This window comes from Dyella amyloliquefaciens (assembly GCF_004296575.1).
Lineage (GTDB): Bacteria > Pseudomonadota > Gammaproteobacteria > Xanthomonadales > Rhodanobacteraceae > Dyella > Dyella amyloliquefaciens.
The window spans coordinates 458,387-516,057 of sequence record NZ_SAYT01000005.1; the positions used below are offsets into that span (position 1 = coordinate 458,387).

The following is a 57,671-nucleotide window of genomic DNA, read 5'->3' on the forward strand; positions in this document are numbered from 1 at the left end:
CGCTCAAGAGCGACGGCAAGGACATCGTCAAGGACTATCCGCCAATCCGCGTGTGGGGCACGGTGGGCTTCATCGCCGCGCTGTGGACGGTGAGCCTGCTGCGCCTGGAAACCTCCTCGGGCCAGTTCTACGTCGCTTCCGGCGCCGCCGTGCTGCTGGGCCTGTATGCGTTCACGCTACCGGCCTGCCCGCCGCGCTTCCAGCGCCGCGCGAACCAGTCGTGGCTGGACACGTTCGGTCTCACCTCGTTCAAGCTGTTCCGTGAAGCGCGCATGGCGATCTTCTTCATCTTCGCCATGCTGCTGGGCGCGGCGCTGCAGCTGACCAATGCCTACGGCGACACCTTCCTGCACGACTTCGCGCAGATGGGCGAATACAAGGAACTGGTGGCGGTGCGTTACCCGGCCATCATCATGTCCATCTCGCAGATCTCCGAAACGCTGTTCATCCTGGCCATCCCGTTCTTCCTGCGCCGCTTCGGCATCAAGACGGTGATGCTGATCAGCATGCTGGCGTGGACGCTGCGCTTCGGCCTGTTTGCCTATGGCAACCCGGGTTCGGGCCTGTGGATGATCGTGCTGTCGTGCATCGTGTACGGCATGGCGTTCGACTTCTTCAATATCTCCGGCTCGCTGTTCGTGGAAGGCCAGAGCGATCCCTCGATCCGCGCCAGCGCGCAGGGCCTGTTCATGCTGATGACCAACGGCATCGGCGCCGTGCTCGGCAGCTCGATCAGCGGCCTGATCATCGAGGCGTTCTTCACCCGTCCGGACCAGAGCAAGGACTGGCACGGCATCTGGATTACCTTCGCCACCTATTCGCTGGTGGTGGCCGTGCTCTTCATGTTCCTGTTCAGGCACAAGCACGAACCAGCCAGCCTGCGGGAGGCAACGGCGCATTGAACCCGTCGTCCACGTCGCTAAAGAAAAGGCCGCGCCGGCAACAGCGCGGCCTTTTCTTTGATGCAGGCACCGTCGAAATAGTTGGCATGACTTCAGCCATGCGGCACAGCCCCCGGGTTGCCGCTACTGTCGGGTCACCCGCCCTCGTGGCGGCCTGACCACGACTTCAAGGAAAGATGTCATGACCCGACTCCTGACTGCATCCATGGCTTTGGCACTGGGTACCGTTGTCGCACTGCCGTCGCACGCCCGAGACGCCGCACCCGGGGGCGAGGAACTTGGCAAGGTGGTGCAAGCCGAAGGCGAGGCCTTCATCAAGCAAGGGCGCAGTGACGGCCTCTCGATTGCCGTTGTGCGCGACGGACAGGTGAGCTTCTACAACTTCGGCACCGTGTCCCGCGAGAAGCCGCAGGCGCCGACCAAGGACACCGTCTACGAGATCGGCTCCATCAGCAAAACCTTCGGCAGCCTGCTGCTGGCCCAGTCGATTGTGGCCGGCAAGGCCAAAGCCAGCGACGAGCTGCATCTGTACTTGCCCGGCGACTACGCCAACCTCGCCTACCAGGGGCATCCGATTCGCCTGATCGATCTCGTCAACACCACCAGCGGGCTGCCCGACAACCTGCCCGACATCGGCTCGGTCGTTCAGGGCGTGCCACCCGACCAGGTGCCGGCGAAAGTTGTCGAGATGTTCAATGGCTTGACGCAGGAAGCCATGCTCAAGGATCTCAAGGGCGTCTCGCTGCAGACGCAACCCGGCACGGCTTCCAAGCATTCCAACGTGGCCGCCGAATTGGTGGGCGTGACGGTGTCGCGCGTGGAAGGCCAGCCCTTCGAGGTCCTGCTTGCCAGCCGCATCGAAAAGCCGTTTGGCATGCAAAGCGGCGTAGGCAACGAACGGCAGGCGCTTAGGGCGATCGGTTACAACGATAGCGGCGTCGTGGCACCCGCACTGATGGGCACGGTGATCCTGCCCGCCGGTGGCCTGCACTACAGCGCCGCCGACATGGCGCAATACATCACCGCGCAGCTGAAGAGCGACGACGCTGCCGTCGCCCTGACCCACCGACCGGCCTGGAACGGCGGAGGCAAGACCATCGGCTACAACTGGACCATCGGTACCACCATGGATGGCGAGCAACGCCTGAGCCACACCGGGGGCACCCTCGGCTTCTCCAGCTTCGTCGATCTCTTCCCCGACTCGCACTACGGCATCGTGTTGCTGGCCAACCGCAGCAGCCCCACTCTGCAGGGCCAGTTGTGGGCGATGTCGGACTCGATTCAGCGCCGCGTGTGGGGCGAATCTCCGGGGTTCACTGCACTCAAGGCGCAACTGGAAAAGGAGGGCTACGCAAAGGTCGGCGTTGCGGTAACCCAGGTGCACCGCACGTATCCGCAACTGACGCTGTCCGAGGACGAGGTCAATCGCTGGGGTTACAGCCTGCTGCGGGACAAGCGCACCAAGGAGGCCATCAGCGTGTTCGCGTTCAACACCGAGCAGCATCCGCAAAGCGCCAATGCCTTCGACAGCCTTGCCGAGGCCCGCCGGGCCAACGGGGACATCCCCCAGTCGTTGCGCGATTTCCGACGCTCGCTGGAGCTGAATCCTGGCAACGACAACGCCCGCAAGCAGATTGCCGAGTTGGAAGCCGCTGGCGACAAGGGCTGAGAGCGTGCGCAGGGGAGTAACCGCATCCGGGGAGCATCCGTCGCTCCCCGGAGTCGTGCCCGGCAAGCTCGCAGGCCCATTCCGACGCTCATTTGGCGCTCCCGTTACAATGGCGGGATGCAGATCGGCCCCTACCGCATCGACCCGCCCGTGGTGCTCGCGCCCATGGCCGGGGTCACCGACAAGCCTTTCCGCCTGCTGTGCAAGCGGCTGGGCGCGGGTCTGGCCGTGTCGGAAATGACCAACGCCGATCCGCGCCTGTGGCGCACGCGCAAGTCGTTGCAGCGCATGGACCACGTGGGCGAGCCCGAGCCGGTCAGCGTGCAGATCGCGGGCTACGACCCGGCCATGCTGGCCGAGGCGGCACGCTACAACGCCGACAACGGCGCGCAGATCATCGACATCAACATGGGTTGCCCGGCCAAGAAGGTCTGCAACGTGTGGTCCGGCTCCGCCCTGTTGCAGGACGAGCCGCTGGTCGCGCGCATCGTGAAGGCCGTGGTCGATGCCGTGGACGTGCCGGTCACGCTGAAGATCCGCACCGGCTGGGATCGCCAGAACAGGAACGCCCTCAACATCGCGAAGATCGCCGAGGACTCGGGCATCGCCGCGCTCGCCGTGCACGGCCGCACGCGTGCCGACAAGTACGAAGGCGAGGCCGAGTACGAGACGATCGCTGCCGTGAAGGCCGCGGTGCGCATCCCGGTGCTCGCCAACGGCGACGTGCTCACGCCACAACAGGCGAAGCACGTGTTCGACGCCACCGGCGCCGATGCGGTGATGGTGGGCCGTGGCGCGCAGGGTCGTCCGTGGATCTTCCGCGAGATCTCGCATTACCTCGCCACCGGTGAAACGCTGCTCGAACCGACGCCCACCGAGGTGCGCGACATCCTGGTGCATCACCTGGAACACCTCTATGCGTTCTACGGCGAACTGCAGGGCGTGCGCATCGCCCGCAAGCACCTGGGCTGGTACGCGAAGGATCGTCCGGAAAACGCCGCGTTCCGCGACGTGGTGAACCGCGCCGAGAACGCCGTCGACCAGCTTCGCCTGACCCGCGATTATTTCGACGCGCTGCAGGAAGGCCTGCGCCTCGCGGCGTGAGCGCACCCCGCAGCCCTCAGCCCTCAGCCCTCAGCCCTCAGCCGCCACATAGCCCGCGAAGGGCATCGCAACCCCTTGCGGCAAAGCTCAGGGCATCATGGCGCCTGGCGTCCCTCAGCAGGCCCATGCCCCCCATGCCGTCGACCCAAGCGAAGCGCCGGAAAGCGTGGCTGATGCCACTGCTGGCCTGCAGCTGCCTGCTCCTTTCGGGTTGCGAAGGAACGCTGTTCGCCGGACTCAACGCCACCGACCAGCATCACGGCATCGTGGAACGGCACGACGTGGTGTTCGATGCCACACATGAGCTCGCCCTCGACGTGTACGCCCCCGCGCATGCCGAACACGCACCGGTCGTAGTGTTCTTCTACGGCGGTGACTGGGCGCGTGGCCAGCGGGCCTGGTATCGCTTCGTGGGCACGGCACTCGCCGCCGAAGGCGTGGTGACGGTGGTCCCCGATTACCGCAAGGTGCCGCAGGTATCGCTGGACGGTTTCATGAGCGATGCAGCGGAAGCGGTGGCGTGGACGCGTGCCCATGCCAGCGAGTTTGGCGCCGCGGCGGACGACATCTTCGTCATGGGCCATTCTGCCGGCGGACAGATCGCCGCCCTGCTCGCCACCGATCCCGAATGGCTGGCGGCTTCCGGTATGCGGCCGCGTGACCTGGCCGGTTTCATCGGCCTCGCCGGCTGCTACGACTTCGTGCCCGTGCCCGACGACGACAAGGACATGATCGCCGCCTTCGGTGACACACCTGAGGCCCAGCGGCGCGGAGAGCCGGTGTCCTATGTCAGCGGCAGCGAACCGCCCATGCTGTTGCTGCAGGGTGAGGACGACCATGAAGTCACGCCTTCGAATGCCATCTCGCTATCGCGGGCCATGAACGCGCAGCACGAGGACGTGACGATGAAGCTCTATCCGGACACCGGGCATGAAGGCGTGTTGTTTGCGTTGTCGCGCCCAATGCGCAGCGACGCGGCGACACTGCCTGACGTACTGGCGTTCATCCACACGCATCCATCGGCGCACTGATCGCGACCTCGCATCCACGCCCGCAGGCGTAGCTTGGACGCTTCATTCCAGCACGCTCGAATGGGGCTACCGCGGTGAACAGCATCGTGACCGGCGAGTTTCCCTACATCCACGGCTTCTCCGCCGAGGAGCAGTCGCGGTTGATCCGGCAGGCGCGCATGTTCGAATCCGTCCTGTTCAGCCGCATCGACTACAGCGAGGCGTCCCGACTGCTCGAGGTGGGTTGCGGCGTCGGCGCACAGACGGAAATCCTGCTGCGCCGGTTTCCGAACCTGGAGGTAACGGGCGTGGATCTCTCGGACGCGCAGCTCGCCGCCGCCGAACAGAACCTCGCGCAGACGGCCTGGTGCAGCTCCCGCTATACGCTGCAGCAGGCGGACGCCACCGACCTGCCCTTCCCCGACCGCAGCTTCGACGCGGCCTATCTGTGCTGGGTGCTGGAGCACATGCCCAGCCCGGCGCGCGTGCTGAGCGAGCTGCGCCGCGTGCTGAGTCCGGGCGCGGTGGTGTACGTGACCGAGGTGCTGAACTCCTCGTTCTTCCTCGATCCGTATTCCCCCAACCTGCTGCGCTACTGGATGGCCTTCAACGACCATCAGTACGACAGCGGAGGCGATCCCTTCATCGGCGCCAAGCTCGGCAACCTGCTGCTGGCCGGCGGCTATCGCGACGTGCAGACCGAAGTGAAGAGCTTCCACCTCGACAACCGCCAGCCCGGCAAGCGCAAGCAGATGATCGAGTTCTGGGAAGAACTGCTGCTGTCGGCAGCCGACCAGCTGGTGGCCACCGGCAAGGTGGACACCGCGACGGTCGAGGGCATGCGCCGGGAACTGCAGGCGGTACGCAACGATCCGAACGCGGTGTTCTTCTTCGCCTTCGTGCAGGCGCGCGCGCTGGTTTACTGAGCGGGCGCGTGCACGGAGAAGCCGTACTGCGCCAGCACCGGCTTCAGCGCGGCGATCCACAGGGCGTAGCCGGTCGGCAGCATGTGCAGGCCATCGGGGCGGAACAGCTCGGGGCGCGGCTTGCCCTGCGCATCGAGCATCACGGGTGCGATGTCCACGAAGCGCACGTCTTTCTGCGTGGCTGCCCAGTCGCGGATCTTGTCGTTGGCCGCCTTCATGGTCGGCCACAGGGCCATGCGCGCGAGGCTCGGCTTGATCGAGACATAGACGATGGGCACGCCCGGCACGCCTTCACGCGCACGCGCCACGAACTTCTGGAACGAGGCCAGCACCTGGTCCGCCGTAGCGCCGTCGTTGATGTCGTTGTCGCCCGCATACATCACGATCAGGTTGGGCCTGTACGGCCACACGATGCGATCGGCGTAATAGGTGGAATCGGGCAGCGCCGAGCCGCCGAACCCGCGGTTGATCACGGGAATGCCCGGGAAGTCCTGCGCCAGCGACTTCCAGAACTGGATGGACGAGCTGCCGATGAACAGGACGCCGTGCGGGGCCGGCGGATGCTCGCGATCGGCGGCAACGAAGGCGTTGATGTCAGGCGTCCAATGCGACGGCGGCGCGCTGTCGGCCATGGCGCCCGAGCACAGCGTGCCGAGCACGAACAACGTGGCCACTACGCGCCAGATCAGTGACTTCATCCTGGCGATCCTCCTTGCGGCTTCCGGGGTGGGGAACGTTCGATTATGTATGCCGCGTCAGGTATCGCCAAACCCGCGGTGACGATGAGGAACACGACCTTTCACGCCGCAGGTCCTCCTCCCGTCCGCCCCATCCCTCCCACGGTTCGTCCCCGGGCAGCCTCGTCTCATCACCTGACGCTTGTTCTGCTTTAGGGTCAGCGGAGAGTGGCGACATCCCGAATGACACGGAGTCCACCATGCGCCGTCGCGACCTGCTCAAGGCTGCCATCACACTGCCCCTGATTCCCTGGGTGGCTGCCTTCCCTACGCTCGCTTCCGCCCGGGAGGCCATGGCCGCCGTCGGCCAGTGGCGTGCCCGCGTCCGCCCGGGCCAGCCCGGCTGGCCGAGCGAGGCGCAATGGGACCAGCTGCGCAAGGCGGTCGGCGGGCGCCTTGAGCGCGTGCAGTCGCCCTTCGACGCGGGTGCCGGCGTGGCGGCCCGCCAGGAAGCGTTGGCGCAGATCAAGAATCCCTACTACATCGGCGACACGCCGGCGCTCACCCAGACCAGTGGCTGGGTCGACGCCTGGACGTCCCGGCCCAGCGCCTACGTCGTCGTCGCCGCGCAGACGGCCGACGTGGTCGCCGCTGTGAACTTCGCCCGTGAGCACCGTCTGCGACTGGTGGTGAAAGGCGGCGGCCACAGTTACCAGGGCACCTCGGATGCGCCCGATTCGCTGTTGATCTGGACGCGCCACATGAATGCCGTGACCTTGCTTGAGCAATTCGTCCCGCAAGGCTGCGAAGGGCAGCAGGCCCCACTGCCGGCGGTGACCGTGCAGGCGGGGGCCATGTGGGTGGACGCGTACAACGCCGTGACCACCGAAGCCGGTCGCTACGTGCAAGGCGGCGGCTGCATGACCGTCGGCGTGGCCGGCCTGGTACAGAGCGGCGGCTTCGGCAGCTTCTCCAAACAGTTCGGCACCGCCGCCGGCAACCTGTTGGAGGCGGAAGTCGTCACCGCGGACGGCAAGACACGCGTGGTCAATGTGCGCCAGGATCCGGAGCTATTCTGGGCGATCAAGGGCGGTGGCGGCGGCAGCTTCGGTGTGGTCACGCGACTGACGCTGCGCACGCACGACCTCCCGGAGGTATTCGGTGCGGTGTTCGGGCTGATCCAGGCGGATTCGGACGAGGCCTACCGCGCACTCATCGCTGAAGCGGTCCGCTTCTACCGTGATGCGCTGTTCAATACGCACTGGGGCGAACAGATGGTGTTCCGCGGCGACAACGCGCTGCGCCTGTCCATGCTGTTCCAGGGGCTGGATCAGAAAACGGCGGAACAGACCTGGGCACCCTTCTTCGCATGGGTGCGCGCACGCAAGGACTGCCGCTTCAAGGATGAACCCCGCATCATCGCCCTGCCGGCGCGGCATTTCTGGGACGCGGAATTCTTCCGCCAGCACGCACCGCAATTGATCGCCTCGGACAGTCGCCCCGGCGCGGCACGCGATCGTGTGCTGTGGGCGGGTGACCAGGGACAGGTGGCCCAGTTCATCCACGGCTATCGCTCGGGCTGGTTGCCGCAATCGCTGCTCGACCCGCAGCAACAGGGCAAGCTGGTCGACGCGTTGTTCAACGCCACCCGCCACTGGGGCCTGTCGCTGCATTTCAACAAGGGACTCGCCGGCGCGCCGGCCGATGCCCTCGCGCGCTCGCGCGACACCGCCACCCATCCGCAGGTGCTCGACGCCTTCACCCTGGTCATTACCGGCTCCGAAGGCGACCCGGCCTTCCCCGGCATGCCCGGCGCCGGGCCGGACCTGGAGAACGCCCGCTCCGAAGCGCGCCGCATCGACGCGTCGATGGATGCACTGCTCAAGGTGGCGCCAGGGGCGGGCTCCTACGTATCCGAGAGCAATTACTTCGAGCGGGACTGGCAGACCTCGTTTTGGGGCAGCCATTACAACCGTCTCGCCGCCGCCAAACGACGGTACGACCCCGAGGGTCTGTTCTTCGTGCATCACGGCGTCGGCAGCGAGGCCTGGAGCGACGACGGCTTCACCCGCCGCTAAGCCCCGCTCCGGGGGCCGTGCGACCCGGCTGGGCTATGCTGACCGCACGCCAGCGCCCGACCAGGGGCTGGCATGCGCCTTTTCCGCCCCGGAAAAAAGGCCGCAAAGCCGTCCAAATGGCTGAATCGGCATGAAATCGTCATGTCCCGACCCCATGCTGAGGCTGCAAAGCGGGGGTGGGCCGTGTATCATGCGCCACCCCCTTTTATCTCTTTATCCGTAAGGAAGGATATAACCCGCGATGAGCAACTTCCTCTTCACCTCCGAGTCGGTCTCCGAAGGCCATCCGGACAAAGTCGCCGACCAGATCTCCGATGCCGTCCTCGATGCGATCATCGCGCAGGATCCGCGTGCGCGCGTGGCCTGCGAAACGATGGTGAAGACGGGCGTGGCGATCGTCGCCGGCGAAATCACCACCAGCGCCTGGATCGACCTGGAAGCGCTGACCCGCAAGGTCATCGTCGACATCGGCTATGACTCCTCGGACGTCGGTTTCGACGGCGAAACCTGCGGCGTGCTGAACCTGATCGGCAAGCAGTCGCCGGACATCAACCAGGGCGTGGACCGCAAGAAGCCGGAAGAACAGGGCGCTGGCGACCAGGGCCTGATGTTCGGCTACGCGACCAACGAGACCAAGGACTTCATGCCGGCGGCGGTTTACTACTCGCACCGCCTGGTCGAGCAGCAGGCCAAGGTCCGCAAGAAGAAGAACTCGCCGCTGCCGTGGCTGCGCCCGGACGCCAAGAGCCAGGTCACCCTGCGCTATGAGAACGACCAGGCCGTCGCCATCGACGCCGTGGTGCTGTCGACCCAGCACGATCCGAGCGTGAAGCAGAAGGACCTGATCGAGGCCGTGCGCGAGTACATCCTCAAGCCGGTGCTGCCCGCCAAGCTGCTGCACAAGGGCACCAAGTTCCACATCAACCCGACCGGCAAGTTCGTGATCGGTGGCCCGGTGGGCGACTGCGGCCTGACCGGCCGCAAGATCATCGTCGACACCTACGGCGGCTGGGCCCGTCACGGTGGTGGCGCGTTCTCGGGCAAGGACCCGTCGAAGGTGGACCGTTCGGCCGCCTACGCCGCCCGCTACGTGGCGAAGAACATCGTGGCCGCCGGCATCGCCGACCGCTGCGAAGTGCAGGTGAGCTACGCCATCGGCGTGGCCGAGCCGACCTCCATCTCGGTCACCACCTTCGGTACCGGCAAGATCACCGACGAGAAGATCGAGAAGCTGATCCGCAAGCACTTCGACCTGCGCCCGTACGGCATCATCAAGATGCTCGACCTGGTGCACCCGATGTACCAGCAGACCGCCAGCTACGGTCACTTCGGCCGCACCCCGTACGAAGTGAAGGGTCCGGACGGCAAGACCTACACCGCGTTCTCGTGGGAAAAGACCGACAAGGCCGAGGCGCTGCGCGCCGATGCCAAGCTGAAGTAAGCGATTCTCTTGCCTCAACTGAAAACGGGCCGCGAAAGCGGCCCGTTTTTTATTGCCCGGCTGACGGCGACCCTCAACCCCTTGTAGGAGCGCACCCAGTGCGCGATCGCCTTTCGCCCCGGTCTACACCGTCATCCCCCCGAGACGTTTTTCAACAGCCGCAGACTGCTCAAGCGGGACAAGCGCGAAGCGCGCAGAACGCCCGTCGGGCGGCCCCGAAGGGACGAGCGCAGCGAGTCATCCAGCGCCTTGGCTCTCGGCTTCCAGTTCTGTAATTCCCGCCAACTTGCTCGCCTGCCGCGGGCTTCCGGACCGCTGCCGCGGCCCGGGTCACTTTCTCTTGCTTGCCCAAGAGAAAGTAACCAAAGAGAACGGCACCCCGCGTGGCGCTGGCCGGGCCTACGGCCCAGCCAGTCCGTGAGGGGCGGCCGGGCTTTTCGACCGGGCTCCTGCCCGGACGAAAAGTGCCCGCCGTCCTTGTCGGGCACCCCTGCGGGGCCTGATCGTCCACCCCTCACCGCCACACAGGGGATGTTTGAAGGCTCGTGCCGCTGCGCGGCACATCGCGTTAGAGAGGCAGGCGTCATCGTTCGTTGTGGGAGCGCACCCAGTGCGCGACCGCAGAGGTCATGCCCCACGCCGCGGTCGCGCACTGGGTGCGCTCCCACAGGGTAGGAGAATCCGCTCTTCGCTCCGGCTCTTGATCTCCCCTCCCCTATGCCGCGGCGGGCGGGTGGAGGAACAGCCCGAAGGGTGGCCGGCAGGACGCCGGCCAGTTGGTCGTCAGGGCAGGAGGCCCTGTCGACAAACCCCGGAGCCCGGCCGCGGACCTTCCGGGCGAACGCCCGGAAGGCGCGAAATGGGGTGGCCTTTCTCTTGGTTACTTCTCTTTGGCCACGCAAAGAGAAGTAACCCGGCGGCCGGCAGGCCGTCGGAAGCCCGCGGCAGGCGAGCCAACTGGCGAGAACGTCACGCCCGGAAGCAGAGAGCCAAGTCACTGGATGACTCGCTACGCTCGCCCCTTCGGAGTAGCCCTGCGGGCGTTCTGCGCGCTACGCGCTTGTCCAGCCTTCGCTGGGATGATGAGCGATAAAGACCGGGGCGAAGGGCGGTCGCGCACTGGGTGCGCTCCTACAGAAAGCGTTTCGTTTCGCCCAAACAAAAACGGGCCGCTTGCGCGACCCGTCTGCTGCATCTCCGCTGAGCCGCCTCACTTGTCCGGCGACGACCCCACCGACGCCACCTTCCTCGCCGTCGCCTTCGGCGCCGGGCAGGTGGAGGCCTTCTTCTTCGAGCAGGTGGCGGCGCCACGAGCAGCCACGGCGTCAGCCTTGCTGCGGCGATGGTGGCGACGCGAGGCCGGCGTGGCGTCGGCCACGGCGGTGGCCTTGGCGGACGCCTTGCTGCGGCTGCCCTTGGCGGCGGCCGGCACGGCACCAACCTGCGCGACCAGCTCGGCCGGCGTCTCCTGGTTCTCGAAGCCGTCGTCCAGCAGGCGGGCCATCAGGCGGTCGCGCGTGGCGGCGGTACGGCCGCCGAGCACCACGCTGAACAGGCGACGGCCATCCTTCGTGGCGGTGGAGGCCAGGTTGAACCCCGCGGCATTGGTGTAGCCCGTCTTCAGGCCATCCATGCCCGGGTACTTGTCCATCAGGTTGTTGTGCCCGCGCACCAGGCGACCGCGGAACATGAATTCCTTGGTGGCGAAGTAGTGCGAGTACTGCGGGAAGTCGTGGTACAGCGCCATCGCCAGCTTGCTCATGTCGCGGGCGGTGGTGGTGTCTTCCGGATCGGGCAGGCCCGAAGCGTTGGCGAAGCGGGTGCTGCTCATGCCCAGCAACTGGGCCTGCGCGTTCATCATCTCGACGAAGTGGCTTTCCGTACCGCCCATGCCTTCGGCCATCACGGTAGCGGCGTCATTGGCCGACTTGGTGATCATGCCGAGCACGCAGTCTTCGACCGAGATGGTCTGGCCATTGCGAAGGTCAAGCTTGGTTGGCGCCTTGGAGGCAGCCCACGAGGACACCGGAAGGTCCTGGTCCATCTTCAGCGTGCCGTTCTGCACCGACTGGAAGGTGAGGTACAGCGTCATCATCTTGGCCAGCGAGGCCGGATGAGCAGCTTCATCGGGATTGACGGCGGTGATCACCTGGCCATCGGTGTCGTCCACCACGATGGCGGAAGAACCCGCATGTGCGATACCTGTGACACTGCCGGCGAACGCCACCAACAATGCGATCAGGCCACGACGCCAGGTGCCCCCGGCCGGCGTTACGGACTTGATAGCCACCCCGTTACCCTCGCTTCCAGCTCGCCGACAACAGGACGTTGCGAGATCGTCATCGCAGCGTCAGCCATGGGCAGAGACAATACTTGAATTAATACACATAAGTCCATGTTTCCATGGACGATAAAACGAAAACAGCGCCTTTGGCGCCGCCTTTACATAGATTTCACCGTGAAAACGATGTCTACGTTGCCAGCCGAGTTTGCCCGCAAAAGGCCGTCGGCGAAAGACTTTTTCCCTATCGGCGCCCTTCTATTTCCCTTGAGTGCCGTTAACGCGAAACCCTGAGGCGATGTCGGCAGACGCTACAATGGGCGGATGTCACTGATCCAACTCCAGCGCGTCGATTTCAGCATCGGCGGCCCCCTCCTGCTCGAACATGTCGACCTCTCCATCGAGGCGAACGAGCGCGTCTGTATTGTCGGTCGCAATGGCGAAGGCAAGTCCACCCTGATGAAGCTCATCGCCGGCGAGCTCAAGCCGGACGATGGCGAAATACGCGTGCAAGGCGGCGTGGTGGTCGCCCGCATGGCGCAGGAGGTGCCACAGGACACGGCAGGCAGCGTGTTCGATGTGGTCGCCGAAGGCCTGGGTGATCTCGGCCATCTGTTGGCCCGCTATCACCATCTGCTCGCCGAGGGCGACATGGACGCAGCCGGCGACGTGCAGACGCTGATCGACGCCGGCAACGGCTGGGATCTGGATCGTCGCGTCACCGATGTGCTGACCCGGCTGGAACTACCCGCCGAAACCGACTTCGCGGCCCTCTCCGGCGGCATGAAGCGTCGCGTGCTGCTGGCCCAGGCGCTGGTGCGCAAGCCTGACGTACTGCTGCTGGACGAGCCCACCAACCACCTCGACGTCGAAGCCATCGACTGGCTGGAAGGGTTCCTGCGCCAGTTCGACGGCAGCATCATCTTCATCACCCATGACCGCAGCTTTCTGCGTGCGCTCGCTACGCGCATCGTCGAGATCGACCGCGGCCAGCTCACCGACTGGCCGGGCGACTACGACAACTACCTGCGTCGCCGCGAAGAACGCCTGCACGCCGAAGCCCAGGCCAACGCGCTGTTCGACAAGAAGCTGGCGCAGGAAGAAGTGTGGATTCGCCAGGGCATCAAGGCACGGCGCACGCGCAACGAAGGGCGCGTACGCGCGTTGAAGGCCTTGCGCGTGGAGCGCGCCGAACGGCGCGAGCTGTCGGGCAACGTGAAGATGACGGCAGCCAACGCACAGGCGTCCGGCAAGAAGGTGATCGACCTGCAGCACGTGCACCAGTCCTATGACGGTCGCGTACTGATCGAGAACCTCAGCTCCACCATCATGCGCGGCGACCGCGTGGGCATCATCGGCCCCAACGGCGCCGGCAAGAGCACGCTGCTGAAGATCATGCTGGGCGAGCTGCAGCCGCAGCGCGGGCATGCCACGCTCGGCACCGGCATCCAGATCGCCTACTTCGACCAGCACCGCGTGCAGCTCAATGACAAGCTCAACGCGCTGGACAACGTCGCCGAAGGCCGCGAGTACATCGAGCTCAACGGCTCACGCAAGCACATCATCGGCTACCTGCAGGACTTCCTGTTCTCGCCGGAGCGCGCGCGTGCACCGATCACCCGCCTTTCCGGCGGCGAGCGCAACCGCCTGCTGCTCGCCAAGCTGTTCGCGCAGCCATCCAACCTGCTGGTGATGGACGAACCCACCAACGATCTCGATGTCGAGACGCTGGAGCTGCTCGAAGAATTGCTTACCGACTACCAGGGCACCTTGCTGCTGGTATCGCACGATCGCGAATTCCTCGACAACGTGGTGTCCAGCACGCTGGTGCTGGAAGGCGAGGGCAAGGTCGGCGATTACGTGGGCGGTTACAGCGACTGGTTGCGTCAACGACCATCAGCCGCGGCAGCGGCGGCGAAAGCGGCGGACGCCAAGGCCTCCGCCCCTGCAGCTGCGCCCATCGCCGAGGCGAAGAAGAAGCTCAGCTACAAGGACGCGCGCGAGCTGGAACAACTGCCCGCACGCATCGAAACCCTGGAGGCCGACATCGCCGCGCGCACCGAGGCGATGAACGATCCGGAGTTCTTCCGACAGGACAACGCTGCGGTGTTGAAAGCCAACGAGGCGCTGGTCGCACTGCAGCGTGACCTTGATGCGGCATATGCGCGGTGGTCGGAGCTCGACGCATAACGCACTTGTGGGAGCGCACCCTGTGCGCGACCGCAACGTCGCATCTTCACCGCGTCACAGGCCTATCGCGCACTGCGTGCCCTCCTGCAGGGAAGACGACGAGGCTCAACCCGTGTTCTGCAATCCCTGCGACACGCCATTGACGCAGGCCACCAGCGCCGTGAGCAACGCATCATCGCTCTCGCCGCCGGCGCGCCAGCGCTTCAGAAGATCCACCTGCAACAGGCTCATCGGATCGACGTAGGGATTGCGCAGGCCGATCGACAACGACAAGCGGGGCTCGTGCTGCAGCAGGCTGTCACTCTGCCTGAGGCGCAGCAGCCAGCGGCGCGTGCGATCGAACTCGTCACGGATCATTCCGAAGAACGGCTCATGCAGCGGGCCGGCCAGTTGCGAAAATGCCTCGGCGATATCCAGGTCGCTCTTGGCCAGCACCATCGCCACATCGTCGAGCATGTTCGCGAAGAACGGCCAATCACTGGCCATCTCGATCAACGCAGCCTCGCCATACTCGGCCGCGCCAAACTCCAGCGCCGTACCCAGGCCATACCAGCCGGGCAGGATCGAGCGGCACTGCGTCCATGCGAACACCCACGGAATCGCCCGCAGGTCCTGCACGCCACGCATGCTGCGCCGGCGTGAAGGGCGCGAACCCAGCGTCATGCGCTCGATCACGTCGATCGGCGTGGCGGTGCGGAAATAGTCGACGAAACCCTCGCGATCCACGAACGCGCGGTAGTGCTGCCGGCTGCACGCCGAGAGCACACCCATGCGCTCGCGCCACGCTTCCTCGCGTGGCTCGCTCGTTCGTGGGCGCAGCGATGCGCGCAGCACGGCACCTACGGTCTGCTCGAGATTGCGCAGGGCCAGCGCACGGATGCCGTACTTTCGATGGATGACCTCGCCCTGCTCGGTAACGCGCAATACGCCGGCCACCGAACCCCGCGGGGAGGACATCAACGCAGGCGCGATGCGCGCGCCGCCACGACTGGCCGAGCCACCGCGTCCATGGAAGAACGAGAGACGGATATCAAACTCCGCCGCCACTTCCAACAGCTCCACCTGGGCGCGCTGCAAACCCCAGCGCGAGGCCAGCGTGCCGCCATCCTTGCCGCTGTCGGAGTAGCCAAGCATCACCCACTGGCGCCCTCCGCGCGAGGCGAGATGCTCGCGATACACCGGATCTTCCAGCAACGCGCGCAGCGTTGTCGGTGCATTCGCCAGGTCGTCCACGGTCTCGAACAGCGGCGCGATATCCAACGGCACGCGTCCCTGCTCCACGAGTCCGCCATAGCGCGCCAGCGCCAGCACGGCGAGCACATCAGCCGCCGAGCGCGCCATGCTGATGATGTAGAGGCCGAGTGCGTCGGCGCCGTACCGCTCACGCGATTCGCGCAAGGTGGCGAAGACATCGTGCAGCGCGACCGCCGCGGTTTCCTCGCTGGCAGCGAGCGTTTGCTCGCCACCGGCAAAGGGGCGCAGGCGTTGTGCCTTGTCGGCCACGTCACGCGTCGACCACTCGGCGTCGTCCAGCAACAAGGCCAGCGCATCGTCGTGCATGCGCGAGTCCTGTCGCACGTCCAGGCGCGCGAGATGAAAACCGAAGGTGCGCACGCGCCATATCAGGCGGCGCACGGCATAGGCGCCGGCATGCAGGCCGCGATGATCGATCAGGCTCGCCGCAATCAGGTGCAAGTCGTCCAGCAACTCCTGCGCCGAGGCATAACCTTCCGGATGTCCGTCGTCATGCGTCGCCTCCAGGCGGGCGCAGATGATGGTCAGCAGGCTGCGGTACGGCATGTCCGCATGGCGCGGACGAACCTTGGCCGCTGCCTCCGGATAGCGCACGCGGTAATCGAACAGTTGCCGCGCCAGCGCGCTGTCCACGTCGACGCGATCCTCCGTCTGGCTGAGCAGGCGCGCCAATCCGGACAGGTCTTCGATGTAATGCTCCAGCACATGCGCGCGCTGCGTCGACAGGCTGTTGGCGATAGTCGCGGCGCCCACGTTGGGGTTACCGTCCATGTCGCCGCCCACCCAGGTGGCGAAGCTGAGCAGGCGCGGGATGGGCACGGCCACGCCGTACACCGTCTGCAAGGCATCGGCCAGCGACTCGTACAGCGCCGGCACGATGCGGTAGATCGGATTGGCGAGGTAGAAGCCGACGTGATGGTGCTCGTCCTGCACGGTAGGACTGATGGGCGATGCCTCGGCTGTCTGCCAGCCCGCGCTCAGCGCCATGTAGATGCGATCGTCGTCTTCCTTGCGTTCCTGCGGCGTGCGTGTGGGGTCGAAGTTGTCGACCAGCGCGCGCACGATGGATTGCTCCTTCTCCAGCAGCGAGCGGCGCACGGCTTCAGTGGGGTGCGCGGTGAATACGGGTTCGATCTGCAGCCGTTCCAGCCATTCGAGCAGTTCGCCCGCCTCGACACCCTGCGCCTTCAGGCGTGTCAGCGCGTCCAGCAACGATTCGGGCTGCGGCGCACCACCTTCGCGCTGGTAGTCGCGGCGACGGCGGATGCGGTGAATGCGCTCGGCGATATTCACGGCCTGGAAATAGCTGGCGAATGCACGAGCCAGCGACTCGGCATGCCCGGTGTCGACGCCGGTCAACAGTCCGGACAGCGCATCGAGCGGCAGGTCTTCCTGCCGGCGCTCGATGGCAGCCATGCGGATGCGCTCGATCTCATCGAGGAATGCGGGGGAAATCTGCTCGGCCAGCATGTTGCCGACCAGGGTGCCAAGGCGGCGAACGTCTTCGCGCAGGGGTGCGTCGTGCGGGGCGAACTCAGGACTGCGGTGCTGGTTCATCGATGCCACATTGCGGATGTCTGGACGTCCAAGACTACTCGAAGCGGAGACGATTTGTGCGCTGCCACAAAAGCGAATTGAAAAGGCATCAACGAAAACGGGGCGCCAGGCGCCCCGTTTCAGATGCAACCATTTCGCTCAAGGCGCGCCGGCTGCGCTGCCCTCCGCGGGCTTGGCCTGCTTCACGTAACGCTCCAGCCACGCGTTGGTCTCGGCCAGCATCTGCATGATGGACTCACGCGCGCGATAGGCATGCGCCTCGTTGGGCAGCATCACCAGTCGCGCCGTGCCGCCAAGCCCCTTGATCGCCGCGTACAGACGCTCGCTCTGCACCGGGAAGGTGCCGGAATTGTTGTCCTGCTCGCCGTGGATCATCAGCAGCGCGTCCTTGATGTTCTCGGCGTAATTGAACGGCGACATCGCCTGGTACACGTCCTGCGCCTGCCAGTAGTTACGCTCCTCCGACTGGAAGCCGAACGGCGTAAGCGTGCGGTTGTAGGCGCCGCTGCGCGCGATGCCCGCCTTGAACAGGCGCGTATGCGCCAGCAGGTTTGCGGTCATGAACGCGCCGTACGAATGCCCGCCCACCGCGATGCGATTGCGATCGGCCACGCCACGGCGCACCACTTCATCCACCGCTGCTTCGGCGCTCGCCACCAGCTGCGGGATATAGGTGTCGTTGGGTTCCTTGCTGCCCTCACCCACGATTGGCACCGAGAAGTGGTCCAGCACGGTGTAACCCATGGCGAGGAAGGCCTGCGGACCCCAGAAGCCGATGCTGTTGAATCGGTAGGGCGAGTCGGTGACCTGACCGGCGGCGTCGGCCGATTTGAACTCCGCGGGATACGCCCACATCAGCATCGGCCGCGGGCCGTCCTTCTTCGGATCGTAGTTCGGCGGCAGGTACAACGTGGCGGAGAGTTCCACGCCATCCTTGCGCTTGTAGCGGATCTGTTCCTTCTTCACGCCCTTCAGCTGCGGCAACGGATGCGGGAAGTGCGTGAGCGGACGCGGCTGCCCCTTGGAGGCCAGGTCACGCACGTAGTAGTTGGTCGGCTCGTTGGGTGATTCGCGCGACACCAGCGCGCGCTTTCCTTCGCCGTCCAGCAGCACCAGGGCCGCTTCGTAATACGGTGCCTGCGAGCGGAACAGGCGCGTGCTCTGGCCGTTGCCGAGATTCACCTTGTCCAGGAACGGACGATCGCCCTCGGGCGAGGCGCCATCGCCCAGGCGATAGATGCTTTCGCCGTCGGCGGCCAGCATCAGGCGCGACTCGCCGTGTTCGTCGATCATCGTCGCGGGCTTGCCGGGATTGCGGTAGCGATCTTCCGACGAGCCTTCGCGCACCAGCGAAGGCGCCTGCGAGGGTTCGTCCGGCGCCACGCGCCACTCCTTCACCTTGCGCGTCTTCCACCAGAACTCGTCGATCAGCGCGAGCTTGCCGTTACCCCAATAGGCACCGGCGTAGCGACTGCCCAGCCGGGCCAGCGTCACCGGTGCCTGGTCAAACGGCGCGGCCTGCATCAGCACGAGATCACGGGTCTCCGCCACACGTGCCGGGTCGCCGCCATCCTGCGCTTCGGCCCACACCAGCGTGGCCGGTGCGTCCGCGCGCCAGTCGATGTCGCGCACGCCCGTGGGCACGGCGTCATTGCCGGTCGGCAGGCCTTCCACCAGGGGCAGGTGGGCGATTTCCTTCACCAGCTTGCCGTCGCGATCCAGCACTTCGATGCGGCGCGGGAAACTCACTACCGGCACCAGATAGGAGAACGGGCGCTCCACGCGCTCGCGCAACAGGTAGCGGCCATCCGGCGAGGCGCTGATCGCCAGCGTGAGCGCGGGCTCGCCCAGCGGCGTGACCTTGCCGTCGAGATCCACCAGGGCGGACTGCGAGCGCAGGTAATACTCCAGCTGTCGCGCATCGTCTTCGTTGCGCAGCATGTCCTGATAGGTACGGATCGCCTTCACGCCACTGCCGGCCTGCGTCTGCTGCGTGTTCGGGCCCGTCGGAATCACGCTGGCCACCGGCGGCGCGCCCTGCCCTTCGGGCTGCAGCTGCACCAGCAGCTGCTTGCTGTCGGGCATCCAGCGATAGCCACGTCCTGCCACGGTGTTGAGCGGCAACGCGGTGAGGCGGCGCGCCGTATGAGCGGCCACGTCGACGACCCACAATTCGTTGCGACCCTGCGCGGCATCCACCTGGTTGAAAGCCAGATAACGCTGGTCGGGCGACCAGCTCGAGGTCGCGATCGACAACGGCTTGGGCAGGCCCTGCAGGCGGATGTCCTTGCCACTGGCGATATCCAGCAGCCACAGGTCGGTGCCAAACAGGAAACGGCTCTGCGCATGGACGCGCGGGTTGATACGCAGGCCTGCCAACTTCAGCTCGGGCTGTGCCACGACATCGATGCCTGGCAACGCCGGCGACTGGGTCAGGGCGAGCAAATCGCGATGCGGACTGATCGACACCGCCGGTGGACGCGGCGCATCGACCAGCGCCTGCAGGGGCGCGGGCGGCGCGAGGTATTCATTGACCGGTGCGGATGCGGCGGGCGGCGCCGTATCCGCCCATGTCACCAACGGCAGTGCGGCCAGCAGGAAGCCAACGAGGGCAAGACGTCGAAGCGAACGTTCCATGGCGTGCGAGACCTGGTGTCGTATGAACTTGCGACATTAGCCGTCTCGATGGCACTGAGCCAAGCCTGCCGATCGGCATGGAACCCGGGTGTCCAGGAAGCAAAGCCCGCCTGCCTGAGGCTATACTCCGAGGTCCCGTCGAGGGGCGCTGCGACCGGAGATCGGGTGCGACCGCACATGTCTGTGCCGTCCCCGTGCTCCGGCCAGGCTCGATGGATTTCATCTGTAACGGCGCCCGGACCACGATGCGACCTTCAGGTCGCAACACCCGGAGCTAAGCCATGAACGCAGTCACCAAAGACTCTGCCCAGCAGGACTACAAGGTCCGCGACATCTCCCAGGCCGACCTCGGCCGCCGCCGCATCCGCATGGCCGAAGAGGAAATGCCGGGCCTGATGCAGATCCGCACCCGCTATGCCAAGGAAAAGCCGCTGAAGGGCGTGCGCCTGTCGGGCTCCCTGCATTGCACCAAGGAAACCGCCGTACTCGCCGAGACCCTGCGCGAGCTGGGCGCCTCGGTGCGCTGGGCCTCGTGCAACATCTTCTCGACCCAGGACGACGTCGCCGCCGCGCTGGCCGTCGGCGGCCTGCCGGTGTTCGCCTGGAAGGGCGAGACGCTGGAGGAGTACTGGGAATGCACGCTGGACATGCTGACCCATCCGGGTGAGCTCGGCCCGCAGCTGATCGTCGATGACGGCGGCGACGCCACCCTCTTCATCCACAAGGGCGTGGAACTGGAAGACGGCAGCGACTGGGTCAACACCCCCAGCGGCAACCACGAAGAGCAGGTCATCAAGGACCTCGTGAAGCGCACCGCCGCCGAGCGTCCGGGCTGGTTCAAGAAGATCGCCGCCGAATGGAAGGGCGTCTCCGAAGAAACCACCACCGGCGTGCATCGCCTCTATCAGCTCGCCGAAGCCGGCAAGCTGCTGGTGCCGGCCATCAACGTCAACGACTCGGTCACCAAGTCGAAGTTCGACAACCTCTACGGCTGCCGCGAATCGCTGGCCGACGGCATCAAGCGCGCCACCGACCTGATGGTCGCCGGCAAGGTCGCCGTGGTGTGCGGCTACGGTGACGTGGGCAAGGGCTGCGCGCACTCGCTCAAGGGCTTCGGCGCCCGCGTGATCGTGACCGAGATCGACCCGATCAACGCCCTGCAGGCCGCGATGGAAGGCTTCCAGGTCACGACGATCGAAGACACGCTCGGCATCGGCGACATCTACGTCACCACCACCGGCAACAAGGACATCATCACGCTGGAGCACATGGCGGCGATGAAGAACAACGCCCTGGTGTGCAACATCGGCCACTTCGACAACGAGATCCAGATGGATCGCCTGAACACCGCCAAGGGCGTGTCGCGCGAGACCATCAAGCCACAGGTGGATCGCTACACGTTCGAGGGCACGCCGGGTAAGAGCGGCGGCCACAGCATCTACATGCTGGCCGAAGGCCGCCTGGTGAACCTGGGCTGCGCCCATGGCCACCCGAGCTTCGTGATGTCCAACAGCTTCTCCAACCAGACGCTGGCCCAGCTCGACCTGTGGGCGAACAAGGACTTCTACGACAAGACCGTCTACCGCCTGCCGAAGAAGCTGGACGAGGAAGTGGCTCGCCTGCACCTGGAGCAGATCGGCGTGAAGCTCACCAAGCTGACTGCAGACCAGGCCGCCTACATCGGCGTGCCGATCGACGGTCCGTACAAGCCGGACCACTACCGCTACTAAGCGGCGTCGGTCTTTGCCTCAAACAAAAAGGGTCGCCCACGGGCGGCCCTTTTTTTGCGTGGACGAATCGCGCGCAGGACACGCCCCCATCGAGCGTGCCCTGCGCGCAATCGCTCCCCTAACCGCTCGCGGGGCCGCAGCCCAGCATTCCCAGCACGCCGTGCAGTGCCGGCACATGCATCAGCCACGGTGCCGACAGCGTGAGTACGCCGGCGCACATCACCAGCGCCGCAGCACCGCGACGCAGGCCCGGTCGCTGCAGCCAACGCCCCACGCGCGCACCGGACCACGTCAAAGGCAGCATCACCGGCAAGGTGCCCAAACCGAAGGCTGCCATGATCAGCGCACCGTCACGCGCACTCGCCGACAGCCACGCCGCCGCCAGCACCGTAGTGCTCAGGCCGCAGGGCAACCATCCCCACAACATGCCCGCCGCGAATCGGCGCATCGGCGTGTTCGCCGGAAGCAATCGCCGTTGCAGGGGCTGCAACCATTTCCAGATGCGCGCGCCCGGACGTGCGAGGAAACCCAGGCGCCCGCTCCGATCCAGCAGGCGCAATGCCATCACCACCAGCACCAGCCCCACGGCGGTGCGCATGGCAAGCGCCAGGGCGTCCAGCTCGAACAGCCGCAACACCCCGTCACCGATGCCGCCAACCGCTACGCCGGCCAGCACGTAACCCATCACCCGCCCCAGATTCAGCTGCAGCGCATTGCCCCAGCCCATACGTGGCGACCACACGGAGAAACCCGTCGCGATGCCCCCGCACATGGCCGCGCAATGCACGCCTCCCAGCACGCCGGTCAAGAGGACAGCCGACAGTGCTGCGGCGTTAACCATGGTCGCGTCCGTCCAAAGTGCGTTCGGCCTTCGCTTCAAGGGGGCGATCGTCACTCAGGATGTCGATGGCAGGCGTATCCATGTCATCGAACTGCCCCTTGCGCACCGCCCATACGAACGAGCCGATGGCGACCGCCAGCAACATCAGGCTCAACGGGATGAGCATCAGCAAAATGATCATGAGGTCGACTCCGGTACGGACACACGCATCAGGCGAAGCGCATTGGCGGTGACCATCAGCGACGACAACGCCATGCCGAGTGCAGCCAGCGAGGGAGTCACCTGCCCCATCACGGCCAGCGGGAGTGCCAGCAGGTTGTAGCCGACGGCCCAGGCGAAGTTCTGGCGAATGATGCGCTGCGTGCGCCGCGCCAGCTGCACCGCTGCGGGAATACGCAGCAGGGACGGTGCGGTCAACACCATGTCGGCTGCGCGCTGCGCCAGCGACGCGCCCTCGCCCATGGCTAGCGATACGTCGGCGCCCGCGAGCACCGGCGCATCGTTCAGGCCATCGCCCACCATGGCGACTACGCAGCCTTCCGCCTGCAGCTTGCGCACCAGCGCCAGCTTGTCCTCGGAGCTCTGTCTTGCATGGGCGTCGTCGATATCGAGCTGGCGCGTCAGGCGCTCGACGGCACCAGACGCATCGCCACTGGCCAGATGGATGCGCAGGCCCAATTCGCGCAGGGCATTCACCGCGACACGCGCATCCGGACGCATGCGCTCCTCGAGCGTGAAGCACGCAACAGCGGCCAAACCATCTCCAAGCCACAGCCGGCCATCGTCAGCCTGTGCGGCCGCGAAAGGACCACGACCCAGTCTCCATTCCCTGCCATTTATCCGACCGCTCAGGCCCTGCCCCGCATGCACCTTCACGCCACTCGCCGCATGGAGTGTCTGCACGGACGCAAATGCCGCCGCGATCGGATGGCCGCTGTCGCGCTCGAGCGCAGCGGCGATGGCCATGGCTTCACTGGCAGGCATATGGGCAAACGTTCGTATCTCGCCAACCGCAGGGTCGATCCGGGTCAGCGTGCCCGTCTTGTCGAACACCACATCAGTCGCACGGGCCAGGCTGTCCAACCCCTCCGCACGCAAGGAAAGCACGCCCAGCCGCGCGAGTGCGCCATGGGTTGCCGTCAGGGCGGCTGGCACGGCCAGCGACAACGCACACGGGCAACTGATCACCAGCAGCGACAACGTGACCTCGAAGGCTCGCGACGGATCATGGATGCGCCAGCCGATGAATACCGCGACGGAGGCGAGCATCAACGCCACCACGAACCATGTACCGACGCGATCCGCCATTCGCGCGAGCGGCGGCCTGTGCGCCTGCGCCTGTTCGACCAGTCGCGTCAGTTGCGACAGTCGCGTCGCGCTGCCCACGCGCGTGACCTCGATCCGCGCCGGCGTCTCCCGGCAAACCGTGCCCGCGAATACCTGCGCACCTTGCGCCTTGGCAACAGGATGCGATTCACCGGTCAACAAGGCTTCTTCGAACATGGCCTGTTCGTCCAGCAGCACGCCATCCGCCGGCACTGCTTCACCAGCCGCCATGCAGGTAATGTCACCTACCTGGAGCGCCGTCAGCGGTACGGATTCGCGCGTTCCATCGGGTCGCTCGCGCACCGCCAGTGCAGGCCGCGCCCGCGCCAGCGCATCCACCTGGGAACTGGCGATGCGCCGGGCGCGCTGCTCAAGCATGCGCGCGCACAACAACAGGAATACGAACATCGCCGCCGCGTCGTACCACACGTGCGCGCCGCCACGTACTGTCTCCACCGCACTCGCCAGATAGGCCAGCAGGGTCGACCCTGCCACCAGCGTATCCATGCCGGGATGGCGCTCGCGCCATTCACGCCACGCGCCTTGCAGGAAGGGCCAGCCGGAATAGAACACCACCGGCGTGCACACGAGGAACGTCACCCAGCGGAAGAAGTCGCGGGTATACAGCGCCATGTGGTGATTGAAGTCGAGATACAGCGCCTCGGACAGCATCATGGTCTGCATGGCGCCGAGTCCGGCGATGCCCAGCCGCAGCAGCCAGCGCCGCCGCTCGGCCAGCTTCTCGCGCTCCTGCGCGGCACCGCTGGCCAGGTAAGGTCGATAGCCGAGCAAGGCGAGCCGTTCGAGCACCGACGACAATGCCACGCGCGCCGGATCCCATGCAATACGAATGCGCCCCGTCACCGCATTGGCGCCGACATCCAGTACGCCGTCCACACGCTGCAGGGCGCGATCGATCAGCCACGCGCACGCCGCGCAACGCATACCGTCCGTGAGCAGGGTGATTTCCAGGCCACCTGTTACCGGAAACGCGTGATCGGCGAGGACGTCGTCGCGGTCCCATGCTGCAAGGTCCGGCAGTTCCATATCCACCCGCGTACCGGCCATGCTACGCAAGCGGTAGTAATCACCGAGATCGGACGAACGAATCCACTGCGCAGCGGCGAGACAGCCATCGCAGCAGAAGCCCTTGACGCTCCCATCGACATCCAGCAGCACGGGCGACGCCGGCAAGGCCTCGCCGCAGTGATAACAGGTCTCGACCCCGACCTGGCTGATGACATCGACCGCGCAGTCCACGTTCAGGGCATCAGTCGGATCGAACGCGCCTGCGGTGCCCAGCGTCCATGCATCAGCCACGCGCCGCTATCGGACGCCAGCCGTACCGTCCAGTCGCGATCGCGATCCAGCGATCCGACGCCACGCCAGCCCAGTTCGCTCGGCGAGAGATGCACGGTGCGCTGCTCGCCCGACGAATCGGACAAGGTAAGGGTCAGCTTGCCGCCCCGCGGAAAATCACCATCCATCGGCAACACTTCGACCATGTCGCCCTTGGTCCGCAGCACGACACCTTCGGTGGATACCTCGGCTGGCGATTGCGCCGCCTCGGCGGACACCAGAAGCTTGCCCACCTTGGTCACCCGCCCGACGGTCTCCATATCCTCGCGTCCCGGGTGGACGGCGGCAAACAGCAGCGCGAAACCGATGGCGACCGAGGCCAGCGGCAGACCCACCAGCATCCACACCATGGGTTCGCGCCATGCGCTTCGTGTCGTATTCATAGCGAAGGTCCGAAGAAACTGCTCTTGATGGTGGCGTCGGCGTCCACGTCGGTACCCCGCACCACGAATTGCACGTCATGCCGTCCGGTCACTTCGGAGGAGGCGCTGACCGTGATGGGAATGGACAGCACCTCACCGCTCTCGGCCTGCACCGTCCGCGCGCCGCCGCGAAGCGCGATGCCGGGCATATCGGTGGACACCACGTCGATGACGAAGTGGTGCGGCTGCTGCTCCTTGTTGACCAGCTTGAGCGTGTAGCTGTTCTCGATGCGCCCGTCGCTGGCCTGGCTGTACATGGCATTGCGATCGCGCAGCACCTCGGCAAGCAGCACGCTGCGATGGGTCACGCCGTACATCCAGCCGCCGAGCAAGGCCAGCAGCAGGCAGGCATAGACGATGATGCGAGCCCGCAGCACGCGGGTGGGTTTGCTGTCGATCTGGTTCTGCGTGGTGTAACGGATCAGGCCCTTGGGGTAGCCCATCTTGCCCATCACGTCATCGCACGCATCGATGCAGGCGCCGCACGCGATGCACTCGTACTGCAGGCCATTTCGAATATCGATGCCCACCGGGCACACCTGCACGCATATGGTGCAGTCGACGCAATCACCCAAAAGCTCTGGCGTGAACTTCGGTAGCGGCTCGGCCACCATGCCGGCGCCCGCCAGTGCAATGGTTCCGCCCGCATGCGCGCGATTGTCTGCCGCCGACGGATGCTGGCTGGCACGAAACACGTAATCGTAGGCCGTGACCTTGTCGAGCAGGCCGCGCGCCCGTTCCAGCACACTGGACAGGCCACGCTTGCGCGGACCGCGCGGCTCGCCGCGCATGGGGTCGTAGGCGATGATCAGCGTATTGCGGTCGAACATCGCGCTCTGGAAGCGCGCGTAAGGACACATGTACTTGCATACCTGCTGGCGCAGGAAGCCCGCATTGCCCCAGGTGGCGAAGCCATAGAACAGGATCCAGAACGTCTCCCAGCCACCCAGGCCGAATGGCATGCGCTGTGCCAGGTCCACGATCGGGCTGAAATAGCCGACGAAGGTGAAACCAGTCCACAACGAGAACAACGCCCACAAGCTATGTCTTGCCGTCTTGCGCAGGATCTTCTCCCGTGTCCAGGGACCCGCATCGAGCTTCATGCGCTTGTTGCGGTCGCCTTCGCACCAGTGCTCGATCCACAGGGACACTTCGGTCCACACGGTCTGCGGACAGGCGTAACCACAGAAGAGGCGGCCCGCCAGTGCCGTGAAGAAGAACAGCGCCAGCGCGGCGATGATCAACAGCGTGGAGAGGAACAGGAAGTCCTGCGGCAGGAACATCCACCCGAACACGTGGAACTGGCGTGCGGGAAGATCCAGCAGCACAGCCTGCTTGCCGTTCCAGTGCAACCAGGGGAACAGGTAGTACATGCCGAGCAGCCAGATCACCGCCGCCACGCGCAGCCGGTTGAAAGTGCCCGACACCTCACGCGGATAAACCTTGCGTTCGCTGACGTAATAGGAACTGCTTTCGTCCTCGACGACGTGCAGCGGTATGCGACGACTCATGGGGCGTTACCGGAGTGGAATCCGCGCTTCACCTGCCAGGACGGCCGCAGCAGGATCCAGGTGAACAGGCTGGACGAGGCCGTGGCCAGCCAGAAGAGGAAGAAGCCCAGTGAGTAGCCCAGTTCGCGGCTGAGCTGCAGCGACGGGAAGGTGATCTCCCTGAGCCGCTCGGGGTCCACGATGGTGAAGAACACCATCGTGATGACCCCGGCGACGAAAAAGCTCGGCCAGAGGATGGCGCCGACGCGCTGCGAGGCAGGCGTCGGCTCCTGTTCCGGAGGTTTTGCGGAACGCGCGGTCATCACTCGGCAACCACAGCGCCGGCAGGCGGCGGATCCTTGTGCGGCGACAGCGTCCACACATAGGCACCGACCAGTCGCGTACGGGTATCGCCCAGCTGGTCCTTCCAGGCCGGCATCACGCCCTGGCGACCTTCGGCCAGCGTCTTGTGCAGCGATGCCGAGCTGCTTCCGTACAGCCAGTAGCTGTCGGTAAGGTCCGGCGCACCCATCACCTGGTTGCCCTTGCCCTGCGGGCCATGGCACGCGGTGCAAATGCCGGCGAACAACTTCTCACCTCGCTCAGCCGCATCCTTCGGCTGGTCGGAACGGGACAGCGAGAGTACATAGGCAATGGTGTCATCCACTGCCGTGGCACCACCCTGCGCGGTAAGCGTATCGGCCCAGGCCGGCATCACGGCGTGGCGACCGTTCTGGATGGTGTCCAGGATGCGCGCGGGCGTTCCGCCCCAATGCCAGATGTCGTCGGTGAGATCCGGATAGCCGGTTGCGCCGTGACCGCTGGAACCGTGGCAGGCCGCGCAGCGATTGATGAAGATCGCACGACCGATCGACACGGCGTTGGCATTCTTCGCCAGCTCGTCCACGGGCTTGCCCGCATAGAGCTTCAGCGTGTCATCGAGACGTGCATTTTCCGCCGCCGTCTCCATCGCCCACTCCGACCTCGAGCTCCAGTGCCCCCAGCCCTTGAGCGTGCCCAATCCGTACCAGATCAGGTAACCGACGGAGAACACCAGGGTGATGTAGAACAGGTTGATCCACCATCGCGGGAGCGGCTTGTTGTACTCGGTGAGGTCGCCATCCCACACGTGGCCGGTTTCATCCGGCCTGGGGTCGGTGGGGCGACGCTTGATGTTGGCCCTGAGCAGCCAGACGCAGCCCAGCAGGTTCAACACCGTGATGGCCACCACGTACCACGTCCATGCGGAAGTCATGCCCTCTCCTCCTTGTCGTCATCCAGAGGCATACGGGCAGCGGCATCCAGCACGGGCTTCACACCCGGCCTCCAGAGCAGGATGCAGCCCACGATGAAAAGCACCAGCAGAAAGGCAGTGATCAGACCCGGAATCATCACTCGGCTCCTTCTGCAACCTGCATGTCCGCCTGCGATACGTGCGTACCGAGGCTTTGCAGGTAGGCGACCACGGCATCCAGCTCGGTCTTGCCCTCGACGGCAGCCGGCGCGGCGGCGATCTCGGCATCGCTGTAGGGGTCGCCGATGCGCTTGAGTGCGCGCATGTGCTGCGCCACTTCGGCGCCGTCCAGCTTCGCCTTCTCCAGCCAGGGATAAGCCGGCATGTTGGATTCCGGCACCACATCGCGCGGGTTGTGCAGATGGGCGCGATGCCAGTCATCGGAGTAACCACGCAGGCCTACGCGCGCCAGGTCGGGACCCGTGCGCTTGCTGCCCCACTGGAACGGATGGTCGTACACCGATTCACCGGCGAGTGAGTAATGACCGTAACGTTCCGTCTCGAAGCGCAGCGTGCGCACCATCTGCGAGTGGCAGTTGTAGCAACCCTCGCGGATGTAGACGTCGCGCCCGGCCAGCTCAAGCGCCGGATAAGGCTTGATGCCCGGCAGCGGTTTGATGGTCTCGGCCTGGAACATCAGCGGGACGATTTCGGCGAGACCACCGAATGACACCGCTACGGCCACCAGGATGGCCATCAGGCCGATGTTCTTTTCGATCTTTGCGTGCATATGGCTCATGTCTGTTCCCTCAGGCACGCGCATCGGCTGCGTCGGGTGCCAGCACCGGCTGCGGCGCGGTGCTCGCGGCGGACAGCTGGAAGGTCCGCAGCACGTTCCAACCCATCACCAGCATGCCGCTCAGCACGATCAGGCCGCCGCCCAGGCGGAACAGGAAGTACGGCTTGGTCGCGTTGAGCGCTTCGACGAACGAATAGACCAGGGTGCCGTTTTCTGGATCCGTGGCGCGCCACATGAGTCCCTGCGTCACGCCGGCGATCCACATCGAGGCGATGTAGACGACCAGACCGATCGTGTGCAGCCAGAAGTGCAGGTCGATCAGCTTGGTCGAATACATCTTCGGCAGGTTGAGCAGACGCGGCAGCATCGCGTAGATGGAGCCGATCGAGATCATCGCGACCCAGCCGATGGCGCCCGAATGGACGTGACCGATGGTCCAGTCGGTGTAGTGACTGAGCGAGTTGACCGTCTTGATCGACATCATCGGTCCCTCGAACGTGCTCATCATGTAGAACGAGAGCGAGACGACGAGGAACTTCAGGATCGGGTCGGTACGCAGCTTGTGCCACACGCCCGAGAGCGTGAGGATGCCGTTGATCGCACCGCCCCACGACGGCGCCAGCAGCACCAACGAGAACACCATGCCCAGCGACTGTGCCCAGTCCGGTAGTGCCGTGTACTGCAGGTGGTGCGGACCGGCCCACATGTACACCGCGATCAGTGCCCAGAAGTGCACGATCGACAGTCGGTAGGAGTAGATGGGGCGACCGGCCTGCTTGGGCACGAAGTAATACATCATGCCGAGGAACGCCGTGGTCAGGAAGAAACCGACCGCGTTGTGGCCGTACCACCACTGCACCATCGCATCGACCGCGCCCGAGTACACCGAGTACGACTTGAACCAGCCGGCCGGGATGGCGAGGTTGTTGACGACGTGCAGCAACGCGATGGTGATGATGTACGCGCCGTAGAACCAGTTGGCGACGTAGATGTGTTTCACCTTGCGCTGGGCGATGGTGCCGAAGAACAGCACGCCATAGGCCACCCACACGACCGTGATGAGCAGGTCGATCGGCCATTCCAGCTCGGCGTATTCCTTGCCCTGGGTAAGACCCATCGGCAGGGTGATCGCAGCGGCCACGATGACCAGTTGCCATCCCCAGAATACGAACGAGGCCAGCTTGTCCGAGATCAACCGGACATGGCAGGTGCGCTGCACCGTGTACAGGCTGGTAGCGAACAGCGCCGATCCGCCGAAGGCAAAGATCACCGCATTGGTATGCAGCGGGCGCAGACGACCGTAGCTGAGCCACGGCAGATCAAAATCGAGGCCGGGCCAGTACAGCTGGGCGGCGATGATCACGCCGACCAGCATTCCGACCACGCCCCATACCACGGTCATCACGGCAAATTGCCGTACGACCTTATCGTTGTAACTCCCCTCGACGCCCACCATGAGGCCCACTCCTAGGCTTAACTGAACGGCGGGAAGTCTGTGGGGCTGGCCTCAGATCACAGTTGATCCAGATCAACGGGAACCGGGGGGACAGCTGTCGCGGTTTGTCGCAGGTCAAATTTGAGGGATGTCATATCTCTTCATCGCGAAAAAGAGATATATACTTGGCTCGCCCTTGCCAGGACCCCCTGCGATGCCTTCCATCAGCTTCGAGTTCTTCCCGCCCAAGACCGACGAGCAGCGCGCCCAGCTGGATCAGGCCGCCACCCTGCTCAAGTCGCTTTCGCCCGAATATGTGTCGGTCACCTTCGGGGCCGGCGGTTCGACACTGAGCTATACCGGCGAAACCGTCGCCAGGCTGCACGGCAATCACGGCCTGAACGTGGCGCCGCATCTGTCCTGCGTGGGCGGCACGCGGGCGGAACTCGCCGAGCTGCTGGACACCTACCGGGCAGCCGGCTACCGCCGTATCGTGGCCCTCCGCGGCGACCTGCCCTCGGGCATGGCCACCCCTGGCGACTTCCGCTATGCCTCGGAACTGGTGAGCTTCATCCGCGAGTACACCGGCGATCACTTCCACATCGAAGTCGCGGCCTATCCGGAAACCCATCCTCAGGCGGACAACGCCCTGGCCGACCTGCAGCACTTCAAGGCCAAGGTGGATGCCGGCGCGAACGGGGCAATCACGCAGTACTTCTTCAACGCGGATGCCTATTTCCGCTTTGTCGACGACGTGCGTCGCCTCGGCGTCGAGGTGCCGATCGTCCCCGGCATCATGCCGATCTCCAATTTCTCGCAGCTCAAGCGCTTCTCCGACCAGTGCGGCGCGGAGATTCCGCGCTGGATCGTCAAGCGCATGCAGGCCCATGGCGACGATGCCGCCTCGATCCGCGAGCTGGGCGCCGACGTGGTGGCGGACATGTGCCGTCGCCTGCTGCAGGGTGGCGCACCGGGGCTCCACTTCTACACACTGAATCGCGCTCGGGCCACGCAGGCAGTCCTGAACCGACTGCACAGTTGAAAGATGCCGCCGGGCGTAAGCTCGGTGGATGCTTCCTTACTGGCTTCTCTTGCTGCTGCTCTGCCTGCCCCTGGGTGCCCGGGCACAAGACGGTATTCACCGTTGCGTGGGGGCCGACGGCAATCCCGTGTTTACGGACCAGCCGTGCGCAGCACTCAACGCCACACCGGTGGCGTCGCCCGCCCGTGACAGTGCCCCCACTACGACGGCACCGATCGCGCCCGCCACGCCAGCGCCCGTCAGCTGCGCCACGACGGTGGCGGACTTGCGCCAGAGCGTGCTCGACGCGTTCTCGACCCGCGACCCGAACCGGCTCGCCGGCCTGATGCTGTGGGGCGGCTACGGGCAGCAAAGCGTCGTGGCGGACATCCGTTCGCTGGGCGGCTTGATGCAGCGACCGCTGCTCGGCGTCGGTCAGGCCGATGACGATTCCGCCGACACCCCCGCCAGCTCCGGAAGCGCGCCGCCAGCGCCACCCAATGACGAGCGCCAACTGGTGGTGCGAACCGCCGCGGACGACGGCAGCGGCCAGCCCCGCGAAACCCGCTTCGACGTCGTGCGGCGTTCGGGCTGCCTCTGGCTGCGAGGACGCGGCTGAAAGCCGGTGACAACGCTTCCGCCTGTGTGCCCGGGTTATCATGTACCGATTTTGTCCCCGGAGCATCGACATGGCGCAGCAGTACCCCGACTGGATCTGGCAGAACGGCGTGATCAAGCCTTGGCCTGAGGCAACCACGCATGTCATGTCCCATGCGTTGCATTACGGCTCATCGGTATTCGAAGGCATCCGTAGCTACGCGACGCCGGATGGCGCGGCGATTTTCCGCCTGACCGACCATCTCAAGCGCCTCTACCAGTCGGCCAAGATTTACGACATGACCCTGCCTTACACGCAGGACGAGCTGGCTGCAGCCTGCCGCGAAGTGGTGCGCAAGAATGGTCTCTCGGCGGCGTATCTGCGCCCCGTCGCCTATCGCGGCCTGGGCGGCTTCGGCCTATCGGCGGAAACGCCGATCGACGTTGCTGTCGCGGCATGGCCGATGGGTCCGTACCTCGGACCGGAGGCACTGGAGACCGGCATCGAAGCGTGCGTATCGAGCTGGCAGCGCTTCGCACCGAACACCATTCCGGCCGGCGCCAAGGCAGGCGGCAATTATCTTTCGGGCCAGCTGATCGCGCGCGAGGCACGTCGCCTGGGCTTCGGTGAAGGCATCGCCATGGCGTCCTCGGGCCTGCTCAGCGAAGGCGCTGGCGAGAACCTGTTCCTGGTATTCGATGGCGTGCTGCACACCACCCCGGCCAGTGCCTCGATCCTCACCGGCATCACGCGCGATACGCTCAAGACGCTGGCGCGCGAGGACGGTATCGAAGTGATCGAACGCGACATCCCGCGTGAATACCTGTACCTGTGCGACGAGCTGCTGATGTGCGGTACGGCGGCGGAAATCACGCCGATCCGTTCCGTGGACGGCAAGAAGATCGGCAGTGGCAAGGCCGGCCGCGTGACGCGTCGCCTGCAGGAACTGTTCTTCGGCCTGTTCAACGGCAAGACCAACGACCAGTGGGGCTGGCTGGAACCGCTGTAAGGTCAGCATCTGTCATGAGCGCACCAGGTGCGCTCATGACAGCGTCACTCAGGAAAAGACGATGCTGGCGATGGCGCCATTGGTATCGTTGCGCGGACGCATCGACACCTCCCAGCCATAGAGGTCGCACAGGCGCCGCACGATGGCCAGACCAAGGCCCGCGCCACTGCCGCCCGCACCTTCGCCACGCACGCCACGCTGGAACAAGCGCTCGGCATCCTCCGGCTTGATGCCCGGACCGGTATCGATCACCTCGATGCGATCGCCGGTGACTTCCACCTTCACCGACCCTTCGAGCGTGTACTTGATCGCATTGCCGATCAGGTTGGTCAACGCCACGGACAACACCGAAGCGGGCGCGTTGACGCTCAATGGCTGCTTCACCACCATCTCGATGCTGAGCGGTTTGTCACGCATCTGCGGGCGCTGGCTTTCGATCACGTCAGAAGCAACTTTCGCCACTTCGGTCGTCTCGCCGCGCGTGGGGCCGCGACGCTCCGCGCGCGAGAGCAACAGCAGCGCTTCGATCAGTTCGGTCGCCTGGCGCGACGCACGCTCAATACGCTTGAGGCGCTCGCGCAGCTTGTCGGTGAGATCGGGCGACCCCTGCAGCAGTTCGGTGGTGCTGGCGATCACGGCCAGCGGCGTACGCAGCTCGTGGCTCACATCCGAGTTGAATTCGCGGTCGCGCTCGACCATCGCCGTAAGGCGCTGGGAGTACTCGTCCAGCGCGAGGGCCAACTCACCCACTTCATCGTCGGCGAAAAGCGGTGCCAGCGGCTCTGCCTTGCCGTTCTTGCGGAAATCACGCAGGCGTCGTGCCAGCTCGCTCACCGGCTTGAGCACTTTGCGCGACAGCCACAGGCCGATCACCAGCGACAGCAGGCCAAACAGGAACACCGCGCCGATGACGCTGAAAAGCAGCTGCTGCTTGCCCAGCTCTTCGCGGGTGACGTCGTAGCGGATAAAGCCGATCAGTCCGTATTTGCGGCGCACCGCCAGCTTGTAGTGGTGCGCCTTGCCGTCGGGTGCCTGCTCGTAGATGTCATGCACGCCGCTGTCGAGGTTCTGCCACGCCAAAGGCATGTTGTAGAGGGTGCGCTCGCTGCGCATCCAGGCTTCGATCAGCGACGAGCTCTGCGGCTTGCTGGGATCGACGTGCACCTGCTCCACAGCCTGGTCGACGTCCTGCTGCAGGGCCGCCGTGACCAGCTGGTCTTCCACGCGATCTCGAATATTCAGTGCCGCGAACGCAAACAGCGCGCTGAGGCCAAAGCCGAACAGCGCGAACGATACGACCAGGCGGAACCTGAGCTTACGCCTGGACCGCATCCGGTTCGACCATTCGATATCCGATACCGTGCCGCGTGTGGATCAGCGGCTTTTCGAATGGCTTGTCGATCGCGGCGCGCAAACCATGGATGTGCACACGCAGCGAGTCGCTGTCGGGCAATTCCTCGCCCCATACGCGCTGCTCCAGATCCTGGCGCGTCACCACCGAAGGGCTGGCCTCCATCAGTGCCTGCAGGAGCTTCAAACCGATCGGGTTGAGCTGGATCGACTTGCCTTCGCGCGTGACGGTGAGCGTGTCGAGGTTGTAGGTGAGGTCGCCCACCTTCAACACGCGGCTCTGCGGACCCTTGCCACGACGGGCCAATACTTCGAGGCGCGCCGCCAGTTCCTGCAACGCGAAAGGCTTGGTCATGTAATCGTCGGCGCCGGATTCGAACCCCGTGAGCTTCTGCTCCAGCGCATCGCGCGCGGTCAGCATCAGGATCGGCGTCTGCTTGTGGGCCTCGTGCCGCAGCTTGCGGGCGACATCCAGGCCGTCCATGCCCGGCAGGGTGAGATCGAGCACGATCACGTCGAAATCGTGCACCACGGCCAAGTGCAGGCCGGTCACGCCGTCACCGGCAAAGTCGACCACATGACCGCGGTCTTCCAGATAATCGCCGATGTTCGTCGCGATATCGCTGTTGTCTTCGATTACCAGTACGCGCATGCGTCCTCCATACGCAGTCGGCGTGGGGCCGACCGAGGGCTCAAGCTTAACAACTTGCACAGGGGGAAAGGGGCTTCTGGCGGGCCGCAAGCTGAACAAGCCGCCATACGGGCAAGAAAAAAGCCCAGGCTCGCTGACTTGTCGTCGCTCGCCTGGGCTCAAGCTACTGCCCCGATACCGAAATCTGCTGTCACCGGACCTTGCGGTTGAAGTGCCGAGCAAATTGCAGTGGGGACTTTATAGGGGTGGCAGGGTTACGGTGTGGTTAATCGGTTCTCACCAGCGCGTTAACCGGTGCAGGACTTTTCTGCAGCAACCCGTGACGCCGTGCTAACGCGGCCGGTCGATCGGCGGCCGCGCTTGAACGGCATCATTTGGACGAGCCTTCCACCGCATCCTGGCGCGCAGCCTCTTCGGGCGAGCGGCAGATATGTGTTCCGGTCACGACCTGGCAACCGATGCGCGCCTGGATTTCCCGGCTGCGCGTATTGCCCGCGCCGCCATCCAGGCTGAATGCCATGACCTGCCGGTAACGCTCGGACAGAAGATGGCCCGGCGGCACCGAATAAACCCAGCCCCGCATGGCCATCAAAGCGGCCTGCTCGAATACGCCACCTGGATTTGCACTAACCACCCGCATGTCCTGCACGGAACCATCGCTGGCCAGACTGAACTCGATGACCACCTTACCCTCGACACCCCTCTCCAGCGCACCCGCGGGATAGACGGGCTTGCGGATCCGCAGCGGGGTCAGCGCCGGGGAACTGATCCCGGTTTCCTCGATATGCGCCGGGAGCATCGCCGCGCGCCGTGGCGCGAGGTTGGCAATCGCCAGTGGCAGCGCACCGGGTACGGCCAGGCTCGGGGCCACACTGGGGTAGGCGAGGGAAAGCAGCGACTCATCCGGCGAGTCCAACGCTGCATCGACCGGCCGCTGCAATGGCGCGGTGGTCGGCCTCAGGTTCGCCGGGTGCCAGGCTTGCTGCAGCGACTGCGCCAAGGGCAGCACAATCAACGAAGCGACGCGGGGAACCGGACCCATCAGATCAGGCATGCCTTCGCGTTTCAGCGCCAGTCCCAGCACCAGCGTGGCGACCATGCCCAATGCCAGCAGCGCACCCGAATACGGGCGCGCAGGCTGCACCGCCATCGCGCCATGATCGGCAGCCATCTGGTGAACGCGATCCAGCAGCACGCCGCCGCTGGCCGCCATCATCATCGGGGCGGCCTGCTGCATGGTGCCCAGCGCCGAGAGCGCGCGGGCAAGATCACGCCAGTTGCCGCCATGCAGAGTGAGCGCCATCTGGTCGCAGCAGATCTCGCGTTCGTTGCGCACGTCTGCGGAAATCCAGTGCACGACCGGATGGAAGAAGAACAGGGTTTCCAGCACCACCTGGTAGAAATTGACCAGCGGGTCCAGGCGCTTCAGGTGGGCGAGCTCATGGGCCAGGATCAGCTCCAGCTGCGACCGGGGAAATCCGGTCGCCATCGTCAACGGCAGCACGATCACCGGGCGGAACCAACCCACCAGCAAGGGCGTGTCCACGGTGCCGCTCCAGATGAGCGAAATGCGACGACGCATGCCAAAGCGCTCGGTGAGCCTCAACAGCATCCGCCACATCGGACCGTCATCTTCCACGCCATTGGCAATCAGGCCCTGCAGGCCACGCCATTGGCGCCACACGCGCACTGACAGCACCAGCACGCCGGCAAGCCAGACCACCGTGAGCCAGGGCGTGATGCCGAAACGTCCGGCCACGTGATCGAGGATGGATGCCGGCGATTCACTCAGGCTGCCCGCGGCAACGACCACCGGGTCGAGCATCGCATCGTGGGAAGGCATCGGCGGCGACGTGCGCAGCACCCATGCCATGGTCAGCACCGGGCATATCGAAAGTACCAGCAATGCCGCCACACCGAGCCGGTAGCGTGCAGCGCCGCGGGGCAGCGCCGCCCGCACCGCCGCGTAAAACGCACCCACCAGCAGGCCCTGCCACAGGAAGTGCAGCAGGGTCACGCCCACCAGTTGCAGGGTGTCGAGAAAGACGTGTGAGGAAACCATCAGGGCACCTCCTGATCCAGCTTGTTCAGGAGATCGCGGATCTCGCGCAGCTCCTCACGCGTAGCGCGCTGGGTGCCCAGGGCGTGCAGCACCAGCTGTGAAGACGACCCGTCGAAAACGCGATTGACGATGTCGTGCAGAAAGCGCTTTTGCGTTCGCTCCTTGCTGACGGAAGGACGATAGACATGCGCACGCGCCGTATCGTCCCGCTCCACCAATCCCTTGCCATGCATGACCTGAAGCAACTTCAGGGCGGTCGTGTAGCCACCGCCCTCGCCCAGTGCCTCGTGTACTTCGCGCACCGTGCATGGCCCCTGCCGCCACATGACGCGCAGGATTTCAAGCTCGGCCACCGTAGGCTTGGGCGCGTCTGGCTTGGATGCTTTCATATGCCTCCCCCAGCACCTTGTCAGGCATCAGGCCCCGGTGCACACCGGGGCCCAACGGAACCATCAACCGCCGCTGCGGTTCTGCACGGCGTGCGTCGAGGTGTCCTGCATGAACTTCTGGCTGTCCTGTCGGCTCTTCTCGATCTCGCCGTAAGTACGGCAGGTCGACTTGGGCAGCAAGGAGCCCGTCGGCGCAGAGCGCTCACAGATCACCCGGTTGCTGTCACGCTTGGTCAGGATGGCGTTGATGGCTTCCTGGTCGTTCACCAGCTTGACCTTGGAATCCTTGTCCATCTTGTCCGTGCTGTCGTACTTGTCGAACAGCGACTGCATGTCGCTGAAATGCGAGTCGATGGCGGTGCGCTCTTCCGTGGTCACGAACTCATAGCGTCCGCCCGGCTCCATCAGCTTGTGCACGGCCGCCGTCTGGGCCGTGAAGTCTTCCTTGTCCTGCGCCTTGACGACCACCTGATCCTTGCTCGCAAACGCGGAGCCTGCTGCCAGGCACATCCCCAGGCCGAGCATCCAGATCTTGAATTTCATACCACTCCCCTCCTCGACCATGCCGTATCCCGACATGGGATAACACGCAGTATCGTCCTCAGCCATCCTAATCAGGCTGTCCGGGGAGTGTCAACGAAGAGATTCGTACTACGAATGTCGTAGTCCTGCTGCCATTCAGCGGCCGCGAGCGACGTTTTGTTCCAGGTGCTTGATGATTTCACCGGACACATCCACGCCCGTCACCGTCTCGATACCTTCCAGCCCGGGGGACGCGTTCACTTCGAGCAGGAGCGGGCCACGGTTCGAACGGAGAATATCCACGCCCGCCACGCCCAGGCCAAGTGCCGAGGCCGCCTGGACGGCGATGCGACGCTCCTCGGAGCTCAGGTCCGCCTTCATGGCCGAGCCGCCACGGTGCAGGTTCGCGCGGAACTCACCCGGGCTGGCCTCTCGCTGCATTGCAGCAACGACTTTCTTGCCGACCACGAAACAACGCAGGTCGCTGCCTTTTGCTTCAGCGATGAACTCCTGCACCAGGAAATTGGCGTAGAGGCCGCGAAAAGCCTCGATCACGCTCTGGGAAGCGCTGCGCTTCTCCGCCAGCACCACGCCGGTGCCCTGGCTGCCCTCATTGAGCTTGATCACATGCGGCGGCTCGCCCAGGGTCGCGAGCACGTCGGCGGTGTCGTCGGGGTTGTCGCCAAACACCGTCGCAGGCATGTCCAGGCCCTTGGCGGCGAGGATCTGCAGGCAGCGCAGCTTGTCGCGCGCACGCAGCACGGCGTCGGACGAGTTGGGCGTGTACACCCCCATCATTTCCAATTGGCGCAGCACCGCCGTGCCATAGAACGTGCTGGTGACGCCGATACGCGGGATCGCCGCATCGATTCCGCGCAGCGCCTTGCCCTTGTAGCGGATCGACATGTTGCCCGGCGCAATGCGCACGTAGCAGCGCAGCGGATCGAGCACCCGCACCACATGGCCACGCTCGCGCGCGACATCGACCAGTCGCTGGGTGGAGTACAGGCGGGCATTCCGCGACAGGATGGCGATCTTCATGAAATACCCATGGTGCCGGCCATCACCGGACGCGGCTGTGTATAGGAAAGGGAGGGATCGACGGCAAAACGCCCGTGCAGCGCGGTACGCCCAAGCAGCATCGGAAACAGCATATGGCGGCGATCAGTCAAATTGATGTCTACCGCAAACAGTTCCCCCGCCAGCATCACGTCGGTGCGGATGAACCAGCGCAGGGTACGCCGTCCCCCGGTATCCGTGACCGCGCGCCGATCGAGCGCGGGGGTTTCGCATGCAACGGCAACGCGATGACGACCACCCACGTTCACAGCAAAGCGCAACCAGGTGTCGCCATCGCGCTCGAAGCTCTCCAGCGCATCCACGTGCAACGAGCTGCTGCGCGCCCCGGTGTCGAGCTTGGCCTTGAGCAGGCCGATGCCCAGCGTCGGCAACGCCAAACGCTCCCGCCAGCCGAGGGTGATCACATCCGCCATTTATCAGCGCACGCCGCAGGGTTACGAGAAAGGGAGCTCGGTGGGGTCGAGTTGGAGCGGGTGAAGGGAATCGAACCCTCGTCAGTAGCTTGGGAAGCTACAGCTCTACCATTGAGCTACACCCGCATCGCCGGAAGATGGTAACCCGGGACCCCGGAATTTTGGAACTGTCCGCGCAGTTCAACACCGCATGAACCGGACATGGCGGCCCGCTGAATCATCGATGGCAACAAGGCCGGCCAGTCCTTGCTAGTGCCGGACCCGCAGTCCGCATAATGCGCACGTCGACGCGCTTGGGCACTCATGCGTTTTCAGGGGCGTCGACACCTTCCCGGCGCGAGGTCTTCGCGTCAGTTTCCGGAGAACTACATGCGTGCGCTTTCCACATTGCTCTCGTCGCCGCGCAACTGGCGATGGATGGCCGTGGCCCTGCTGGCCTGCGCCGGCCTGGCGCAGGCGCAAACACAACCGCCGCCGGATGACGGCGGCGCCGGTGACCCTCCCTCGCGCGTCGCACGCCTGTCCTATCGCACCGGAGACGTGAACCTGCTTCCCTCCGGGGAAAAGGACTGGGGCGACGCCAGCCTCAACCGTCCGCTGACGACGGGTGATCGTTTGTCCACCGGGCAAGCCGGCCGTGCCGAACTGGAACTGGGCGGCGGCACCCTGCGTATCGCAGACGACACCGACTTCGGCTTCCTCACCCTCAACGACCAGGTGAGCCAGGTGGAACTCACCCAGGGCACGCTCAACCTGGCCGTGCGCGGCCTGGCCGAGGGCCAGAGCTACGAAATCGATACACCCACCGTGGCGCTGGTCGTGGACCAGCCCGGCACCTACCGCGTGGATATCAGCGATGACGGCAAGTCCACGCGCATCACGGACTTCGACGGCCACGCCGTCGTCTACGGCGAAGGCGGCGCCCAGCGCCCCCTCGTCGGCGGGCGCACCTACGAGTTTGGCGATTCCACGCTCAACAACGTGACCATCAGCGACACCGATGGTGGCGACGACTTTGACGCCTGGTGCAACAGCCGCGACCGGCGCTATGCCGAGTCGGACACGAGCCGCAACGTTCCCAGCGATATGGTGGGCTCACAGGACCTCGACCAGTACGGCAACTGGCAGGCTGACCCGGAGTATGGCCAGGTCTGGTACCCGAGCAATGTGGCCGCGGACTGGGCACCCTATCGTGACGGCCACTGGGCCTACGTCGGTCCGTGGGGTTGGACCTGGGTAGACGATTCCCCCTGGGGCTTCGCGCCTTACCACTACGGACGCTGGGCCTATGTGCGCGCCCGCTGGTGCTGGGTGCCGGGCCCGGTCTCGGTACGACCGGTCTATGCACCGGCCCTCGTTGCTTTCGTAGGTGGCGCCGGCTTCGGCGTGTCGGTGGGCATCGGCGCTGCGCCGGTGGGTTGGTTCCCCCTCGGCCCGGGCGAGGTCTATAACCCCTGGTACCACGCCAGCCGCGGCTACTACACCAACGTCAACATCACCAATATCTACGTGCGCAACAACCGCCAGGTGGTGATCAACAACATCAACAACCACTACAACTATTTCCGCGACGGTCGGGCGATGCCGAACGAGCGGTACTTCAATCGCGAGGCACCGCGCGCCTTCACCGCCATGTCCCGCCAGGATTTCGCCTCTGCCCGCAATGCCGGACAGCACCAGATGGCGGTGGATCCGCGTCGCTTCGCGAATGCGCCAGTAATGGCACGGGGCGCCGATGTGCAACCGGGCCGGGCCAGTTTCGTGCCGCCGCGCAATGCCAACGAGCGCGGCCAGCCGGGCGCCGGCTTCAACCGCGAAGTCGTGGCCCGCAATGCGCCAGCTGCCGGCTTCGCGGGCCGTCCGCAGGGCAATGCCAACGGAGGTGCACCACGCAACGTTCCAACCGCCAGCAACGTTCGCATGCTCAACGGACCTTCCGCCGGCAATCGCCCGGGGGTACCGGGCCGTACCGCGAACTCGCCGGAAGAACGCGCATTTTCGGTGAACCGGAACAACGGTGCCGGGGCAAACCAGCCGGCTGCGCCGAACAACGAGCCCGCTTCGGCCCGCTTCAATCGCGCTCAGCCTGAGGACAACCGTGCAGCCGGTGCACCTGATATGCGCCGCCCGATTGCGCCGAGCGAGTCCAACGCCATGCGTACCGGCGAGCTGCCTTCGGCGAGGTTTGCCCGTCCGCAAGGAGACGAAGGCCGAACGCCCCCGAACGAACGCGGCAACCCTGGCAACCAGCCTCGACCGGGCGTGAGCTATATCCCCAGCGCAGATGCTGATCGCGCGATGCGTGCGCAGCCGCAGCCTGGGACGTTGCCCAACACGCCGCGCTTCGAACGGGAACAACCGACGCAGGACAACGCCGAGCGCATCCAGCGCGAGAGCGCTGCGCCACGACAGGAACCGCAGCAGCCGCGTTTCGTTCAACAGCCGCGCGAGGTGCAGGCACCTCGTGAAATGCCGCAACAACGCGAGGCGGCGCAACAGCGAGCCTATCAGCCGCCCCGTGGATACGAGCCGCCGCGCCCCAATCCGCAGCCCCAGCAGCAGCGACCGGCCCAGAACAGCCAGCCGCAGCAGCATCCGTCGGGCGGGCATGAGGACCGGCACCCGCCAAAGAAGGACGATCAGCACAACTGACGCACCAACTCGCTGTTATTTCCATGAAAAGCCCGGCTATGCCGGGCTTTTTCGTGCAACTCGGGCATCCCGAGCCATAGGCGCTACAATGCGTCGATGTACATCACGCTCAATGGCAGTCCGCGTGACTGCGCCCCCGCCACGACCGTCGCTCAGTTGCTGCAGGAAGCCGGTTACGGCAGCCGCCGCGTCGCCGTGGAAGTGAACCACCAGATCGTCCCACGCAGCCAGCACACCAGCCATGGGCTGTCGGAAGGCGACCAGGTAGAGATCGTCCACGCCATCGGCGGCGGTTGATTGCCGCAATTCGCCACTTGCGACGCCCATGGGCGCCGCGCGCAGCCTGAAGACACACGATGAACACCAAGACGTTCGACTCCGCCGATCCGCTGATCATTGCCGGCAAGAGCTACGGCTCGCGCCTGCTCACCGGCACCGGCAAGTACAAGGACTTCGACGAAACCCGCCGCGCCACCCAGGCCGCTGCGGCTGAAATCGTCACACTGGCCATCCGTCGCGTGAACATCGGCCAGGACGCCAGCCAGCCGAACCTGCTCGATGCGCTGCCGCCGGACGAGTTCACCCTCCTCCCCAATACGGCCGGCTGCTACAACGCCGTCGACGCCGTGCGCACCTGCAAGCTGGCGCGCGAACTGCTCGATGGCCACAAGCTGGTGAAGCTGGAAGTGCTGGGCGACCAGCGCACGCTGTTCCCGGATGTGGTGGAAACCCTCAAGGCCGCTGAAACACTGGTCGCCGACGGTTTCGACGTCATGGTCTACACCAGCGACGATCCGATCCTGGCCAAGCGCCTGGAAGAGATCGGCTGCGTGGCGGTGATGCCGTTGGCTGCACCGATCGGCTCGGGCCTGGGCATCCAGAACCGCTACAACCTGCTCGAGATCATCGAGAACGCGAAGGTGCCGATCATCGTCGACGCTGGCGTGGGCACGGCTTCCGACGCGGCCATCGCGATGGAGCTGGGCTGCGACGGCGTGCTGATGAATACGGCAATCGCCGGCGCCAAGGATCCGGTGCTGATGGCGCATGCGATGAAGCTGGCGATCCAGGCAGGCCGCGCCGCCTTCAAGGCTGGTCGCATCCCGCGCAAGCGCTTTGCTTCCGCGTCCAGCCCGATCGACGGCACCATCGGCTAAACAGGAACATCCACGCGTCGTCCTCGCAGAAGTGGGGATGACGCGACTCTCCATGCAACCGTCCCTTCGACGGCATCGCGGGGCAGACGCGTGAAGAGAATGAACCTACGCCCCACCCTTAACGTGCTCCTCAAGGGAGGAGCACTCTGTTGACGACACACGCATGACTCACGATCACGACGACGCCAGCAAGCCTGAATACATGCGCCGTATCCGCAGCTTCGTGCTGCGCGAAGGCCGCATGACGCCGGCACAGCAGCGCGCCTTTGATGACCACTGGGCACGGTTCGGCATCGACTACTCGGGTTCTTCGCAGGACTACACCGAACGTTTCGGTCGTGCGGCTCCGCTGGTGCTGGAAATCGGCTTCGGCAACGGCGAGGCTTTGGCATGGGCGAGCGAGCACGACCTCGAGCGCAACTTCATCGGCGTGGAAGTCCATGGCCCCGGCGTGGGACGCCTGATGAATGTGCTGGCGGCTCGCGACGCGCAGAACGTCCGCCTTTACAAGCATGACGCCGTGGAAGTGCTCGAAAACGAGATTCCCGAAGGCACGCTGGCCGAAGCGCGCATCTGGTTTCCCGATCCCTGGCACAAGAAGCGCCACAACAAGCGCCGCATCATCCAGCCCGAATTCGTTGCCCTGCTCGCTTCGCGCATGGCGCCAAATGGCCTGCTGCACCTGGCGACTGATTGGCAGCCCTACGCCGAGCACATGCTCGAAGTGATGGAAGCCGCGCCCGCATGGCGCAATGCCATTGGCCCCGGCCAGTACGCGGAGAAGCCCGACTGGCGCATCGAAACCCATTTCGAACGTCGCGGACTCAAGCTGGGCCACGGCGTCTGGGATCTGCTCTACCGCACGTGATGTTGCAGGCATCCGCGCGTTGGACTCCAACGAAGGCGGACCGGCGATTCCAAGCACATGACGAGGGCCGCTTACGCGGCCCTCTCCATTGCTGCGCTTGCCGCATCAGTTGTAGGTCATGGTAAATGTCACCGAAGTGTTGGCCTTGCCCGCGCCGACGCTGGAACCTGTCTGGTAGTAACGCGCCTTCAACGGGATGCTGTAGCTACCGCCCGTACCCGGGTTGTAGCCATTGACCGTCATCGGCGTGCTCAGCGGCAGTGCCGCGGTACCGGTGCTGTCGAGCAGTTGCAGGCCAATGCCGGTCGCAGTCGAGCTGCCATCGAGCGCCACCACTGAGTTGCCGCTGTTGACTACCGCCGTGACTGGATCGATCTGGTATTCGATGCTGTCCATGCCGGCAGGGCAATCGTTCAAGTTGAGGGAGAATCCGGTCGCCTGGGTAAACGTACCGGGACCCGTCATCTCAGAGTTCATGTGCTTGCCCATGGGAACCACGACATCCGGAGTAACGCAGGCGAGAGCCAATGTCTTCACGCTGGTCTGGGTGAGCAGCAGCTGCGCCGCGTTGAGGCCGTCATACCAGACATTGATCGTCGGACTGGAAAAAACCTGCGTGCCGCTCCTGACTGGACCAATGGCGATCAGCTGCACGCTCAGAAAGGATCTCAGAATGTAGGCCTGGGTGGTATTGGCGGTCCACTCGTCAGGCTGCCCAATCCAGGCCCAGTCGGATGGACTGCCCGTACTTCCCCAGAACCAGGAAGCCCGTATGCCCACCCCCGGAAGATTCGGCAAAGCAAACACATTGGGCATGCCAGACACCGGCTGCAGACCGGGAATGTTCCACTGCATCTTCAGGTAGAACCAGGCGTTGCAAAGAATGCTGGCGGTGCCCGTGCCACCTTGCACCCAGCCGGAATCCCAGAGGATCGTGCCTCGGGATACATTCCTGGCAACGACCAGCTGTGTCGGCAATGCGATCGTGCTCGTCAGGGTGCTGCCGGCAGTGAAGGAGCAGGAAGCCTGCGCCTCGCGGCCAATACCGACCAACCCGAGCAGGAAGACGAGGAGCAGCGAGAATCGCTTCATGCGCTTGAAGGCGCGCGAGCGGGATGAGTCGCCTATTCCGGCCTCTATCGGGAATGAATGCACCAGTGGAGACACCGCTTGGTGCTTGTGATCGTGATCGTGATCGTGATCGTGATCGTGAAAAGTTGTATGCATGTCGTCCTCCGGACTCAACGGCAAACCGCGTCCGTCGTGGTAATGACTGACCCTTCGCTATCCTTGGCGCGCGGGGGTAGGGCGTACTGGATGTGGCACTGTTCGTCGGCACCATCGCCCCAACGCACCGCCAGCACGCCGCCGTCTTCGGCACCGCGTACAAAAAGCTGACCACCCTGCCCCATCGTTCCCATGCTTCGCCCATCGATACCGAGCACCTCGGCACCAAAGGGGATGGCCTTGCCATCAGCCTGTGTGGCGCGGATCAGCACGGCACGACCACTCTCCGTTTCGAACTTCAATGGCACTACCGCGCCAGCACGCGGCGCTGCCTGCAGGCGCGTGGTCTTTAGCTCGACGTCATTGGACGTGCCTGCGGGATCGAGCGTGACGTCATTCATGCGGTAGGGCATGAGATTGGTCGCCACGGCATAGCCACGACCATCCACCGTCGCCTGGCCACTACTGCTCACGCGCGCCCCCTTGGCATCCGGCGCGTCGACGATGCTGATCGCGCTGTTGGGGTCGAGCTGCGGTGCGAGCGTGATGCCGCCGCGATGGACCACCAGTCCACCCGCCGCACTGAGCGACGCCTGCTGGTAATGCTCCGAATACGAATAGCTGCCATTGAGGTTGGCATACGGTGCCTGCCAGCCCAGGTTGCCGCTGGCCGTGGTCTGCGACGGGCTGTTGCCGTAATCGCTGTAGGACGCGAAAGCGCCGTAATTGAACTGGCTGTCCTTGCCGAATGTTCCGCTGATGCCGGCGCGGTCGCTGTCACCCATGACGTCGTCATGCATGGCGGACACCTGCAGCATGGGCGCGTTGCGCGAAGAGGGCCCGCCCAGGGGAATCGACAGGTTGATGCCGAACTGGTTGTCGTAGTGCGCGCCGTTGTACATCGGCCCTGCCGTGTAGGTGCGGCTGGCCGTGAGGCCGAAGTTCACCCGGCGATAGGTATTGCTGTAGCCCAGCTGGTACGTGGTGGCACTGGGCATGCCCTGCCAGTACGTATTGCGCGAGCCATTGAAGTAAAGCTGCCCATACCTGCCGCCGAAGTTCTGGTTGACCGTGACGTTCAGGCGCTGCCTGGAGCGCATGAGGTTGATCACATCCAGGCTGCTGGTGCGCATGGAAGTCATCAGGTCCTGCGTGACGACGGCATCCGACAGCGACAGGAAGTTGCCGTTGGAATAGCGATAGGAGGCCAAGGCGAACGTCGTGCCGGATGATGGAATCACCTTGGAATACGACACGCGCGTGCTGTAACCCGACAGCGACTCAGCGCCCTGGAACGTGGTCATCGACCGGGTGACGTCCAGTGCGAAGGCGCCAATGGGCGTGTTGACGGCCGCGCCACCGAGATAGCCGTGATAGAGGTTGCGGTAGGTGGACTGGACGCCACCGTACAGCGTCAGCCAATTGTTGATGCCGCGCTGGTAGGTGCCTTCGACAAAATAGGGCTTGTCGTTGCGCAGCGCCGTGTTGTGCACCTGTCCGTCGGTCATGGACCAGCGGCTGATCCCGGGACGCAGCAGCATGGGCACCGCGGAATAAGGCACCAGGAAGCTGTGCGTGCTGCCGTCGGCCTCGAAGACCATGACGACCAGGTCGCCTCCGTAACCGGTGGCATACAGGTCATCGATCACAAATGTGCCGGGCGCCACGGTGGCCTGGTACAGCAGGTTGCCGTTCTGGCGCACTTCGACACGCGCCTGCGTATTGGCCGTACCGCGCACCACCGGCGCGTAGCCTTGCTGCGAATCGGGCAGCATGCGGTCGTCGCTGTACATGGTGATGCCGCGGAACGGCGTGGTGTCGAACACCACGCCCTGCGTATAACCATCACCGATGGTGAACTGCGCCTTCCAGCGCGTGATGTCGTGCGTGGCCGTGGTGTTGATGTTGGTCCACTGCGTGCGACCCGTGCGCTGGTCCCATTGCGCCGTTTCCTGGCTGCGCAGGCGCCACCCCATCACGTTCATGCCAAGGTTGAGGCCGAGATAGGCGTCGATGTCGTTGCTGCTGTAGCCACCACGCTGCGTCGGCACGAACGTACCGCGCTGGACGGGAACGTACTGGCCGTTGACACCAAGCATGTAGTTGCCGATGGTGCTGGACACGTAGTTGCCGCCGGGGCCAGCCATGTAGTACTGCGCACCCTGCACATCGATGCGGTTTCCATCGGTGCCGACTGCGGTGCCACCACCGGTCGTACGCGGGCCGCCGTAACTCTGGTCGAGCGAGTAGGCGTTGAAGTTGTAGCCAAGCAGGAAGGCCGTCTCACCCTCGTCCCACAGCTCCGGACTCACATAGCCGCGCGCCTGGCGACGCAGACTCTCCTGCGGCACGGACACATCGAGACGGAGCTCGCCCACGTCCATCACTGCCCGGGCATCGACGCTGACGGCGTCGATGGGGATGCAGGCGTTCTGGGCATTGACGACCTGCGGATCGAGCCGGTTCATGTCCACGCCCATTTGCACCAGGGTGGCGTAGTCGAAACAGGGTTGCGCTATCGACTGGCCGTCCACCGCACGGAAGGTCAGATTCTTTCGCGTCACACGGCCTTCATTGACGAAGACATCAACGTTGTAGGTACCCGGCAACACGGGATTGCCCTTCTCGAAACGAGACACGTCGATCGACTGGCTCGATCCGGTAAAGGCATTGCTGAACTCCACCACGGCAGCGCCCGATGCGGGCTCCAGGGCGGGCCCTGCGGGTGCGGCGACAGGGCCGGCAAGCAAGGCTGCCGGCATGGTGCCCAAGGCCAACATCACGAACCAGGGCAAAGTGCGAACGCGCGTCGCTCGGGATGCGCGGGGCGGGGCCATGGAGGCAAGAACGTGGCTGTTACGGATCGCTTTCATCGGGGTCACGGCTCTTCTTTTTGGCAAACGGCTCCCGTCCGGCCATGCCTATCGCACGGTGGTGTTGGAGAGCTTCTTGGCTGGACGGAAGCCTCTGCGCTGCTGGCTTCAAAGAACTACGTGTGAATCAACGGCTGTTCGATCTTCGCGACCCCGAGAACGGGATCTCGCACGCTTGACGGCTCAGAGCGTGAAATTCGCTTCGCGGGGATTGAAGCCACCGAAGTCGTTGATGACGGTGACCACGAGCTTGCCGCTGCCATCAGGGGCCCCCACGACCGGGAACGATCCCTTGCCCCTGGCCGGGCACATGCCACCCTTGTTGACGGCCTCGTGCTTCGCGGCACCCTTGAAAGCGAGATCGCTGAAGGAGATGTTGTAGGGCGTGTCGTTGGTACATTCCGCCGTATATCCCTTGCCGGCGGAGACGATGTGCCAGACCACGAGGTCAGCGGCAGCATCGGGTGTTCCCTGCAATCCCTTGGGCCGATAGAACAACTTCATCCGCGAGCGCACGGCCAGCTGCATGTAGTTGTCCGCCGCATCGCTGCCCGCCTTGGGCTTGGGCGGAATTTCCAGGACATTGAGCCAATACACCGTTTCGCGGTCCTGCGGCAGGGTGGCGGCACCGGTGAACATGATGCGCAGGGTCTGTCCCTTGCCCGGATCCACGCGCGCCATGGGCGGCGTGATCAGAAACGGGGCCTTGCTGGATTCGGCGCGCTCGCTGGCGTCGCCGGTATCCACCCAGGCCTGGATAAGGCGGGCCTCCTTGCCATCGTTGACCATGCTGAGCGATACCTCGCGCTGCTCGGCCGGATACACCACGCGCGTACCGTTGATGGTGATACCGGCATGGGCAGAGCCGAGGCTCGCGGCAATGACGGTCATCGCGCACGCGGCGCGCTTGAAGACTTTCATGGCACTACTCTCGAAGCTTGTAAGTAACGACAAGTACCCGCTGAGTCGGCAAGGCCGGCGTACCGGCCTTGCCACTGGCGCTCGTGCGATGCGATCAGTTGTATTGCATCGAATACGTCAGGTAGGTGGTGACCGCGCCGGCCGTGGCGGCGCCGCCGACGGCCAGGTACTGGGCGATGTAGTTCAGCGTGGCGGTATTGCCCGCGATGGTGGCGGCCGGCTGGTTATTCGCGGCGATGACCGACTGGCCATTCACGACGTAGTCGTTGACGCTCAGCTTGATCGGCTGGCTGTTGGCCGGGTTGTACAAGCGCACTTCAACATTGCCCGCGCCACCGGAGGCCTGGTTCCTCAGCGCGTCCGTGTTCGTATCAAGAGCCGGGGTCGCCGTGGTCTCGACCCACAGGGCGGCCGTCTTGCCATCCGTGCAGTTGGCGCCGGAGAGAATGAGCGAGAACGGGGTGTCGCCAGCCGTGACGCCGTTCTTGGGCAACGCCGAGGTGCTGACCGTCGGCAGGGTCACGGTGATATTGCCGGTGCCGGTTGCCATGCCACCACCGGTGACAACGCAAGTGGTATCCGTGATCTGGCCATTGAAGGTGATGGTGCCATCGGCGGCACTGGCGACCTTCGGGGCGAACATCGCGAAGCCGAGCACCGCGGCCATGGCGGTCGAAATAAGCGTCTTCTTCATAAACTTGGTAGATCCTTCACTGGAAGTTGGAGCACAGGAGTCGCAGACGAGCCACGCAGTGACGGCCGGCCATTGCCGGACATCCTTGTCAAAACCGTTGGGGGTCTTCCCTCGCCGCCCGAGCGGGCTACGTCGCCATTTCGCGGTCGCTACCACGAAACACCGCCATTGTTCGCTGACGGCCAGCAGGGTTCTTTAGGACGAATCTGAGATACGCGTTTGATTTCGGGCTCGCGTCGGCCCTGGCGTACACCGTGTGTGGCGATATCGGAAGACGACGGGTTCCGGCGGCCAGCCGGAGTTCACCCGGGGCAGGCCGTCACGCTTATACTCGGGGGCATCTCAACAAGAACCGTGCCGCCGCGTGAGTGACCCATCACGCCTTCCCATGCCCTGCCTCGTTACCGGGGCGGCCTTGATGCCAGGCGCAAGCGAAGGAGACGCCCGCTAGTGGGACTCGCACTCACCCCCGAAATGATCCTGGTTCTCGGGCTGGTGGGCTTCACCATGCTGATGCTGGTGCTGGAGTGGATCCGCGCCGACATGGTGGCCCTGCTGGTGGTGGTGGTGATCGGCCTCACCGGGCTGATCCCCTCTGAGCGCGTGTTCAACGGCTTTGCCGGTAACGCCGTCATCGCGATCATCGCGATCATGATCATGGGCGCAGGGCTGGATCGAGCGGGCGTGCTGACGCTCACGGCCAGTTTCGTGATGCGCATGGCGCGCGGCGTGGAATCGCGCCTGGGCGTGGTGATCAACCTGGTCACCAGCCTGTTCAGTGCCGTGATCCCCAGCCAGGCTCTGGCAGCCCTGATGATCCCGGTGACCAGCCGACTGGCGGCCCGTACCGGCGTGCCGATCTCCCGGCTGCTGTTGCCGATGGCGTTCTGCATCCTGACCGCCACGAACACCACGCTGATCGCCAATTCACCGCTGATCGTGCTGAACGACCTGGTGGCCAGCGCCAACGCCAACCTGCCCGCTGGCGCGCACACCATTCCCAAGTTCGGCCTGTTCAGCGTGACCCCGGTGGGCCTGGTGCTCGCCCTCGCCGGCGTCGGCTTCTTCTATTTCTTCGGCAAGAAGCTGTTGCCGGAGCGGGAAGACGAGCGCCTGAAGGTGACCCCGGGCCGCACCGAGAGTTACTTCGCGGACACCTACGGCATCGTCGGCGAAACCGCCGAGCTCACGGTGACGGCCGAAAGCCCGCTGGTCGGCATGAGTATCGGCGAAGTGGAGCAGTTGTACGGGGCCCCGCTGATCCTGGCGATCAAGAGCGGTAACGACTCCCGCATGGCCCCGCCCGCCGACCACGTCATCTGGGTCGGCTCGGTGCTCGGCGTGCTGGGCCCGCGCGAACAGCTCAACCAGTTCGCCAACAACCAGCTGTGCAAGCTGTCACCGCGCATGCGGCAGTTGGGTGAGCTGTTCAACCCTTCGCGCGCCGGTATTTCCGAAGCGGTGATTCCACCGAGCTCCCGTTTCCTCAAGCAGACCGTCGGCGACCTTCGCCTGCGCAAGCGCTACGGCATCTCGGTGCTGGCGGTGAACCGCGGCGATCAGGTCTATCGTGACGACGTGCGTTCCGTGAGCCTGCGCGCCGGCGACACGCTGGTGCTGCATTCGAGCTGGCGCGACCTCGCGCTGGCAAGTGAAGACCGCGACCTCGTGGTCGTCACCGACGTTCCGAAGGAAGAGCAGCGCCCCGGCAAGATCTGGCAAGCCGTGGGCTTCTTCGTGCTGGCCAAGTGCCTGGCCCTGTTCACGCATCTCGACCTTTCCGTCGCCATGATGACCGGCGCCATCGGCATGCTGCTGACCGGCGTGCTGAACATGGACGAGGCCTACCGTGCCATCAACTGGAAAACCATCTTCGTCACCGCCTGCCTGATTCCGCTCGGCTGGTCGATGGACGCCACCGGCGCCGCCGCGTGGCTAGCGCAGGAAGTGCTGCAGCACCTGGGCCATACCAACCACTGGATCCTCCAGCTCTCGCTGGCCATCCTGACCCTGCTGTTCTCGCAGGTGATGTCCAACGTGGGCGCGACCGTGATGATGGTGCCCATCGCCATCAGCGTCGCCGTCGCCACCGGCAACAACCCGTCGGCCTATGCGCTGATCGTCGCTGTCTCCTCCTCCAACACCTTCCTGCTCAGCTCAGGTCATCCAGCGCTGATGATGGTGGCCGGCCCCGGTGGTTATCGCGGCAAGGACTTCCTGCGCGTGGGCTTGCCGCTGACGGGCCTGATGCTGGTGCTGACCTTGGTGGTGATCAATCTGATGTACCACTAAGCGCTCCCACGGAATCCGGAAGCGCTTCAAGCTCGTCACGCCAGCAAACCCGAAGGGACTTTGACCACGTGTTTCCCTACGATGGGTCCCATGAGATCCATCAGTGGATACCACTCGCGAGTGGCGAGGGTTGCGCGCATGACGCATTCTCTACGTCGGCCAGAAAAGGGATGGCTGCCGCATGTGCACAGGAAGAGCGCTGCAGAAGTGTCCGTCCAATGACTTCCAGACCCAGTTCTGTTGCAGAGAAGCCACACTGGCTTCGCTTTGCACGCGAGGCCAGGCTCTAGCGACATAGCACGACGTTGCGTTGCACCTCGCGCGCCAGGTTGTAGCGTGCCTGCAGCATCAGCCAGTAGAGCGGTGACGTATCCAGCACGGCGGCGAGCCGCATCGCCTGCCGTGGGCTTACGGACCGGGCGTCAGTGAGGAACTCCCTGAGGTGCGGCGCCCGGATACCGGTACGTCGGGCGAGTTGCTGATGATTCATCGTCGCCGGGAGCATGTAGTCGAGCAGCAGCACTTCGCCGGGCGAACGCAGGTGCTGCGAAGGATCCACGTCCATACGCGGCATGAGTTGGATCAGTTCCATGGGCTTCCCTTCCTTGTCAGACACGACTGCAGAACGGGCGGGCGCTTGCAGCCGCTCGTGTCGGTGAATGCCAGATGGCGATGTCAGTGATCGCCGGGGTGAGGCGCATCGCCAGCGTGGCCGATGCGCCGCGTGGCAATCATCGGCCGGGTGGCGAATTCACTCGGGGCTCGTGACCAAGCAGGCTGGCGTACTGCTGAAGACAGTGGATGGCGGTGCCCAGACTGGCGGTGACAACTATGGGAAGCGGCCATTCCAGAGGCCTGCCGGGGAATCCCCGCGTCTGCGCCCTACGGCACTGCTCGCTGTCATGACGCAGACGCGTAAGGGTGAGCACTGCCAGCGCGATGTCACTGCGAGTGCACGAACGCAAGGAGTCCGGCCACGCCACACGCGTGTGTGGCGGCTCGCCAGATGAAGGAGTGAGGGTGCCGTCAGGGGGAACGGACGGGCGAATGCGTACCGTATGATCGTGGGTAGCCATGATCAACTCTTAGGAAGTTGGTGATGGTTAGCGGGTCGTGGGTGTTAGTCGCACTCACGGCCCGCGCCTCATGACTTCGTCGTCATGGTCATTCGCGAGGCCCTACAGAAAGACAGCGCGAATGACGGCCTGACCCTAACAAGCAGGCTGCACATCGTCTGTCAGGGTTGGGCGAGATGGGTGTCCGGTTGCACGCGGGTGAGCGTGACAGCCGCAGACTGAGAACGTGTCAGTCTCGTTCCCGTAGAGAGCCGAGGGCAGCGCGACGTTCTCGATGAAAGCGCATCCTGGCACCTATTCTTCTTGCGTATCGCTGAGGGGTAAGTAGCCGCCTTTAGAGGTTATTCGCGCAATTCGTGCAGCGATCGGCGCGTATATACGGTGCTATCGAGACTCAAATGCTTTGCCACGACGCGCAGCAAATACTCTGAAGGGAAGCGATGCCCATACGTAAGGGAAAGTATGAGCACGAGCGTCAGGACGGCGAGCCAACGTGAACCCTGCAATTGCCAACGCGGGCCGGCCCACCACAAGAACGCGATGACGGCCCCACCGCCAAGAGACAGGCCGGCAAGAACCTCCGCCCAGGAGTGAGCGTGCACCGCAACTCGCGACACGGCAATAGCGATGGCGAACAGCAACCCCGTCATCGCACCTACAGCACCGGAATTATCCCTAGACCTTGGCCAGAGCAGTGCCAGAAGCGCGGTCCACACGGTGGCGGACATCGCGGAATGGCCGCTAATGCCCATGAAATCCAGCGAAGGAATTCCGAGCCTCCAGGCCATGAACATTAACTTGCTTGCCGCAACGAGCAACGCAACGGCACAAAACAAAAGCAACCAGCGCCATGCCAGAGACCACCCCCCCTGAGACAATCCTAGCCAGAAAAAAATGGCGACAGCACACGGTAGCAGCACAGCCGAATCACCAAACGCTGTAATGAATGTCCATCCGTGCATGATCAAGTAACCATATCGTTCTGGACGTCGATTCGCATTTGGCCGGATCGCGGCATCAGCCGCGATCGCCAGTTGGGCCGAAGCCAATAGTGGAAGCCCACTCATCTACCTGATCTGTTCTGCCTATGAGCACCACCGGCAGCTGATCTTCAACCATGAAACATCGCAGTGAGGCACAGCCGCATTTCGCTCGTACTGCCGGACTTTGCCGTTTCACGTCAGGCTGAAGAATCCCGGTCGACCCGCGCCATCACTCCGCCGGCGTCGACACGGCCTTGCTGCCCTCGCGCCTCATGCGTGCGCGCATCAACATCCAAGCGAACTGCCGATTCGTAGTCCAATAGCGACGCCACATCCGCCTTGGCTCCTGAAGTACCCGAAACAGCCATTCGAGACCTGCCCGCTGCATCCACCGAGGCGCGCGCCGAACCTTCCCGGCGACGACATCGAACGTACCGCCAACCCCCATCACGAAATCGACGCCTAGGTCTGCCCGGTATCGGTTGATGAAGTTTTCCTTCTTGGGCGAAGTGATGGCAACGAAGAGCAGGCGCGCACCAGATGCGTGGATCATGTCGACAATGGCCTGCTCGTCATCCCAGAAATACCCATGATGGACGCCGGCAATGTGCAAGCGGGGATACTTTTCCTCAACCTCACCAGCCGCCTTCTTCACCACTTCGTCAGTGCCGCCGAGCATGAAGATGGGCAGACCCTCTGCTTGTGCCATCTCCAGCAGGCGATCAAAAAGGTCCACTCCGGCCACACGCTCCGCGACTTGAAAACCAAGTGCACGCGCGCCCCACACAACGCCCATCCCGTCGATATTGATGATGTCGCACTCTTTCACCGACGCTGCCAGTTGCGCGTCGGACTGCATATGGACCAGCTTGGCGACATTGACCACGACGTGCTGCGTGAACTGGCGAGCCACGATCCGGTTGCGGATCACCTCGACAGTCTCGGTCATGGAAGCGACGTCCATGGGACATCCAAACAATTCAATACGGTTCATGGAAATAATCTTGTAACCAGACAATTAACGATCGGCGCAATGAACTCGCTCCATTCGCACATAGGCGGCAGGCAATGAACTCTTAGAACGAACTGCCGAGGTTCGAGCAAATCACACCTTAGCAACGCGCCATCTTTGCAGCAGGTCGCAAAGACCACGGAGCGACTAGTGCCATGCCACGGCGGTCTAGATTGCCATCGCACTCGGGACCGAGCTCCACAAGCTGCAACGAACTCAATGACTCCAATCGCAACACCTGAGCAGAGCCGATCAATCCCGTACTTTCACAGACACACCACCGTAGTACATCGTACGCGTGTCAACTTCTGAAGACTTCTTTAACCAATCAGCCTTATATAAGCCCAGCTTCAAATACGCCCGATCATCATCTTCATAGGCGTTTGGCACGCCCTTGGTCGCAAAAACGAGTTGACCGTCCTTGGTAAGCTCTGTCACTGCCCTCGCCCCAGAGCCATCCGGAATATAGTGAAGCTGCCAATTCACCACACGCCCACGATCACTCTCAACCCGGCCAAAGAATGCGCTAACCCAGTCAGCCTTCGACTGAGTCCTATTGTGCACTTCGTACTGCCCGCCCTCGGACAGGAAAATCGCAAAAGGCGGATAGCCCGCAGCAGGCCCTTGATGGATCTGGAATACCACCTCGGCCTGACCTCGGTCTAGCGTGTAACCTGCTGGCATATACGTCTGCCAGCTAAGCACATATTCTTTGCCTTGCGAAAAGTGCAAGAACCCATTGAATGAAAGCTCCGCCCGGGGCGCACCGTTGGCGACGGCAGAATAGTCATCATTCTTGCTTATGGTTACTTTCAAGGCTTTGCCGCCCATCTCTTGAGGCGCATCCACGACCCCAATCGAATCTTTCCTGGGCATTTGATACTGAATTCTCTTGTCGACCCCATGAGACCAATCAGTAGAGAACAGTTCCACCCAGTTCCGGGAATCCGCAGCGGCCGAAACTGCCAGCATACAAAAAAATGCCAACCCTGCCTTTACCTGTATCCGCATAACAGACCTCATCTTGAAGAGTCGACACGTTTGGCGATGCACTTACACACATATGAGCGACGCTGATTCATCAAAGGCCTCTTGGCACACCACTTCTCTTTGATCCTGAAGCAAGCAACTTCGTCAGGCACACCAAAACAAACGATGCACCTCCAAAGAGAATCAACTTCGTCGTGAGAACACTCAGTCCCTCTCGATACAAGTTGAAGACGAATACAAACGCGAAGGAGAAAAAGAACGCCACAACGAGCCGCCTACTGGACCTTATGACAATCTCGTCCAAAGCACGCAATAGGGCACCGGATATCAACGATCCCAACAGGCAGGCTTTCGATCCGCCCGCAAGATACAACTCACCCAGCAAAGTTGGTGAGTACGTGATGGATCCTTCTCTTCCCAGCACATTCTGAGTGTAAAAATTTCCACCATTAAGCACGATCAGTGGCTTGTCCACCCAGAGAGACCTGGGAATCATCGTGGCGAACTGATTGGCAATTACATTCTCTGAAACACCGTGATACTTGCAGTAATCCACGATATTGTAGAAGGCATCGACTGGCGCAAAACCGTCATAAAAGAATATCAAGAGCTTGCCATATATACCGCCAGCACCATCCGAACTTGTCCCGGTGTATCGGAATATTGCGACCACCAGCGTAACAACTATGAGTGCACCGGAAAGCACAAGAAACTTTGCAAAAGACACGTCTCTCCGCATCAATGCAATCACACCAAGAGAGAAGAGCGCAGCAAAGCCCAACTGCCTGTACCCCCCCAAGACAACAAAGGTTATAGCGCAGTAACCGATCGTATAAATCAACGCCTTTCGCTTTTCCCTCGCGCTTTCTGCTCGCAATGACAGAAGCGTGCATGCAAACAAGCCCATCGAGAAGAACAACGAGTACCCGCCCATCCCGACATTGGCGTCGTACCGGTTTTCGTAACCGCCATTTTTCAAAAGAACGAGACCACCGGAACCGATCACGTATGCAACCACGGAAATGAGAAACGCCGCGAGAAGCACGTAGATCAGGCCTTTTGTCTTGCGTCGCCAGTTCAACTCGCTCCGCATCCGAATAAACTTTCGAAACGGGGCTGCACCTGCATATCCGGCCAAGAAGAAGAGAAGGCAGATCTCTGACAGGACGACTATTTGCCAGGTTGTGTCGTCATGAGCACTGATCTTTTCGATGCCGAGCATCGAATACAGCAGGGCTGCGATTAACAGTCCACCGAAATACGTAAAAACAAAGCAAGAGAGAAACACGGTGAAGTATATTCGCCGCATGTTCGATTCTGCGTACTTTGCCCAGAACAGAACCAAACCGAACATGTTCATGAAACACACGAAATACACCATACCGAACACCCAATTAGTTCAATTGCAAGCACACAAGGGGACGAGGACAGCTCATTCCAAGGATTTTCCTACGAGCCCGGTTAAGCA

General features: G+C 64.0%; 48 protein-coding genes, 1 tRNA gene, 1 pseudogene and 1 riboswitch (2 of these 51 running past the window's edge). Of the genes and pseudogenes, 18 read left to right on the forward strand and 32 right to left on the reverse strand.

Going from position 1 to position 57,671, the window contains the following annotated elements; genetic code table 11:
* The 5 genes from EPB08_RS13865 to EPB08_RS13885 all read left to right on the forward strand — a co-directional run.
* Positions 1 to 902, forward strand: the 3' portion of a protein-coding gene (locus EPB08_RS13865) for a nucleoside permease (protein ID WP_130619692.1). It extends 358 nt beyond the left edge of the window; only the last 902 of its 1,260 coding nucleotides appear in the window; its start codon lies off the left edge, out of view; the stop codon is at positions 900 to 902.
* Between the two features lie 181 nt (positions 903 to 1,083).
* Complete coding sequence (locus EPB08_RS13870) at positions 1,084 to 2,571, forward strand: serine hydrolase domain-containing protein (protein ID WP_130619693.1); 1,488 nt, start codon at positions 1,084 to 1,086, stop codon at positions 2,569 to 2,571.
* Between the two features lie 117 nt (positions 2,572 to 2,688).
* On the forward strand, positions 2,689 to 3,675 hold the full coding sequence (dusB, locus tag EPB08_RS13875) for a tRNA dihydrouridine synthase DusB (protein ID WP_130619694.1): 987 nt from the start codon (positions 2,689 to 2,691) through the stop codon (positions 3,673 to 3,675).
* A gap of 173 nt (positions 3,676 to 3,848) precedes the next feature.
* Positions 3,849 to 4,706, forward strand: coding sequence for an alpha/beta hydrolase (locus EPB08_RS13880; RefSeq protein WP_229238343.1), 858 nt, complete (start codon positions 3,849 to 3,851; stop codon positions 4,704 to 4,706).
* Between the two features lie 83 nt (positions 4,707 to 4,789).
* The gene (locus EPB08_RS13885; protein WP_130619905.1) at positions 4,790 to 5,611 is read left to right on the forward strand and encodes a class I SAM-dependent methyltransferase; all 822 of its coding nucleotides are present in this window, start codon (positions 4,790 to 4,792) and stop codon (positions 5,609 to 5,611) included.
* Here the strand turns inward: EPB08_RS13885 and EPB08_RS13890 are convergent.
* The gene (locus EPB08_RS13890; protein ID WP_130619696.1) at positions 5,605 to 6,309 is read right to left on the reverse strand and encodes an SGNH/GDSL hydrolase family protein; all 705 of its coding nucleotides are present in this window, start codon (positions 6,307 to 6,309) and stop codon (positions 5,605 to 5,607) included. The two genes, EPB08_RS13885 and EPB08_RS13890, sit on opposite strands and share 7 nt — an antisense overlap.
* A gap of 239 nt (positions 6,310 to 6,548) precedes the next feature.
* On the opposite strand from EPB08_RS13890, the gene EPB08_RS13895 reads away from it, so the two are divergent.
* Both EPB08_RS13895 and metK read left to right on the forward strand, forming a co-directional pair.
* Entirely contained in the window at positions 6,549 to 8,366 is a 1,818-nt protein-coding gene (locus EPB08_RS13895) for an FAD-binding oxidoreductase (RefSeq protein WP_130619697.1), read from the forward strand.
* Positions 8,367 to 8,607: 241 nt separating this feature from the next.
* Complete coding sequence (gene metK / locus EPB08_RS13900; RefSeq protein ID WP_130619698.1) at positions 8,608 to 9,807, forward strand: methionine adenosyltransferase; 1,200 nt, start codon at positions 8,608 to 8,610, stop codon at positions 9,805 to 9,807.
* A 1,210-nt stretch (positions 9,808 to 11,017) separates the two neighbouring features.
* Here metK and EPB08_RS13905 read toward each other — a convergent pair.
* Positions 11,018 to 12,097, reverse strand: coding sequence for a D-alanyl-D-alanine carboxypeptidase family protein (locus EPB08_RS13905; RefSeq protein WP_130619699.1), 1,080 nt, complete (start codon positions 12,095 to 12,097; stop codon positions 11,018 to 11,020).
* Positions 12,098 to 12,412: 315 nt separating this feature from the next.
* Here EPB08_RS13905 and EPB08_RS13910 point away from each other — a divergent pair, with 315 nt between their 5' ends.
* A complete protein-coding gene (locus EPB08_RS13910) occupies positions 12,413 to 14,278 on the forward strand; it encodes an ATP-binding cassette domain-containing protein (protein WP_130619700.1) in 1,866 nt (621 codons plus the stop codon).
* Between the two features lie 105 nt (positions 14,279 to 14,383).
* Here the strand turns inward: EPB08_RS13910 and ppc are convergent, their stop codons facing one another.
* Together ppc and EPB08_RS13920 are read right to left on the reverse strand one after the other, a co-directional pair.
* Positions 14,384 to 17,089, reverse strand: coding sequence for a phosphoenolpyruvate carboxylase (gene ppc / locus EPB08_RS13915; protein ID WP_130619701.1), 2,706 nt, complete (start codon positions 17,087 to 17,089; stop codon positions 14,384 to 14,386).
* Positions 17,090 to 17,227: 138 nt separating this feature from the next.
* A complete protein-coding gene (locus tag EPB08_RS13920; protein WP_130619702.1) occupies positions 17,228 to 19,726 on the reverse strand; it encodes a S9 family peptidase in 2,499 nt (832 codons plus the stop codon).
* 134 nt (positions 19,727 to 19,860) lie between these two features.
* Positions 19,861 to 19,970, forward strand: a riboswitch (S-adenosyl-L-homocysteine riboswitch).
* 37 nt (positions 19,971 to 20,007) lie between these two features.
* Here EPB08_RS13920 and ahcY point away from each other — a divergent pair.
* Positions 20,008 to 21,456, forward strand: coding sequence for an adenosylhomocysteinase (gene ahcY, locus EPB08_RS13925; protein WP_130619703.1), 1,449 nt, complete (start codon positions 20,008 to 20,010; stop codon positions 21,454 to 21,456).
* A 118-nt stretch (positions 21,457 to 21,574) separates the two neighbouring features.
* Here ahcY and EPB08_RS13930 read toward each other — a convergent pair whose 3' ends face one another.
* From EPB08_RS13930 to ccoN, 10 genes are read right to left on the reverse strand one after another with little or no spacing between them, the layout of a single operon-like run.
* Positions 21,575 to 22,297 (reverse strand): sulfite exporter TauE/SafE family protein, encoded by a 723-nt coding sequence (locus EPB08_RS13930; RefSeq protein ID WP_130619704.1) that lies wholly within the window; start codon positions 22,295 to 22,297, stop codon positions 21,575 to 21,577.
* Positions 22,290 to 22,478: a cbb3-type cytochrome oxidase assembly protein CcoS gene (gene ccoS / locus EPB08_RS13935; RefSeq protein ID WP_130619705.1), complete on the reverse strand. Its 189-nt coding sequence runs from the start codon at positions 22,476 to 22,478 to the stop codon at positions 22,290 to 22,292. The genes EPB08_RS13930 and ccoS overlap by 8 nt, the downstream gene beginning before the upstream one ends.
* Positions 22,475 to 24,943 (reverse strand): heavy metal translocating P-type ATPase, encoded by a 2,469-nt coding sequence (locus EPB08_RS13940; RefSeq protein ID WP_229238344.1) that lies wholly within the window; start codon positions 24,941 to 24,943, stop codon positions 22,475 to 22,477. The genes ccoS and EPB08_RS13940 overlap by 4 nt, the downstream gene beginning before the upstream one ends.
* On the reverse strand, positions 24,886 to 25,365 hold the full coding sequence (locus tag EPB08_RS13945) for a hypothetical protein (protein WP_130619706.1): 480 nt from the start codon (positions 25,363 to 25,365) through the stop codon (positions 24,886 to 24,888). The genes EPB08_RS13940 and EPB08_RS13945 overlap by 58 nt, the downstream gene beginning before the upstream one ends.
* The gene (locus tag EPB08_RS13950) at positions 25,362 to 26,915 is read right to left on the reverse strand and encodes a 4Fe-4S dicluster domain-containing protein (RefSeq protein ID WP_130619707.1); all 1,554 of its coding nucleotides are present in this window, start codon (positions 26,913 to 26,915) and stop codon (positions 25,362 to 25,364) included. Before EPB08_RS13950 ends, EPB08_RS13945 begins: the two co-directional genes overlap by 4 nt.
* Entirely contained in the window at positions 26,912 to 27,217 is a 306-nt protein-coding gene (locus EPB08_RS13955; protein WP_130619708.1) for a hypothetical protein, read from the reverse strand. The genes EPB08_RS13950 and EPB08_RS13955 overlap by 4 nt, the downstream gene beginning before the upstream one ends.
* A complete protein-coding gene (gene ccoP / locus EPB08_RS13960) occupies positions 27,217 to 28,149 on the reverse strand; it encodes a cytochrome-c oxidase, cbb3-type subunit III (RefSeq protein WP_130619709.1) in 933 nt (310 codons plus the stop codon). The genes EPB08_RS13955 and ccoP overlap by 1 nt, the downstream gene beginning before the upstream one ends.
* Positions 28,146 to 28,286 carry a cbb3-type cytochrome oxidase subunit 3 gene (locus EPB08_RS13965; RefSeq protein ID WP_111980960.1) on the reverse strand — a complete coding sequence of 47 codons (141 nt, stop codon included), beginning with the start codon at positions 28,284 to 28,286 and terminating at the stop codon, positions 28,146 to 28,148. The genes ccoP and EPB08_RS13965 overlap by 4 nt, the downstream gene beginning before the upstream one ends.
* Positions 28,286 to 28,927: a cytochrome-c oxidase, cbb3-type subunit II gene (ccoO, locus tag EPB08_RS13970; RefSeq protein ID WP_130619710.1), complete on the reverse strand. Its 642-nt coding sequence runs from the start codon at positions 28,925 to 28,927 to the stop codon at positions 28,286 to 28,288. Before ccoO ends, EPB08_RS13965 begins: the two co-directional genes overlap by 1 nt.
* 10 nt (positions 28,928 to 28,937) lie before the next feature.
* Positions 28,938 to 30,383: a cytochrome-c oxidase, cbb3-type subunit I gene (ccoN, locus tag EPB08_RS13975; protein ID WP_130619711.1), complete on the reverse strand. Its 1,446-nt coding sequence runs from the start codon at positions 30,381 to 30,383 to the stop codon at positions 28,938 to 28,940.
* Between the two features lie 193 nt (positions 30,384 to 30,576).
* On the opposite strand from ccoN, the gene metF reads away from it, so the two are divergent.
* From metF to EPB08_RS13990, 4 genes and pseudogenes are all read left to right on the forward strand, one after another.
* A complete protein-coding gene (metF, locus tag EPB08_RS13980) occupies positions 30,577 to 31,404 on the forward strand; it encodes a methylenetetrahydrofolate reductase [NAD(P)H] (protein ID WP_130619712.1) in 828 nt (275 codons plus the stop codon).
* A 28-nt stretch (positions 31,405 to 31,432) separates the two neighbouring features.
* A pseudogene (locus EPB08_RS21275) lies at positions 31,433 to 31,606 on the forward strand (DUF4124 domain-containing protein); the annotation flags it as partial.
* 63 nt (positions 31,607 to 31,669) lie between these two features.
* Positions 31,670 to 32,002 (forward strand): hypothetical protein, encoded by a 333-nt coding sequence (locus EPB08_RS21280; RefSeq protein WP_229238360.1) that lies wholly within the window; start codon positions 31,670 to 31,672, stop codon positions 32,000 to 32,002.
* A gap of 70 nt (positions 32,003 to 32,072) precedes the next feature.
* Entirely contained in the window at positions 32,073 to 32,990 is a 918-nt protein-coding gene (locus EPB08_RS13990) for a branched-chain amino acid transaminase (RefSeq protein WP_130619714.1), read from the forward strand.
* A 48-nt stretch (positions 32,991 to 33,038) separates the two neighbouring features.
* Here the strand turns inward: EPB08_RS13990 and EPB08_RS13995 are convergent, their stop codons facing one another.
* The 8 genes from EPB08_RS13995 to EPB08_RS14030 form a co-directional block, all read right to left on the reverse strand.
* On the reverse strand, positions 33,039 to 34,322 hold the full coding sequence (locus EPB08_RS13995) for a sensor histidine kinase (protein WP_130619715.1): 1,284 nt from the start codon (positions 34,320 to 34,322) through the stop codon (positions 33,039 to 33,041).
* Complete coding sequence (locus EPB08_RS14000) at positions 34,306 to 34,992, reverse strand: response regulator transcription factor (protein ID WP_019466282.1); 687 nt, start codon at positions 34,990 to 34,992, stop codon at positions 34,306 to 34,308. Before EPB08_RS14000 ends, EPB08_RS13995 begins: the two co-directional genes overlap by 17 nt.
* Before the next feature lie 370 nt (positions 34,993 to 35,362).
* Complete coding sequence (locus EPB08_RS14005; protein WP_130619716.1) at positions 35,363 to 37,054, reverse strand: M56 family metallopeptidase; 1,692 nt, start codon at positions 37,052 to 37,054, stop codon at positions 35,363 to 35,365.
* Complete coding sequence (locus tag EPB08_RS14010; protein WP_130619717.1) at positions 37,054 to 37,443, reverse strand: BlaI/MecI/CopY family transcriptional regulator; 390 nt, start codon at positions 37,441 to 37,443, stop codon at positions 37,054 to 37,056. The genes EPB08_RS14005 and EPB08_RS14010 overlap by 1 nt, the downstream gene beginning before the upstream one ends.
* Before the next feature lie 63 nt (positions 37,444 to 37,506).
* Positions 37,507 to 37,986: a hypothetical protein gene (locus EPB08_RS14015; RefSeq protein ID WP_130619718.1), complete on the reverse strand. Its 480-nt coding sequence runs from the start codon at positions 37,984 to 37,986 to the stop codon at positions 37,507 to 37,509.
* 135 nt (positions 37,987 to 38,121) lie between these two features.
* Positions 38,122 to 39,006 (reverse strand): 30S ribosomal protein S6--L-glutamate ligase, encoded by an 885-nt coding sequence (gene rimK, locus EPB08_RS14020; protein ID WP_130619719.1) that lies wholly within the window; start codon positions 39,004 to 39,006, stop codon positions 38,122 to 38,124.
* Positions 39,003 to 39,458 (reverse strand): ATP-dependent zinc protease family protein, encoded by a 456-nt coding sequence (locus tag EPB08_RS14025; RefSeq protein WP_130619720.1) that lies wholly within the window; start codon positions 39,456 to 39,458, stop codon positions 39,003 to 39,005. The genes rimK and EPB08_RS14025 overlap by 4 nt, the downstream gene beginning before the upstream one ends.
* A 52-nt stretch (positions 39,459 to 39,510) precedes the next feature.
* A tRNA-Gly gene (locus EPB08_RS14030) sits at positions 39,511 to 39,584 on the reverse strand.
* 243 nt (positions 39,585 to 39,827) lie between these two features.
* Between EPB08_RS14030 and EPB08_RS14035 the strand changes: the two genes are divergently transcribed.
* The 4 genes from EPB08_RS14035 to trmB all read left to right on the forward strand — a co-directional run bounded on the left by EPB08_RS14035 (position 39,828) and on the right by trmB (position 44,135).
* Positions 39,828 to 42,110, forward strand: a complete 2,283-nt coding sequence (locus tag EPB08_RS14035) for a DUF6600 domain-containing protein (RefSeq protein ID WP_130619721.1) — start codon at positions 39,828 to 39,830, stop codon at positions 42,108 to 42,110.
* 96 nt (positions 42,111 to 42,206) lie between these two features.
* Entirely contained in the window at positions 42,207 to 42,407 is a 201-nt protein-coding gene (gene thiS, locus EPB08_RS14040) for a sulfur carrier protein ThiS (protein WP_130619722.1), read from the forward strand.
* Between the two features lie 59 nt (positions 42,408 to 42,466).
* Positions 42,467 to 43,267, forward strand: a complete 801-nt coding sequence (locus tag EPB08_RS14045) for a thiazole synthase (RefSeq protein ID WP_130619723.1) — start codon at positions 42,467 to 42,469, stop codon at positions 43,265 to 43,267.
* Between the two features lie 163 nt (positions 43,268 to 43,430).
* Complete coding sequence (gene trmB, locus EPB08_RS14050; RefSeq protein ID WP_130619724.1) at positions 43,431 to 44,135, forward strand: tRNA (guanosine(46)-N7)-methyltransferase TrmB; 705 nt, start codon at positions 43,431 to 43,433, stop codon at positions 44,133 to 44,135.
* Positions 44,136 to 44,240: 105 nt separating this feature from the next.
* On the opposite strand, the gene EPB08_RS21285 is transcribed toward trmB, so the two are convergent.
* The 4 genes from EPB08_RS21285 to EPB08_RS14070 all read right to left on the reverse strand — a co-directional run bounded on the left by EPB08_RS21285 (position 44,241) and on the right by EPB08_RS14070 (position 49,850).
* The gene (locus tag EPB08_RS21285; RefSeq protein ID WP_229238345.1) at positions 44,241 to 45,380 is read right to left on the reverse strand and encodes a fimbrial protein; all 1,140 of its coding nucleotides are present in this window, start codon (positions 45,378 to 45,380) and stop codon (positions 44,241 to 44,243) included.
* Positions 45,377 to 48,142 carry a fimbria/pilus outer membrane usher protein gene (locus EPB08_RS14060; protein WP_229238346.1) on the reverse strand — a complete coding sequence of 922 codons (2,766 nt, stop codon included), beginning with the start codon at positions 48,140 to 48,142 and terminating at the stop codon, positions 45,377 to 45,379. Before EPB08_RS14060 ends, EPB08_RS21285 begins: the two co-directional genes overlap by 4 nt.
* 276 nt (positions 48,143 to 48,418) lie before the next feature.
* Positions 48,419 to 49,156 carry a fimbrial biogenesis chaperone gene (locus tag EPB08_RS14065; RefSeq protein WP_229238347.1) on the reverse strand — a complete coding sequence of 246 codons (738 nt, stop codon included), beginning with the start codon at positions 49,154 to 49,156 and terminating at the stop codon, positions 48,419 to 48,421.
* Positions 49,157 to 49,250: 94 nt separating this feature from the next.
* Positions 49,251 to 49,850 (reverse strand): fimbrial protein, encoded by a 600-nt coding sequence (locus tag EPB08_RS14070; protein WP_130619725.1) that lies wholly within the window; start codon positions 49,848 to 49,850, stop codon positions 49,251 to 49,253.
* Positions 49,851 to 50,324: 474 nt separating this feature from the next.
* Between EPB08_RS14070 and EPB08_RS14075 the strand changes: the two genes are divergently transcribed.
* Positions 50,325 to 52,142 (forward strand): SLC13 family permease, encoded by a 1,818-nt coding sequence (locus EPB08_RS14075; RefSeq protein WP_130619910.1) that lies wholly within the window; start codon positions 50,325 to 50,327, stop codon positions 52,140 to 52,142.
* A gap of 286 nt (positions 52,143 to 52,428) precedes the next feature.
* On the opposite strand, the gene EPB08_RS14080 is transcribed toward EPB08_RS14075, so the two are convergent.
* From EPB08_RS14080 to EPB08_RS14105, 6 genes are all read right to left on the reverse strand, one after another.
* Positions 52,429 to 52,734, reverse strand: coding sequence for a HigA family addiction module antitoxin (locus EPB08_RS14080; RefSeq protein WP_130619726.1), 306 nt, complete (start codon positions 52,732 to 52,734; stop codon positions 52,429 to 52,431).
* Positions 52,735 to 53,559: 825 nt separating this feature from the next.
* Positions 53,560 to 54,285: a phosphatase PAP2 family protein gene (locus tag EPB08_RS14085; RefSeq protein WP_130619727.1), complete on the reverse strand. Its 726-nt coding sequence runs from the start codon at positions 54,283 to 54,285 to the stop codon at positions 53,560 to 53,562.
* A 145-nt stretch (positions 54,286 to 54,430) separates the two neighbouring features.
* Positions 54,431 to 55,195 (reverse strand): WecB/TagA/CpsF family glycosyltransferase, encoded by a 765-nt coding sequence (locus EPB08_RS14090; protein WP_130619728.1) that lies wholly within the window; start codon positions 55,193 to 55,195, stop codon positions 54,431 to 54,433.
* Positions 55,196 to 55,465: 270 nt separating this feature from the next.
* Positions 55,466 to 56,224, reverse strand: a complete 759-nt coding sequence (locus EPB08_RS14095) for a heparin lyase I family protein (RefSeq protein ID WP_165418504.1) — start codon at positions 56,222 to 56,224, stop codon at positions 55,466 to 55,468.
* Positions 56,225 to 56,294: 70 nt separating this feature from the next.
* The gene (locus EPB08_RS14100; protein ID WP_130619730.1) at positions 56,295 to 57,584 is read right to left on the reverse strand and encodes a WzyE family oligosaccharide polymerase; all 1,290 of its coding nucleotides are present in this window, start codon (positions 57,582 to 57,584) and stop codon (positions 56,295 to 56,297) included.
* Positions 57,585 to 57,664: 80 nt separating this feature from the next.
* Positions 57,665 to 57,671, reverse strand: the 3' end of a protein-coding gene (locus tag EPB08_RS14105; protein WP_165418506.1) for a glycosyltransferase family 4 protein. It continues 989 nt past the right edge of the window; only the last 7 of its 996 coding nucleotides appear in the window; its start codon lies off the right edge, out of view — the gene reads right to left on this strand; the stop codon is at positions 57,665 to 57,667.

Bases quoted from the DNA above. Each gene is read 5' to 3' on its own strand.
- EPB08_RS13870 (WP_130619693.1), top strand. From the start codon at position 1,084: ATGACCCGACTCCTGACTGCATCCATGGCTTTGGCACTGGGTACCGTT.
- dusB (WP_130619694.1), top strand. From the start codon at position 2,689: ATGCAGATCGGCCCCTACCGCATCGACCCGCCCGTGGTGCTCGCGCCC.
- EPB08_RS13880 (WP_229238343.1), top strand. From the start codon at position 3,849: ATGCCACTGCTGGCCTGCAGCTGCCTGCTCCTTTCGGGTTGCGAAGGA.
- EPB08_RS13890 (WP_130619696.1), bottom strand. From the start codon at position 6,309: ATGAAGTCACTGATCTGGCGCGTAGTGGCCACGTTGTTCGTGCTCGGC.
- EPB08_RS13895 (WP_130619697.1), top strand. From the start codon at position 6,549: ATGCGCCGTCGCGACCTGCTCAAGGCTGCCATCACACTGCCCCTGATT.
- metK (WP_130619698.1), top strand. From the start codon at position 8,608: ATGAGCAACTTCCTCTTCACCTCCGAGTCGGTCTCCGAAGGCCATCCG.
- EPB08_RS13910 (WP_130619700.1), top strand. From the start codon at position 12,413: ATGTCACTGATCCAACTCCAGCGCGTCGATTTCAGCATCGGCGGCCCC.
- ppc (WP_130619701.1), bottom strand. From the start codon at position 17,089: ATGAACCAGCACCGCAGTCCTGAGTTCGCCCCGCACGACGCACCCCTG.
- EPB08_RS13920 (WP_130619702.1), bottom strand. From the start codon at position 19,726: ATGGAACGTTCGCTTCGACGTCTTGCCCTCGTTGGCTTCCTGCTGGCC.
- ahcY (WP_130619703.1), top strand. From the start codon at position 20,008: ATGAACGCAGTCACCAAAGACTCTGCCCAGCAGGACTACAAGGTCCGC.
- EPB08_RS13930 (WP_130619704.1), bottom strand. From the start codon at position 22,297: ATGGTTAACGCCGCAGCACTGTCGGCTGTCCTCTTGACCGGCGTGCTG.
- ccoS (WP_130619705.1), bottom strand. From the start codon at position 22,478: ATGATCATTTTGCTGATGCTCATCCCGTTGAGCCTGATGTTGCTGGCG.
- EPB08_RS13945 (WP_130619706.1), bottom strand. From the start codon at position 25,365: ATGAATACGACACGAAGCGCATGGCGCGAACCCATGGTGTGGATGCTG.
- EPB08_RS13950 (WP_130619707.1), bottom strand. From the start codon at position 26,915: ATGAGTCGTCGCATACCGCTGCACGTCGTCGAGGACGAAAGCAGTTCC.
- EPB08_RS13955 (WP_130619708.1), bottom strand. From the start codon at position 27,217: ATGACCGCGCGTTCCGCAAAACCTCCGGAACAGGAGCCGACGCCTGCC.
- ccoP (WP_130619709.1), bottom strand. From the start codon at position 28,149: ATGACTTCCGCATGGACGTGGTACGTGGTGGCCATCACGGTGTTGAAC.
- EPB08_RS13965 (WP_111980960.1), bottom strand. From the start codon at position 28,286: ATGATTCCGGGTCTGATCACTGCCTTTCTGCTGGTGCTTTTCATCGTG.
- ccoO (WP_130619710.1), bottom strand. From the start codon at position 28,927: ATGAGCCATATGCACGCAAAGATCGAAAAGAACATCGGCCTGATGGCC.
- ccoN (WP_130619711.1), bottom strand. From the start codon at position 30,383: ATGGTGGGCGTCGAGGGGAGTTACAACGATAAGGTCGTACGGCAATTT.
- metF (WP_130619712.1), top strand. From the start codon at position 30,577: ATGCCTTCCATCAGCTTCGAGTTCTTCCCGCCCAAGACCGACGAGCAG.
- EPB08_RS13990 (WP_130619714.1), top strand. From the start codon at position 32,073: ATGGCGCAGCAGTACCCCGACTGGATCTGGCAGAACGGCGTGATCAAG.
- EPB08_RS13995 (WP_130619715.1), bottom strand. From the start codon at position 34,322: ATGCGGTCCAGGCGTAAGCTCAGGTTCCGCCTGGTCGTATCGTTCGCG.
- EPB08_RS14000 (WP_019466282.1), bottom strand. From the start codon at position 34,992: ATGCGCGTACTGGTAATCGAAGACAACAGCGATATCGCGACGAACATC.
- EPB08_RS14005 (WP_130619716.1), bottom strand. From the start codon at position 37,054: ATGGTTTCCTCACACGTCTTTCTCGACACCCTGCAACTGGTGGGCGTG.
- EPB08_RS14010 (WP_130619717.1), bottom strand. From the start codon at position 37,443: ATGAAAGCATCCAAGCCAGACGCGCCCAAGCCTACGGTGGCCGAGCTT.
- EPB08_RS14015 (WP_130619718.1), bottom strand. From the start codon at position 37,986: ATGAAATTCAAGATCTGGATGCTCGGCCTGGGGATGTGCCTGGCAGCA.
- rimK (WP_130619719.1), bottom strand. From the start codon at position 39,006: ATGAAGATCGCCATCCTGTCGCGGAATGCCCGCCTGTACTCCACCCAG.
- EPB08_RS14025 (WP_130619720.1), bottom strand. From the start codon at position 39,458: ATGGCGGATGTGATCACCCTCGGCTGGCGGGAGCGTTTGGCGTTGCCG.
- EPB08_RS14035 (WP_130619721.1), top strand. From the start codon at position 39,828: ATGCGTGCGCTTTCCACATTGCTCTCGTCGCCGCGCAACTGGCGATGG.
- thiS (WP_130619722.1), top strand. From the start codon at position 42,207: ATGTACATCACGCTCAATGGCAGTCCGCGTGACTGCGCCCCCGCCACG.
- EPB08_RS14045 (WP_130619723.1), top strand. From the start codon at position 42,467: ATGAACACCAAGACGTTCGACTCCGCCGATCCGCTGATCATTGCCGGC.
- trmB (WP_130619724.1), top strand. From the start codon at position 43,431: ATGACTCACGATCACGACGACGCCAGCAAGCCTGAATACATGCGCCGT.
- EPB08_RS14060 (WP_229238346.1), bottom strand. From the start codon at position 48,142: ATGTTGGCCTTGGGCACCATGCCGGCAGCCTTGCTTGCCGGCCCTGTC.
- EPB08_RS14065 (WP_229238347.1), bottom strand. From the start codon at position 49,156: ATGAAAGTCTTCAAGCGCGCCGCGTGCGCGATGACCGTCATTGCCGCG.
- EPB08_RS14070 (WP_130619725.1), bottom strand. From the start codon at position 49,850: ATGAAGAAGACGCTTATTTCGACCGCCATGGCCGCGGTGCTCGGCTTC.
- EPB08_RS14075 (WP_130619910.1), top strand. From the start codon at position 50,325: ATGATCCTGGTTCTCGGGCTGGTGGGCTTCACCATGCTGATGCTGGTG.
- EPB08_RS14080 (WP_130619726.1), bottom strand. From the start codon at position 52,734: ATGGAACTGATCCAACTCATGCCGCGTATGGACGTGGATCCTTCGCAG.
- EPB08_RS14085 (WP_130619727.1), bottom strand. From the start codon at position 54,285: ATGAGTGGGCTTCCACTATTGGCTTCGGCCCAACTGGCGATCGCGGCT.
- EPB08_RS14090 (WP_130619728.1), bottom strand. From the start codon at position 55,195: ATGAACCGTATTGAATTGTTTGGATGTCCCATGGACGTCGCTTCCATG.
- EPB08_RS14095 (WP_165418504.1), bottom strand. From the start codon at position 56,224: ATGCGGATACAGGTAAAGGCAGGGTTGGCATTTTTTTGTATGCTGGCA.
- EPB08_RS14100 (WP_130619730.1), bottom strand. From the start codon at position 57,584: ATGGTGTATTTCGTGTGTTTCATGAACATGTTCGGTTTGGTTCTGTTC.